Genomic DNA, 57,671 nt, shown 5'->3' on the forward strand with positions numbered 1-57,671 from the left:
TTTACACCCAGGTTGTCGGGAGTTCGAGTCTCTCACTGCCCACACTTTTAAGACTCAGGTTTTCACTTGAGTCTTTTTTTTTATTCATTTCAAAACCATAAAAAAACCGCTCTCTGTGAGCGGCTCTTGTAAATCACAATTGTTTTATCTGATTGAATCGATGTTAAGGCTTCCACCTTTTACAAAAGGAAGTACATTTTCACAGCGGGCAATTCTTACGCGGACAAAAACAGGGCCTTTTACATCAAAGGCTTTTTTCTGCCAATCAGAATCTTTGTCGGCATCAATTACAGTGATTCCAAATCCCTCAGCAACCTTGAGCAAATCAGGATTAGAAGCAAAGGTACTTGCAGAATAATTTCTTCCAAAAAGATATTCCTGCTGCTGACGAACCATGCCCAAAGCACCGTTTTCAAGAACTATTACGGTAACATTCAGATTGTTTTCGGCAAGAGTTGCAAGTTCCTGAATATTCATAAGAATTGAACCATCACCAGAAATGCAGACAACACGCTTTTCCGGTTCTGCATATGCCGCTCCCAAAGCAGCAGGCAGACCAAAGCCCATTGTACCAAGTGAACCAGATGTAAGGAACTGACGAGCTCGCTGGACATCGTAATATTGAGCCGCCCACATCTGATGCTGACCGACATCAGTAGTGACAATAATATTTTCGTTTGAAGGAAGGGTTGCAATGAATTCACGCGGATTTTTAAATTCAAGACCAGCCTTTTTACCACAAGTCTTTGCACCGCAACATTCAGCGGCATTACAGCTCATTTCAAGCTCAATTTTCTCTTTAGATTTCAGATCAATGCAGGCTTTGAGCCACTCTGCCCTTTCATTCTTAAATGCAGACAGATCAACAGATTTAATTGCTGAATTGATTTTTTCAAAAGCACTTGCCGTATCAGTTACAAAACTTACATAACTTGCAAGAATTTTATTTATTTCGGCCGCATCAATGTCAATATGAATTATTTTCGCATTTGGACAGAAACCGTCAGGAACCCCCGCCGCCCTGTCATCAAAACGCGCACCAGCCGTAATAAGAAGGTCACAGTCATACGCAGCTTTGCCGGCAGTGAAGGTTCCGTGCATACCTACCATTCCGAGGAAAGAAGGACTATCGCGACGAACGACACCCAATCCCATGAGGCTCGAAATAACAGGAATATCATAAATCTTTAAGAAATCACGGATTTTTGCAGAGGTTTCTGGAGAATTACAGCCGCCACCAATGTATAAAAGTGGTTTTTTGGCAGATGCAAGAAGAGCTGTAATTTTTTCGATGAGGGCAGGAATTTCTGAATCCGAAGTTTTATTTCTTATAGAGTGTGAAACATAATCAGAATAGATTCTTTTGAATGATGAATCAAAATCTGCTGGAACTTCACATAATTCAGTCTGAACATTACGCGGAACATCAATCAAAACCGGGCCAGGACGACCACTTTCTGCAATCGCAAAAGCAAGCGGAACAGCAGTAAGCAGTTCTTTAGCAGCTTTGACCATGATTGAATGTTTTGTAATTGGGAAAGAAAGACCGAAGGTGTCGGCTTCCTGAAAAGCGTCCGTACCGATAAGATTTGTGTTGACCTGACCTGTTATTGCTACGAGTGGAATTGAATCTGCGCGTGCATCAGCAATTGAAGTAAGAAGATTCATTGCACCAGGTCCGCTTGTGGCCATACAGACGGCGGCTTTACCTGTAACACGGGCAACGCCCTGAGCCATAAAACCTGCCGCCTGCTCCTGACGAACCAGGACATGCTTGAAATTTGAAACAAAAAGCTCATTGTAAAGCGGAAGAATCATGCCGCCGGGAAGACCAAAAACGACATCAATTCCGTTCTGCCGTAAAAGGTTGATTATAATCTGAGAGCCGGTTAGTTGTGCCATTTTCGCCTTCCTTAAAATTTGAAATATCGTTTAAAAGAAAAATCGTTTAAAATAAAAAAAGTTGGCAGTTCTCTACTTTCCCCCCATACAGGAGTATCATCGACGCAGAGGTGCTTGACTTCCGTGTTCGGAACGGGAACGGGTATAACCACCTCACTATGACCACCAACATATTTATATTATCCTTAGAGCATGAGAAAGTCAATAGTTTTTCGATAAATTTGTGGTTAAACCTTCATTTATTTGTTATACTTTCATTCATGAAATCATTTGAAGAAAATCTTTCCAGATTGGAAGAACTTACCGCAAATATCCGTAAACAGGATATTTCCCTTGAAGACGCTCTCGCCAATTTTGAAGAAGGAATCAAACTCGCAAAAACACTCGAAAAAGACATAGAAAAAATCGAAGGCAAAATCCAGATTCTCATGAATCAGCCGGTAAAAGCAAATCCGGCCTCACCAACAGCACAAATAAACATTGAACCTCAGCTTGATTTGTTTTCAGGTGCAGATTCTGTGACTGGAAGTGCCGGTGCTCCTCAAGAAGGCCTGAGGCAATAATGGGAGATACAAACAAACGCCGCCCTGTACGACCGCTTTCTGTTGATGTTGCACGAAAAATTGCTGCAGGCGAAGTAATTGACAGACCATGCGCAATCGTACGCGAACTTTTAGACAATGCCGTAGACTCAGGTGCAAGCTCAATCAGCGTTGAAATCGAAGGCGGCGGAATCGATAAAATCAGAATTGCAGACAACGGATACGGGATGAGTCTTGATGACTTAAAAAACTGCGCACGCCCCCATTGTACCAGCAAAATTTCTGAATCCGAAGACCTACTGAATCTCACGACCCTTGGTTTCCGCGGAGAAGCACTGGCATCAATCGCAGCAGTTTCACGGCTTTCAATTTCCAGCGGAACATACCGCATGAAAGCCAGCATCACCGAAGACCACGAAATTGAAAAGATTCCGCCAGTCCAGGACGGGAAAGGCACAATCGTCATGAGCGAGGGGCTGTTTGAAAATTTCCCTGCCCGCCGTCACTTTTTAAAACGACCTGCCTCAGAAAACATGATGTGCAGGGAAGTCTTTACAGAAAAATCTCTCCCCCGCCCTGACATTTCTTTCAGGCTCACAGTAGACGGCTCTTTAAGGCATGACTTACCTGGAGGAGTCTCCCTCGCAGAGCGGTTTGCAAGGGCACTTGAACTCAAAGAAAACACAAGTCTTTTTTCTGAAATAAAATCTTGTGGTATTGAAGCAGACGGTGTTTCAAAATGGAGTTTTTCTCTTGTAATCGGAGAACCAGGCATTTATCGGAATGACCGCAAGCAAATCTTCATCTTTGTAAATGGCCGAAGAGTTCAGGAGTTTTCTTTAATACAGGCAATCGAATATGGCTGTCAGGGATTTTTCCCGAACGGAACGCATCCAGTCGCAGCACTTTTTCTCAATGTAGAGCCAAAACTTGTCGATTTCAACATTCACCCGGCAAAAAAAGAAGTCAGATTCAAAGACATTTCTTCGGTTCATCACGGTGTAAGCACTGGTGTCAGAAACTATCTGAGAAGTCAGGGAATCAGAAGCACCTTTGAACGAGACAAGGAAATTCAAGAAGAAATCAATAAAGCTGAAAAGAACACTCTCTTCAATGCAATAATCGAAAAAGAACTTGAACGCGATGAAAGAAATTCAAGTGGAAGTTCGCAAAGAGATTTCTGGAAACACGAAAACTACTCATCTGTTGCAGAAAATGCTGCCTCAAAAAATGCGTCAGTTTCTCTTTCAAAGTTATCTTCAAACGACAATTCAGCATATTCATCCGCGTCATACAAAATTGACCACACAAGACCGTCGTATTCAGAAAGTCTTGCAGAAACGGCACTTTCATTTAATCAGCAGAACGCTCAAAACAATACCGCAACGCAAGAGCCATCTTTGACCGGAAGCATTCAGTTTAAACAGAATATGCTTGATGAAAAGCGATTCTCAATTCCTGGAAGTTCTGTTTGTGCAAATAAAGAAGCTGATTTTATCTATTATGGAACGATTTTTGGCACTTTCCTTATGGTTCAAAAAAACGGAATCTTTTATTTGATTGACCAGCATGCGGCACACGAAAGGATTTTATTCAACAGGCTCATGAGCGGAGGCAGCGAAACACAGGAACTTCTTGTTCCATACGAAATTCAGACTGAATCTAAAGAAGACGATGAATACCTTTCCTCAATGCAGGTCACTCTTTCGACCGCAGGATTCAAATGCGAAAATCAAGGTTCAGGAAAATGGATTTTTACTTCAGTTCCAGCACGCTGGCAGGGAAATCAGGAAGATTTAAAGAAAGCCCTGTTTGAAAAGCATGTAAGTCCAGAAGAAATCATCTATCAGATTGCCGCAATGACCGCCTGTAAAGCCGCCGTAAAAGACGGAACGATTTTAGGCCCAGAGGCGGCAGAAAATCTTGCACGGGAAGCACTTTTGCTCAAAGATCCGCACTGCCCGCATGGACGCCCCTGCTGGACAACGCTTACAAAAGAAGAACTTTTCGACCGGGTAAGACGGACACGATAGCCTTAATCTGTTTCTCAATAACAGAGGCCGGCTATTTTTTAATTTTAAACTCAACTCGCCTGTTCTTGTACCAGTTTGCCGGGTCACTTCTGTCTGCCATAGGATTTGCGCCGCCCTTTCCGTCTGCCTTTAGGATTTCACGCGGAACGCCTCGTTTTACAAGTTCTTCGACAATGGCTTCTGCCCGCTTCTGACTCAAAGGCATCAGTTCCTCAATATTTTCCTTTTCGGTACCGCTGATATTGTTTGCATATCCTTCAACAACAATGATTGTCGCCTCCGGGTTTTCTTTCAGCTGTTCGGCGACTTCATCAAGAGTCTCAAAATTTGACAGAATCTGGTCATTAGTCAGTGTTTTGGAAGTCGCAGCATCAGGGTCAAAGCTAATCGTGTTTACGACCATTTTCCATTCTTTGCCCGGAATGATTACCTGCAGCATAAGGCCGGTCTTGATTTTTTCTTCAGTCTCAAGCGTTTTATTACCGACACGCTGACGGTCTTTTGCAGCAGGCAAAACAGAAAGTTTAGCCGTGTAAGTGTTTTTTGAAAGAACAAGTTCTCCTTTATCACTTCGGCCATCCCACTCGATGCTTTCCGGGAGTTTTCCAGAGCCTTTAATCGTCCTGAAAAGATTATCATGAGGATCATAAATTGTAAGAGTCCATTCTTCTGGCTCATCTTCAAGATACTTTACAGATGGAATCAACTTTACGCTGTCATTTCTGCCGTCTCCGTCCGGGGTAAAATTGATTCCACCCTCAACAGTAAGATTTGCCTTAGGTGAAGGCCAGCTTGCAACTTCTGCACGATGCTTTTCTTCTTCTGCACGGCGAACAGCCTCTTCTTCGGCACGGCGTTTTTCTTCTGCCTTACGAGCCTCTTCCTCTTCGGCTTTCCGTTTTTCCTCTTCTTCGGCAGCAATTCTTGCTTGTTCGGCCTCTCGAATCTTTCTTTCTTCTTCTGCCTTGCGTTCTTTTTCTTCTTTTGCAAAGCGTTCTTCATCTTCAGAAAGACGGATTTTTTCACCCTTCACTTTATCGCCAGTGACTTTTTCTTCAACCGGAGGAAGAACATTTTCAGAGGCATTGACTTTTTCACTCGGAACTTTTTCAGGTTCTTTCTTTTCTTCTGGAGGAAGTTCGCTTTCAGGAGAATAAACTTTTTCAGCATTATCCTTCGGTTTTTCTTCAAGCACAACCTCTTCCTTGACAGGAATATCAGGAGCATTTTCATGAATCTTTTCGCCAGTTTCCTTTTCTGGAACGACTGGAACCGGCAAATCAGGAAGTTTCAAATCTTCGGCAGCAATAACAGAAGACACAACAATTTCAAGCTGATTTTCCGGAATCTTTGGCGCCACAGCATCATCACGGACAAGCTCAGAATTATCTTCATCATCAGGAATTTCTTCTGGCAGTTCAAGTATGACTTTTTCTGGCTCATCAGGAATTTCCATTTTTTCATTTTCAATGAATGAATCAGGATTAATAAGCTCAGGTTTTTCTTTTGCACGACGCTGGATTTCCATTTCAAGCAGCCTGATAAGTTCTTCGATTTTTTCACGCTGCGGTGTATGCGGTTCGATTTCAAGATATCTGATATAATTGTCCCGTGCATCTCCAAGATGATCAAGTTTAAGCTGAGCATTTGCACGGTTCAAAACTGCAGGAGAATAGTTTTCGTCTTCTTTTAGAGAAATTGCATAGCTCGCATCAGCACGCATGTAATTTCCCATCGCATAGCAGGAGTTTCCGGCATTATACGCAAGGATTTTATGATCGGTGTCTTCTCTTGCAAGTCCCTGTGCACACACCGCGAGAGACTTGTTGTAATCTCCAATCTGATAGTAACAGATTCCAAGATAGATATAAACTTTCGGGTCAACTTTTTCGGCACCGATAGCTTTTTCAAAATATGGGATTGCCTTTTCCGGGCGGTTGAGCTGGAACAACTCCTCGCCCTTTTCAAAATCAGGATTATAGACAATCACTTCTTCCTTTTTTGACTTGGATTTTGGATTTTTCTTCAGTTTATCAACTGCCGTCTTTGCTTCAGGACTTTTCGTTGTGGTAAGATTTTTGCCCGACTGTGAGAGCGTATTTTTCTTCTGTGCAAAAATCGGGTTCATCAAAAAAGAGAAAGCCAAAGATATAAACAATATTCTTCTATATATATACATAACACCACGCTTTAGTTCCAATAGGAATTCTCTTCATTATCGGCATAATTCAAAAATAGCTGTACAACAAATTGAACTGAACTTCTTTCTGAATATGAATATTGAGGGAAAATTGCAAATTCGCTAAAATACAATATGATGTCGGTTTTTATCGCTTATGAAGTCGGTAAACGCTGAAGAGAACATCGAATTTTTCAATTAATCATTTAAAAAGAGGTATTTTTTTTATGGCAGAACCACAAAAAAGCGTTATCACAAACAACGCACTTTTCACCGACTTCTATGAGCTCACAATGGCTCAGGGTTATTGGAAGAACAACATGAATCATCAGGTCGTTTTCGACATGTTCTTCCGCCGCCAGCCTTTCAATGGCGGTTTCTCCGTATTCGCAGGCCTTGAAAATCTCATCGATGCAATCACAGATTTTACTTTCAAAGAGGATGACATCGAATATCTTCGGCAGCAGAACATTTTTGAAGAAGGATTCCTTGAATTCCTCAAAGATTTCCGTTTTTCCGGCGACATGTACGCTTTTGAGGAAGGCTCAATCATCTTCCCGCAGGAACCAATCGTACGAATTCACGCAAACCTCATCGAAGCACAGATTGTTGAAGCTCTCATCCTCAACATCATCAACTTCCAGAGCCTTATCGCAACCAAAACAGCACGCGTATGGCTTGCAAGCAAAAAAGGCGGAATCATGGAATTCGGCCTTCGCCGTGCACAGGGTCCTGACGGCGGCATGAGCGCAACTCGTGCTAGTTTTATCGGCGGAGCAGCAGGAACAAGCAACACTCTCGCTGGCAAAATCTACGGAATCCCTGTAATGGGAACAATGGCTCACTCATGGATTATGGCTTTTCCAAGCGAGCTTGAAGCTTTCCGTGCATACGCAAAAATCTACCCTACAAACGCAATCTTCCTTATCGATACCTACGACACACTTCGTTCAGGAATCAAAAACGCAATCATCGCAGGCCGTGAGCTTGTCGAAAAAGGCTACAATTTCGGCGTACGACTCGACTCAGGCGACATTTCTTACCTTACACGCGAAGTCCGAAAGGAACTCGACAAGGCAGGCTTCCCGCAGGCAAAAATCTGTGTATCAAACGAACTTACCGAAGAAATCATCGAAACTCTTGTTCAGCAGGACACACCGATTAACTCATGGGGCGTCGGAACACACATGGTAACAGGCGGAAATGAGGCAAGTTTTACAGGCGTTTACAAACTCGGTGCACGCCATGACGAAACTACAGGTGAAATGAAGCCAGCAATGAAATTCAGCGACAATCCAGAGAAAAACACAAACCCTGGAATCAAAAATGTATTCCGCCTTTACGATGAAGAAGGCAACGCAAAGGCGGACATCATCGCACGCAAAGACGAAGTAATTGAGACAGGCAAAGAATACCGATACTATCACCCGATGGTAGATTACAGACAGTTCACTTTCAATGCCGCAAAAGTTGAGCCAATGCTCAAAAAGGTCGTTGAAGGCGGAAACCGAATCGGCGAAAAGAAGAGCGAGGCTGAAACACTCCGAAAGGCACGCGAGACAATGCAGAAGCAGCTTGAGAGCTTCGATGGTTCATACAAGCGAATCCTCAACCCGCACATCTACAAAGTCTCACTCACAGAAGCCATGAAAGAACTCAAAATGGAATTCATCAAGGCACGAATCAAATAATTTGCAATTTTACGGCAGATAATCAGGGCGGATGTTCTTCAAAGCGAGGAGCATCCGCTTTTTTTGTGCGTTGTCGCCATTTGTAAGCACATCGAGACGGCGGCGGACTTCCTTACGGCCAGAATTATCCTGATAAGTGCAGGTGCAAGTCTGACTTTTCCAGCCTTCACTTTCAGCATGAGCGATAATTTCACTGACAGGCACGTAATAAAGCGGACGGATTATTTTTACAGGATATTTTTCATACTGCATGGACGGCGGCATTGTTTCGAGAGTGCCCTTGTTGAGAGCGTTCATCAAAAGCGTTTCCAATGCATCGTCAAGGTGATGGCCAAGGGCGACATGGGTAAAACCGTTCCTGGCGGCATATTCGTTAAGTTCTTTACGCCGCTGCATCGAGCACCAGAAGCAGTTCATTTTGCGGCCAGGCTTTACCCTTTCCAAAGTATTCACATCAAGAGTCTGAAGATTTACTCCCCAGTTTTCAAAAGTTGCACGCAACGATGGTGAAAACTCGTCAGCGAAATCAGTATGAATGTACAAAGCAGTAAAATCAAAATGCTCATTCCTTCGTTTCATCCTGTTTGCAAAATACTCGATGAGCAGAGTGGAGTCCTTTCCCCCGCTCGCTCCAACAAGAATTTTTGCTCCCTCAGGAATCATGTCATAATCATAAACGGCTTTGTCAATTAAACTGAAAATCTTTGGCTGCATAAGAAAATTATACAAAAAATCACTTCAGTATCAAGCGATAAAATCCAGTCCTTGGCCGAACGAGACAGAGCGGACACAGAGGAATTTTCATCAGGCTTTTTCTTAACCGTGAAATGTAAGCATAAGTCACATTTTTTCGGGATTTCTCACTTTTTCCAGATAAATCCAAACAGCTTGAGATTTCATCAATGGACACTTCCCGACGGCGATTTTTGTACATAAATGACAAAAGATGAAACACGGATGGAGAAAAGGAATTTTTGTTCAAAACATGCTCAAGCAGATTTTCTCTCTTTGATTTTACAATAAGTTTTTCAGAAGGCAGGGATGCAGGCAAATCTTCAAAATCATTTTTTAGTAAAGGCGGGGTGTAAAGCAGAGATTTCAGTTCATCATTTTGTAAAGCAAGACTTATCTTATTAAACAAAAGGATTTTATCATGAAATGTCTGATTATTGAAATGCAATTCATTATCAGAAATCCAATTCGCAATCATCGCGTCCTTCCCCTGCACTTTTTCACCAAAAAGCAGCACAGGTATTATCAGATTTTTCGATGCAAGCAAATTGAAAATTAACTCAGAAAAACCCTTGTACAGGGCGTAATCAAGAATAATCACATCCGGATGATGAGCCCCAAGAATCACTTTCTGCAGAAGACTCAAACCGTCTTCGCAAAAATCAAGGGAAACTCTTTCATCAGAAAGCAATCCACACAAAACCTCAAAAGGCTTTCTCTCCCGACCAGAACATAAAAACCTCAAAACTTTCTCCAATAAATGAGGGAGTCTCAAAAATCCGGCTCTTTTAAAACTCCTTCCAAATTTTCTCCTCTGCTCCTTGCGCGCACCAGAGAACAGACAGAGTTTTTAAACTTATTTATATATTCGGAAGATAAAAACGACAACTTTATGGATTATTCCGATATGGTTAACAAATTTTTATTATCGACTTCATTTAAAATGAGTTTAGTAAATTTTTCTCATTTTAAATTTATAGATTCAATTTTTCATTCGCCCGAACTGCGAAGCAGGTCGTTACCGAGTGGAAATTAAACCTACGGATTCAACTTCCATTCGCCCGAACTGCGAAGCAGGTCGCTACAGAATGGAAGTTGAACCTACGGGTTCAACTTCCATTCGCCCGAACTGCGAAGCAGGTCGCTACAGAATGGAAGTTGAACCTACGGGTTCAACTTCCATTCCCCATACTCATCGACAATCTGTGTCTTCATGCTTGCAAGAGGTCTCCATGCGACACTGATTGAAAAGTACGGACTGAAATCATAATATGATTTACCGTCAGTGCGGTTGTAACCCGTTGAAGAACTTGTCATCAGGCGAGGCTTGATTGAAAACGAGCAGTTTAAATCCCAGTCATCAAGGTCATGCGTAACATCGATTTTAAGGCTCTGAATCTTGAATGCACTCGACTTTCGCTTTTCTTCATCATCGAAGCGGAACGAATCAAGCAAATCCTGCAAAATATTGCGCTCGCCCTTTCCCATGTATTTTTCTGCATATTCCGCATCGCTACAAAAATACCTGTAAATGATGCTGTTCCTTGATTCTGCACTGAAAGATATGTTGAGGAAACTGTTTACCTTGAATGTAAGTGACGGAACAAAACGGAAATAGCTGTTTGTCGGACGGACAAAATCATAAACCGCATTCATAGAAAGCGACGGAGCCCATGAAATACGATCTTTCAGATATTTGAATGTCTTTGAGCTGCTTGAATATGAAAGGCTGAACTGATAAGGCTGGAATTCCTTTTCGCTGTTGGCAGTCCAGCCCTTACTGATTATCGTTCCATCAGATTTTTTTTCTGTTACGAAATTGTAGCCGGTTATGTAAGAAGAAGAATAAGAAGCCTGCAAGCCGTAACCAGAAAGCGAGAATTTGAGCGATTCGTGCTCTTCTTCCTCTAAATCATAAGTGTAGGATTGAGTAAATTTGAGTTTATTTGAGAACAGGCTGACAGAAAGAGACTGAGTGAAATCATCTTTTACCCAGGTGTCATCATCCTTGCTTTTCTGATGAATTCCTGTTCCAGCAGTGAAAGTCGTGTATGGGAAGCCAAGAGTCAGTGTGCCCTTGTAAGAGTCAACCTGAGGCGGAAGCGTAGTCGTTAGAGAGAGCGTCTGGTAAACCTTTTTGTTAAATTCTTTGGCACCGAAAACGAAATTCAAGTTGTGAACAGTGAGACAGTCTTCATCGGTTAAATCTGGCTTGTGGTAATCCCAGTCAGGATTGTCGCCGTCTCCAATAAATTCCGTACGAATCATCTTGATTGTCGTGTTCCAGGTCAGTGAAGTATCTGAAAAAGTATCGATATAATAGAATGGTCTGAAAGTAAGCGCATTTACATCAGTCAAATCGAGTTTTCGTGCAGTGTAGTCAGATTTTTTAACAGATGTCGCAGAACTTTCAGTGTAACCGCCTTCAGCAGTAGTATCAGTAATCTTCAAATAAGGATGAGACTGATAAATCGGATTGAAAGTAAAAGTGTCTGTAAGCGAAACAAAACTGTCTCTGTAACCAATTTTGCTCGTAACGGTGGTTGGAGCCTTGACCTGAATATAGGTTGACTGCATATCGTTCCAGTCAAAATCTTCCGGAGTCTTTAAGATTGAAGAAGAATAGGAAAACTGTGATGTAAAATCAGGAGAAACAGAATATCCAAGCGAATAAGAAATTCCGTTAACAGATGTCGTTGAAAAAGAAGGCGTCGTAATTGAAGGAAGATAGCTTTCCGCGAGAAGAGGTTCTTTTGCTTCGGCTTCATCAGATTCGCTGCTTTGTGAGTCATTTTTAGCATCGGTTTCTGATTCAGACTTTGACTCATCTTTTTTTTCTGAAACATCAAGCTCTTCAGGCGGATTGATTGCTACACTCTGAGAGGAAGATTTTTTGGACTTTGACTTTGCAGGAAGCTGAAAGAGAGTGCCTGAAATTCTTCCGCCCAGTTTTACAGGAGTAATCTGAGACGGATAGTAGAATTTTCGCTCCGGGGTGTATGTCGACCATGAAGAATCAGAAGCATATCGGTCATCATAACGCAATTCCTCATTCGCTTTTGAAGAATAGACAATTGACGAGCTGAATGAAGAAAGAGAAAGCGATGAAATATACGGATTGAGGATTTCAGGAACCTTAAAGGTATAAGAACCTGAAGCACTCCATGTAAAGGATGAAGTTTCGGTTACAGTGATTTCGTCATTTGAAACATCCGTGCCACCGCCCGACATCGCAAAATCAATCCAGTCCATCGTTTCGGCACGGGTATTGAAATCATAGTTAAAATAAGGATCTGAATAAACAGGCATCGTAAAAGTGAGCGAGAACGGTTTTGCGACAGTGAATTTGAGGTTTGCCTGATAACGAAAAGGCATCTCAATTCCCATGAAATTTGACTTATCGTTGATGATTTCACCAGCCGTATTCTTAGCAAGGTAAACGGAATTGTTGCGAAATACAGTATTCGAAAAACCAAGTTCCAGATTTGCCGAAAGATTTGTTATGAAGGTCTTTGGGGCAAAAACTCCATCGAAACCGACCATTGCGCCCATATTCGCATAGTAGTCAGCCATGATTTTGAAGTATTTTGAAGTGTCGCCTTTATAATCTTCATCGAGATTGTGGAGAACAAGGCCTTCTCGCCGCTGCTCTTTCATCGAGCTTGTGTTCATGAAGCTGAAAAAATTGATTTTATCATCATCCGAAGAAGAACTTGAACTGCTTGAATTCAGCTTTGAATTGATGTCAGCAGAACTCAACGCAGATGAAGGTTTTCTTCCATAGAGATAGGTCGTTGTGTTGATGTAATAACCTTCGCGCACACGGAAACCAAAGGTCGGATTGAAGATAAGCTCGTCCTTAGGATAATAAAAAGCCGGAAGATAAAGAAGCGGAACCCGGCCGACAAAAAGCCTTGCATTAAGAAAGGCAAATTCACCGCCTGGTAAAAGCCAGATTCGGGTTGCACGGATACGCCAGTGCGGATTTTCGTCATCACAGAAAGTAAGTTCGCCAGATTTAAAAGCAATCGTTCCGCCAGAATCGCGGCCAAAGACATCAGAAGCAACGATAAGCGTTGAGCCTGAAGGAAGGTTGATTGCATCACTGGAGGTCTGAACAGCCCGTCCGTTGTCAAAAACACCTTCAAGAGTGGCGGTATTGAAAAGAAGGCTCGAAGCCGTGATTGTTTCACCGCCAGCGCTTCCACCTGTCTGAGTGAGAGAAACGCTTCCTTCTGCAAAAAGCATCTCTGTAGAGCGGTTATAATTGATTCTTTCAGCATTGATTGTTGTTTTAGTGCTTCCCCGCGTAACGGAAATTTTTACATTTCCTGTAAGGACAATACAATCCTCACCGCTAACGGCATCCTTTGTATTTTCAACCTTCTGAGCCTGATCAATTGATATGACAGATTTTTCACCATCTGCCGCAAAAACAGAAGCAGAAAGAAAAGAGAAAATCAAAACTGCAAGCAAAAAAACTTTTTTCATATTTTCAAACGGGGTTTTAGGGGCAAAGCCCCTAGGCGAAAGGGGTACGACGCAACGAAGTGCGGCGTAGGGGAAAGGCTTTTCCCCTGCCCAATTGCTAATTGCTAACTGCTAGCTCCTTATGTCCGTGTTTCAAGGTGTCCTCGATGAATTTTCCGGTGTAGCTGCCGGTTTCCTGCCAGCGAGAGGCAAGTTCTTCCGGGGTGCCGGTGTCTACGATTTGACCGCCTTTGTTTCCGCCGTCGGGGCCAAGATCGATTATGTAGTCAGCCTGTGCGATTACATCAAGGTTATGTTCTATCATAACGACAGAATTTCCCTTGTCAACAAGCCTCTGAATTACATCCATTAAAACCTTTACATCAGCAAAATGAAGGCCTGTAGTCGGTTCATCAAGAATGTAGAGCGTTTTGCCTGTTGAAGGCCGTGCAAGCTCCGTCGCAAGTTTGACTCGCTGAGCCTCACCGCCTGAAAGAGTGAGCGCCGACTGACCAAGCTGAATGTAGCCCAAACCGACACTCTTTAAGGTTTCAAGTTTTCGCGCCACATGAGGAATCGCATTGAAAAAATCAGCGGCTTCTTCAATCGTCATGTTGAGGACATCAGAAATATTTTTGCCCTTATAACACACATCCAGAGTTTCCTGATTAAAGCGATGACCGTGACAGACATCGCACTGAATGAATACATCTGGCAGGAAGTTCATTTCGATAGTGATTGTACCCGCACCCTGACAGTTTTCGCAGCGGCCGCCCTTTACGTTGAAGCTGAAACGGCCGGATTTATAACCGCGTGCCTTTGAATCAGGCAAAGAAGCATAAAGCTCACGGATTGAATCAAAAACGCCCACATAAGTGACAGGATTACTTCGTGGAGTGCGTCCTATCGGTGACTGGTCAATATTGATTACCTTGTCGATATTTTCGATTCCGTCGATTGAATCATGCTCGCCTGCCCTGTAATTAGTTCTCATGAGAGTGTTAGACACGACAGGATAGAAAACATCGCTGAGCAAAGTTGATTTGCCGCTTCCAGAAACGCCCGTAATACAGGTAAAAGTTCCAAGAGGAATGTCAACGCTCACATTCTTAAGATTATGCTCACGAACGCCCTTGATTGAAATGAATTTACCGTTGCCGCGCCGCCTTTCTTTTGGAATCGGCATAAAAAGAGTGCCATTGAGATACTGACCCGTAAGACTTTCGCCCACCTTCATGACCTGCTCAGGAGTGCCCGAAGCGATAACATTTCCGCCGTGAACGCCAGCCCCAGGACCGATGTCAACGAGCCAGTCAGCAGTGCGCAAAGTCTGCTCATCATGCTCAACGACAATAACTGTATTTTTTAAATCACGGAGATATGTGAGGGTTTGAATGAGTCTCTCGTTATCCCGCTGATGAAGTCCGATTGAAGGCTCGTCAAGAATGTACATTACGCCCGTAAGGCCAGAGCCAATCTGAGTCGCGAGACGGATTCGCTGAGCTTCGCCGCCACTCAAAGTACCAGCCGATCGTTCCAAAGTGAGGTAATCAAGACCGACATTCTTTAAGAAAGTAAGCCGTGCCTTAATCTCCTTGAGGATTTGAGAAGAAATGAGCTTTTCAGTTTCAGTAAGCTCAAGAGATTCGATAAAATCGAGACTTTCAATCACGCTGAACGCACAAAGCTCAATGATATTTTTACCGCCGATTGTGACCCCCAACGCTTCCTTTCGGAGCCTCTTTCCGTGACAGCAGGTACATTCAGAAACAGACATGAACCGCTCTTCCATACGGACACGCTGACTTTCGCCCCATGCTTCAGCATGCCGCCGCTTCATGTCAGCTAAGATTCCAATCCACGGCCTTTTGTACTCAGAAAAGCCTTCACCACTCTGCTTGCGGTAAATCCACTTCATGATTTTAGTATCATCGCCATTCCAAAGAAAATCGCGCTGGCTGTCAGTCAAATCTTTTATCGGAGTATCGAGAGAAAATCCGCCAGTCTGTGCGATTGCGCCAAAAAGAGACTTGTTCCATTCACTGTCAGGATTATAGAAAGGAAAAGCACCTTCATTGAAAGAAAGTTCTGAATCAGGCAGAATTTTTGAAGAATCCCACTCCATTTTTTCGCCGATACCGGTACATTCCGGGCAGGCACCAAAAGGATTGTTAAAAGAAAAAAGACGCGGCTGAAGTTCAGGAATTGAGATTCCGCAGTCAGGACATGCATTTTTCTGGCTGAAAAAAACTTCTTCTTCGTGATAGCCCTTTTCGCTTTCATCTTCAACACGCCGCAAAACAATCAAAACACCGTTCGCAGCCTGAAGTGCCGCCTCAACACTTTCCGCAAGACGCTTTCGTGAATCTTCCTTGAGAGCAATTCGATCAACAACGATTTCGATAGTGTGCTTTTTCTGCTTGTCAAGCTTGATTGTATCATCAAGTTCAACCATAAGGCCGTCAATTCGTGCGCGGACAAAGCCCGACTTCTGCGCATCCTCGATAATCTTCTGATGCTCGCCTTTTTTTCCACGGATGACAGGGGCCAGCAAAGTGATTCGAGTGCCCTCGCCCCAGTTCAAGATTGTTCCGATAATCTGGTCTTCGCTCTGTTCTTTAATTTCCCGGCCGCAGTTCGGACAGTGAGCGTGACCGATTCTTGCAAAAAGAAGCCTGTAATAGTCGTAAATTTCAGTGACCGTGCCCACCGTTGAGCGCGGATTGTTGTGAGTAGTTTTTTGTTCGATTGAAATTGCCGGAGAAAGCCCTTCGATTAAATCAACATCGGGCTTATCCATGCTGCCCAAAAATTGCCGTGCGTAGCTCGAAAGACTCTCCATGTAACGCCGCTGCCCTTCAGCAAAAAGCGTGTCAAAAGCAAGTGAAGATTTACCAGAACCAGAAAGCCCGGAAATTACGACCAACTTGTGCCGCGGAATCTCCACACTGATATTTTTAAGGTTATGCTCGCGCGCCCCCTGAATTACAATTTTCTCACCTTCAACCTGATGAATGTTCTTATTATAGATAATATTACTCACGCGGATATTATAGCGAAATGAGGGGAAAAATGAAAGTTATGTACTTCAGAAAGATTGAAGACTCATAAATTCAATGCTTCTAACACTTCATTTCATCCTTAAACGCAAGAACCTGTTCCAGAGGAAGCGAAACAGCCTGAGAAATCTGCTCTGGTGTTCCGAGATTCATGCGAAGCAGGTTTTTCGCATTTTCGATGGATTTGGCCTGTGCACCCTCTTTCCGACCTTCTTCTCGCCCCTCTTCCAGTCCTTCTTTCCGTCCTTCTTCCAGACCTTCTTCCCGACCTTCTGCCAGTCCTTCTTCCCGAGCGATTTCTTTTTCTTCATCGATTGTCTGCTGCCATGTCATATAAACCTTCCTCCATTTTTCGTTCTTTTTTGCACGCTCAACCTTTTCTTCGATTGTTTTTGCAAAACGACTTTCCGCGTGATTTCCCTTCAGAAAGTTGAAAAAATCTCTTTCTTCCAATGTTTTAAGTTTATCACAGTCCTTAGCATTAAAAAAGACCTTATAGGTGCGATCGTTGAGGCTCAGATCTCTTTTTTGCCGGCATAGATTTTCAAAGAAATATACAGGCAGGCCTTTATTAAAGATGTCATCGAGACAAATAAATACTATGTAAGAATCTTTCAGTTTGGAATACTTTTCACCTTTTGAAAGATTATCCATATCAATTACGCTCTGGTAATACCGCGCCCGCTTTGGAAGATTTTTTGTATCAGTTGTTTGCATCTCAATATCAAAAATTCTGCCGTCATCCTTTGTGAAAACATCGAACCGCACACTTTTTGATTCGAATCCCTCCTGCATCGTTTTTTCCATCTGAGGAACTTCAAGATGGTCGATTTTGATATGAAGAAGAAGTTCCAAAAGTTCTTTGCATAGTTCCGGTTCACTTTCCAAAATTTTACAGAACAAAAAATTGTCTGCGAATGTAAGTTCTTCCCAGCTTTTTGTTGATGACTTCAGTTTTCCCATAAATAATTTCTCCTTTAAATAAAAAATTCAAAAGACTTTCCTTCGAAATTCTCTATCATATTTATTTGCGGAGAAAATCACTTTTCGGCAGTAACGGCATAAAAAAACTGAAATATTTTGAGGATTTTTTTGTTTTGGAATACGGAAACTGGAGATTTTGGAGATAAGTTCTAAAACTTCTCTTGGGCGTGCCCCGACATCCATGTCGTTACGACAACTCGAAGAGTTGTCGCAGGCTTATCTTGTCTGTTAAGCAATGCGACCTCCGTGTCGCACTGACAGCAAAACAATTTATTTTCTTTTTAATGTCGGGTCGGGCTTTCCGCCATTCCGCTGCCGCTCCAGCCGCTTCCTTCGCTGCGCTCAGTCCAGTGGCCGCCTTCGGCGTGGCTACAATCCCTCACGCAGTCGTCATTCCGAGCCTGTCTCGGAATCTCATTGCAGGTGATGCTGAAACGAGTTCAGCATGACACCACCAAGACGGCATGATACATACCGTCACCCCGAACTCAAGCAAGCACGACAACGCAAGTTCCTGGTTTCGGGGTCCCAGCATGACTAATGCAGCATGCTAGAACTGGCGGATGGCACAGACGAAAAATCTGAATTGTTAAATGGCTAAAAAGCTCGAATCGCACACACGCACTCGTAGCTGCCATACTTGCTCGAATCGACCCAGCTTCCACTGTCGAAAACGAGTAAGTATGCGAAATGAGTGCTGCTGTCAGAAATGTACTGGGTCGACGACCAGTAAATGGTGCTTGCAAACGGACTTGTCCTGCCCAGTGCCGTAAAAGCGTTTCCCACTGCCTCGCGGTTATCATACACTTTCTGTAACTCTTTTTTTGCTGGCAGATACCAGCCGCTTTCAAAGCCCGTCACGCTGTAGCTCGTGCAAAAGTAAAACGCAGGATAGTATTCTTCGCTATAATCATTTATCTTTGCAATCGCATCTGTGTTCGCAGCACCGTCATCTTCGCTTGTCGCATACTCTGCCGACTTGTATGCGACAGCATTTTCAGAGCACCACTTTTTACTTGATGCTGTTTTCAGGCCTACACCAAGCTTTTTCTCTGTGTCAAAAATCACGGCGACCGCCGCCGCTTTCTGTGCATCAGAGAGTTTCAAATTATCGGAATACGCAGTAGCCGTACCGTCATTAAACACTATGTCTCCCACAGCACTTGCGGAAGATTTATCACCCATCTTATCCCAAAGTACTCCGTTCGGCATAATACGCCATGTTACAGTTGAATCTTCAGGCTGAGTAAGTGCGAACTTGCTGTATTCTGTAGAAGTTGTAGAAGATGATGACAGAACATAAGTTGATGTTGAGTATGATGCAGGAGTAATCGTTGCAACAGGTGTTGTCTCGCTAGTGAGAGAACTCAAAATATAAATCACCTTGTATGGCTGATAAGTATTACCAGTATTAGCTGACAGATAAACATCGTTATCACTTGCAATTACAGCACTTCCGCCCATTTTAAGTGAATACTCACCTGAGCCAGAGGCCAGTTCTGCAACATAAACACCGCTTCCGCCTTCAGTTGCACGATTTCCTGTGATTGTTCCTCCAGTCATTTCAAAACTGTCATTTCCGCCAATGTATACACCGCCACCGACATTTGATGAACCGTTGCCAGTAATTGTACCGCCGCTCATGGAAATTCCTGTTCCAAGTCCGCCTGTAATGCAGATTCCGCCACCACCTGCACCATCCGCATTTCCTGTAACGCTGTTGCTGGAAATAGTTCCGCCTTCCATTGTAAAGTAACTCAAGTTACTGTATATACCACCACCGTTTGTAGTTGCATAGTTTCCTGTAATAAGCGTGCCTTCCTGAATTGTAAGGTGTGCGAAGTTGCTTACATTGATGCCACCGCCGTTTTCTGCAGATCCACCTGTAATCTCAAGATTTCTGATAGTGACAGTTGCTGCATTGATTGTAAGTGTAGTTCCGAGGCTTGTTTCTGTAAATCCGCCATTGAGAACATCCTGCGGTTCTCCGCTGACATCAAGACCGTTCAAGCCCTCGAGTGTGATAGATTTTGCGTTAATCGTTCCAGAAATGCTTTGTGCGCCTATTAGAGTTCCGCCTACTAAGATTGTGTAATCTTTTTCACTGTTGTTCATTATTTCGACGGCTTTTTCAATACTTTCGAACGGTTTAGAACGGCTGCCGTCTCCTGTATCGACGTTTCCTTCGTTTTCGCCGACTGTTCCTACATAGATTACACCAGAAGAAGCAGGATCTATTGTTGTTTCCAGTTTTCCATCTTCTGTGAGATACCAAGGATATGTGGTATTAGAAGTTAATTTTTCGTCTGTTACCGCAAAATAATCATATTCCGTTTCAAGATTCACACCGTCAGCTGCTTCAAGAATCTGTAAGCCGGACTGATATTTTTGAGGCGTAATAGTTGCCTTTATTGGATTAGCATCGTCTCCAGTCAATGCACTGTCAACTGTAATTGTTACATTACTTGGCAGATAAACATCGTTATCAGGTGTAATAAGAGCATCTTTACCAATCGTAATTGTTCCTGTTGTTCCTTCATCCAAAGAGCCAATAAATCCAATTCCGCTTCCTGAAGTTCCAGCCGAGTTACCGCTGATTGTACCGCCAGTCATTGTGAACGAAGCAATCTTTGAGCCTGATGCCTGGAGACAGACACCGCCACCGTAGGCAAGCATTGAACTTTCAGGTGTGCCGGTTGCACCTTCTGCATTTAGAGCCTTGTTACCAGAAATTGTACCGCCTGTCATTTCAAATGAACCATCTGCGTAAACAAAGACACCACCGCCGGCAGTTTGAAGTCCTGCCTGTGTTGCCCAAATATAAGCGGTATTGTTTTTAATTTCTCCTCCGCTCATTATAAATGAACCTGATTTAACAGTTACACCAGCACCATAAGTTCCTTTCATTATACTTGTAGTGTTAGAACTGATTTCGCCACCACTCATATTAAAATTTCCACCCGCAACACAGACAGCACCACCCTGACCAATGGAACCTGTATTAGAAATTGTGCCGCCTTCCATATTAAAGATTCCGCCTTCTTTTACATAAACATTTCCATTTGCAATGTAATAATTATCAATAGAAGATCCTGCCTTCATAACAAGCGTTCCGCCGTTTTCGACAGCAATTACGCCATTTGGAGGAAGCGCACCACCGTAGGTACGGGCATTCCCCTTAAACAGGGTACCGCTATCTAAAGTAACTGAACTTTCACTGCCAGAAACATTTATAATTGCACCATCACTTTCGTCTCCTTGTATAGTTACATCAAATTTAAAATTTGATATTGTAACATGAAGGCCGCCTGATACAGACAAAGTTGTAGGATTATCGTTAATAAACGATGAGCGACTGATGCCGCAGCTAGGTTCTTCACCTTCATTTGTCGCTACAGCACCTTGCAATGTAATTGAAGTTGCAGGCACGTTTTCATCAATTGTAATATCAAAATCATCAGTAAAGCCAGTCACTAAAATTGTGTAATCTTTTGAAGAGTCAGCGATTGTTTTAATAGAACTTACTGCACAGTTAATTGATTTATAAGGTGCTGATGAAGAACCGTCACCAAGTTTAATAGTATCATCGGCACCCGTACTTTCATCGATATAAGCATAGTCTGCACCTGTCGAAGCATTAACATAAATATTTTCAGAATTGCATGTCCAGGTTGCATAAAGGGTTGTATTGTTATTAACGAAGGTGTAATCAGAATCTGTAACAGTATTTTCATCATCATCATAATAATCAGCTTCTTTGAAATCTAACGGTGTCATTTCATGAACAGTCGTATATCCAATGGCAGGATTTCCTGTTTCATAAGTTCTTTTGTAATACCATCCGTTAAACAAATAACCATCACGTTCAATAGACGGCAACTCGCTGGCTGTTGCAAAATATTTGCAAGGAATCTTTGTAGCCGACATAGAAGCTGTTCCTTCACCTGTAAAAGTCAAAGTTACATACTTATTCAAACAACCGTCATCATCAATAAACCATTCTGTGCCTGTTTGTTCTCCATCTTCGTCAACTTCTGCTGTAATATGGAAATATTTAGAATTATCGGCAATATTAATGTCACTTTCCTCTTCAACATAAACAAATTTAGCTTTATATAGTTCGTAGTCTGTATTGGAAGAACAGTCAGGTGTCTCATAACAAGATGGTGTAATCGTAACCGAAGCCCCGCTGCCTAGGTTGTCTGCAAGGAAGATTGTTCCATCATAAGCATTGCTTTCCAAATACAAATCATCAATCACAGGAGTTCCCGCGAGGTATATTTTTGAATCACTACCCACATTCACGCCATGTCCAGTAGTTCCTTTTGTAATCTTAATATCTCTTACAGTAACAGGAACACTTGTCGAAATAGTGAGTGCGGTATCTGCACCTGTTACCTCAATTGAATCTTTCGGCTCGTTTGTTGTGCTGTCAATTCCGTTACAGCCCAAAATGGTGATTGAGCTAATTGCTCCAGAGGCAGGGTCTTCAATCGTCTGTGCTTCAGTAAGCGTTCCGTCCACGGCAATATTCCAGTCAATTGATGAATCATTGATATCTGAGATTTTAGCAACTGCGGAAGCAATAGAGCCAAGTGCATTCGTCTTTGAAAATCCTGTATTGTCTGCAAGTCCAGAAGAGGCAACATAGATTGTATTAACAAAGTAAGCGTACAATGACAGATTTCCAGTCGTTCCGCCTGCAATTACCTGCTGATTCTCTCCATTTTCTGCAACACGGCTTTCATCTGTAAATTCTGAATTCGTGTACCATCCGGCAAACAAATAGCCTTCTTTTTCCATAGTCGGAAGCGTGATTGCCTCGCTCTTTCTTGAATAGTTGAGAATCTTCACGCCCTCTGCAAGTTTCCCCTCATCATCATAGTATGTAATCGTGTAAACATCGTTGAGCGTGAGTGAAAGTGCAGCAGTTGTCGTAAGGCCATTGTCTACGCGGACAAAATTTCGGCTTGTGTTGAGAGGTACCGTGTCAGAATTGCGTGTATCATAAATCTCAAACAGAAGATAATAAGTGCCAGTTGAAAGACGAGAATTTTCATCAGCTGCCGCACGGGAATATGTGACATAGAAAGTTTTGTTTGTAGAACTGTTTGAATTTGGTGTCAGTTCTGCCGAAGTAAACTCTTTTGTTTCGATTGTAGTCGTTCTATCATTGCTCATCAGTTTTGCGGTAACTGTATAATCAGAAGCAGATGTAGAAGTTCCTGTGAAAGTGAATTTGATGCTCATTCCGCCGAATGATTCATCTGCTACAAGAGTAAATGCGATTGTAGCCGTTGTGCCAAGCGTAATGTCTTTTGTTGCCTCTCCTGTAAAAGAAGCTCCGTTCAGTTTTGCAGTGAGCGTAAAAGACCATGAACCGGCAGAGCTTAATGGAATGAGTTTTTCGTTTATCAAATCATAGGTCGCAGCCGTTGCAAGCCTTTGTTCAGTACCACCAGCAACCGCACCTTTCAGCACGATGTCCGTGAGTTTTGTAGCAGCATAATCAGTCGTTGCGGGGGCAATGCTTCTGTCAGAAGAAATCTTCATTCCGCTTATGCAAAGATATGTTTTTCCGTCAGCACTTGCACGCGACTTTGTTTCAGAAAAATCTCTACTGCCATCCGAACATGAAGAAATCAGAAAAGCCGCACCAACGACGGCGAGAAGTTTCATTTTCAAAAAGTTCATAAGATTCTTTTTCATCGTTCGTCTCCTAGTTTGCCTTTACCGTGATGTGATATTCGCTTGAGTAATGTGTACCCTCAGAGTCAGCGGCTTCAACTGCAATGTCATAAACACCGATTGACCAATCTGATGTATCGAGGGCGAGTTTTGAAGTGTCCGCACCAGTTTCAAATTCCTGCTCAATGCCATCGAAATACCATGTATAACCCGATGAACTTACTTCTTTTTCAGTAGGCAGCTTTGCCGTAAAGACAAGATATTTTCCTATATAGACTGTAGATGTTGCATAGAAAGCCGTTCCACTCGTGCTTGTAGTGCTGGTTTCATAAGCTTCTTTGTCCGTATAATATCGCGCAGAAAGCGTGATGTCAGAATAGGTCGTATGATCCAAAGTCATCGTGAGCGTGCCAAGCGGAGTGCTGCTCGTGAGTTTTCCGCTTTCATTGATGTACCATTCTGTCGTAGTTCCCAAATCAGCCTTTACTTCGTCGCTTACTGAGAATTTTGCACATTCAGAAGCAAAAGCGTCTGTTTCAAGCCCATCGTTTACAAGAATTGCCATGCTCGGATCGTAGAATCCAGGGGTAAGGCGGACTGCAAAATCGTCACTAAGGCTGCTTGCAATCGTAATTTTTGGATAATATGTTTTTGAGCCGGTCGTAAGATAAATGTCGTGCTTGCTGTCAGCACCTTCAGGAATCAAGACAGAGCCTGAGAGCGTAAGATTATTTGAATTGTCTGAAGCAATATAAATCGCTCCGCCCGCAATTCCAGCTGTATTGTCACGGATTGTGCCGCCTGAAAGTTCAAAAACGCAGTTATTGCTGCGAGAATATCTGATGGCTCCGCCGTAGGCTTCAGTCTTATTGTAAGCGATTGTTCCCGAAGCCATTTTTATGGTTCCAGTAGATTCAATCGCACCGCCGCCATACTGGTCTGATGAAGAACTTGAAGATGTTGTATAGGCTGAATAATTGTAATAAATACCGCCGGTAAGTTTTTCTTCAATAGGATTTCCCTCTGTGTCAGGTTTGTAACCCAGGTAAACTCCGCCACTGCTGGAAATTGCTCCACCACGCCAGGCCTTGTTTCCCCACGCACTGACATGTGTAGTCGTATCATCCGGGATTTTTCCATCTTCCGCAGGCGTAGTGATTTCTTTAGAAGCTACACTTTTTGCATCTTTATCACCGATTACAGCCGTGCCGTACATAAAGAATTTTCCGTTATTGTACACCGCCCCGCCATGACTTAAATCACCGTAAGAATAAAACCTGTAGGCAATATTGTGATTGATTGTACCGCCGCTCATTATGAATATTGAAGTAGTTTTTTCATTGTACACGCCGCCGCCATAAGCAGCATTCAAACCAAGCGCCCTGTTGTGCTCAATTGTTCCGCCTGTCATCTCAAGCGTACCGGCATTTTTTATCGCGCCGCCGCCGCCTTCAGTTCCGTTCCATGCAAAAGTTCCGCTGTCAAACCAGACAAAGCTTCCTTCCGCATTGTAAAGAGCACCGCCAGTTCCGCCATTGTAATAAAGACCGCCTGTAAGTTCTTCCTTTACAGGATTTCCATCCACCCCTCGCTTGTAGCCGAGATAGAGTTTTGCAGAAACCGTACTGTCCGTAGAACTTCCGTTATAAATGCCGCCTCCAGCACTTCCGTAATTTGCCATTTTCTTATTGTTGAAATCTTGGTAAGAAGAAGAATCTGCCGCATAAGTGTAAAGGCTTTCATCCGTTTTTCCGCCGTTTGATTTGTCCCCGATAACAGCAGAACCGTACATATAGAGAGTTCCTTCGTTGTGGATTGCACCGCCCCGGCCGTTCGAAGTATTTCTGTTGCCTGTTACAAGCGCTCCGTCTCCAAGAGAAAGCGTCGCCCCCTGAGCAATGTTGATTCCACCCGCATTTATACTGCTTCCCAAACCGCCTGTAATCTTTAAGTTGGTGATTGTGACTGGAACAGCAGTATTGATGACAAGAACCGTGCCGTTTGAAACACCGTTTGCGTTTCCAGCCTGATTCCTGTTGATTGAATCCTGCGGAAGGCCTGTCGCATCAAGACCTGTCGCACCAGTCAAAAGAATTGATTTTGCATAATTGCTTGTGATTGTTTCAGGAATTGTACTCAGACCATACTTTGCTTCTGTTCCAGAAGTTCCGGCAGGAATACCAGTGACTTCGCCGCTAATCTTAATAGTCCAGACCGCATTTTTTGATTTGAGTGATAAAATTTTCTCACAGGCACCTTCTAGAGTTTTGAACGGCCTCTCCTCCGAGCCATCACCAGTCGAGTCATCGCCTGTGCCAGAAACATAAATCGTGCCGTCAACCCAGCGGGCATAAAGCTTGATGTCTTTTTCAAATTCCGTGCCCGTGCCGATTGACTCAACGCGTTCTGTTAAAGCAGAATCCGTGTACCAGCCGGCAAAAACGAATCCTTCTTTGCTAAGGCCTTCTGTGGGGAGCATAATTCCTGTGTTTGCGTTTCGCTCTTTTTTGAGATCTGATTCCACTCCAGAATCCCAGCTTCCGCCATTAAGCTCATATTCTATAGAATAGATTGTGTTGATGTTCAGAAGTTCGCAGGTGTGTGCAGTCTTGTAGCCGTGAATTCTCACGACATCAATCAAAGAATTCAGTACGGTCTGGCCGTCTGTAGAATAGATTGTGAATTTTACATAATAGGTTCCGTTCGGAACATCGTCTTTTGCGTAGACGGCAGAATAAGAGGCCGCAGCCGGAGTGATGTCCTCAAAAGCAAATGTGTTTCCGTCATCTTCAAAGGCAGTGACTCCTTTGCTTGCGATTGTGAAAAGTCCTGCCTCAATCTTTCCGATTCTGTCAGATTCTGTAAAATTGAGCGTGATTGAAAGGTCGCCGCTCTGGACATAGTGTGTATTAAATGGAAGGGAATTGCCGCCCGCAGAAACTTCTTTGTTTTCGATAGTTCCAGACTGGGTGAGTCTGTAAGAGCCGTTTGCTTTTGAAGTGTATAAAGAAAGCGTAAAGTCATAAGTTCCCTGTTCAACCGAAACATCTTCATCGTCAATCATGAGAAGAATTGCATTTTCCGTGTCAGTTGAAAGCCACTCCTTGACAACAAAAGCCGTTCCGCCCGAAGCACTTTTTGCCGAAAGTTCTGCCTTAGTGATTTGCTCCAGGCTCACATTTTGGGGCATTAATGTTCTTAGCGAAGAATCCTGATTAACAGAAAGTGAAAGGTAAGCCCTGCTGACAGAATGAGATTCAGAAGGGTCTGATAAATCATTACAGCCCGCCCAGAGACACAATGAAAGCACAAGAAATGATATAAGACCACTTTTTCTTAAAAGTTTGAAACGAAATTTTAAATCCATGTAAATGATTATAACGCATGGAATAAAGAATTCTAGACGCTTTCTGGGAAAACACTCATAAAAAAAATCCCCGGCCACATCTTCCAAAGCGAAAAACATAACCAGGGGATTTCAAGATTTTCTGGATTTTTACAGGCATTTATGCCCATGCTGAAAGCTCATCAAGCATTAGTCTGCCAGCGTCAAATCCCCTTCTTTTATCCAACCAATTTTACGGAGAAGAAGACCAAAAGCCCAGCTCAAAACACCAGGAAGAATGAAGCAGATAAGCACAAGTCCGAGCCAGTCAAAGAAAGTCGGTGAAATTGCAACTGCACCGTGCTTCAATGCAGCATCAGACGGAGAGAACCAGCCTGCGATAACGCCAATCTGACCAACAAGACCGCAGGTTCCCATACCTGAAGAAACAGCCGCACCGTTCATTTCGAGTTTGAAAAGACATGTTGCAATCGGACCTGTGATTGCAGAAGCAAGTGTCGGCGGAATCCAGATTTTCGGATTTTTAACGATATTTGGCATCTGAAGCATACTTGTTCCCAAGCCCTGAGAAAGAAGACCGCTCCATCTGTTTTCGCGGAAAGAAAGGATTGCAAAACCGACCATCTGAGCAGAACATCCGGCTACAGCAGCACCGCCCGCAAGGCCTACAAGACCAAGAGCCGCACAAATTGCAGCAGAAGAAATCGGCAATGTAAGAACAACACCGACTACAACAGAAATGATGATGCCCATTACAAACGGATGAAGTTTTGTTGCCCAGACAATGATATTTCCGACTGATGCAGCAGCCATTCCGATGTATTTTGCAGTTAGAACAGTAAGAAGAGCGCCAACAATAATCGTAACGAGCGGAGTCACGATGATGTCAACCTTAGTCTTTTTGCTTACGAAAGAACCGCACTCAGCAGCAATTACTGCGATTACGAGAACAGCGAGAGGACCGCCAGCCCCACCAGTTACATTTGCCGCACTACCGACTGCAACAAGAGAAAAAAGAACGAGAGCAGGAACGCTCATTGCAAAACCGATTCCGATTGCCATAGCCGCACCGACAACATGACCGTCAGTTGCGAAATTTCCGGCATCAACTAAAAACTGGAAGACAGGATTTGTTCCGAGACGGAGAAGCTGCTGCCCCAAAGTCTTGATGATTGTTCCGATAAGCAGGGAAGCAAAAAGTCCCTGAGCCATGCCACTGAGCGCGTCAATAAAATAACGCTTTACATACTTGTTCATACGAACTCCTGATAAAGAGAAAAATAAATAAATGGGATTTTCATTGAGTCACTTGTTGATGTGGACTTAGGAGCGTTCGTGAACTCGTTAGACAGTACATGCTTTTTAAGCGATGAGTCTGCCATCTGTCATCACAATCGTAACATCTGCTTTTATTTGTCAAGAAATGTAACAGAAAAACAAAAAAGAGAAAAGTAGAAAAATGAAAAATAATGCTTTTTTTGTGAAATTTTTCACCGTAAATCGATTCAACAAATCAAACTCGAACTTAGACCTGATTTTTCTCTCTGATTAATCACAAAAATTAAAAATCATGATATAATCATCTGCATGAAAAAAATAGTTTTCGCAATCATTGCTTCAATTCTGACATTCACAGCATTTGGTGAATCAAAATCCTTCACTTACTCCGACCACACGCTCACGGCATATTATGCTCCTTCCGTTCAGCCCGGCGATGCTGTTTTTGTGCGGATTGTATTTGAGACAAAAAATAAAAAACTGATTAAATCTCTCGGAGAATCAGGCGAGGACAGCGGAAAGCTCGCAATATTCCGCGTAAACGATGACGGCACACTTTCTGAAAAAACGACCGCAAAATCACAATTTTATAAAATCGAAAAGATTTCAGACAAAAAGCTTCTGAAGTCCGTTCTTCTGACTGGTGTCCCGATCTCTTCTTATGCGAAGCCCGGCGACTACACGGCAAAAATCACTTTCAAAGCCTTTAATACGGAAGAAAAAACAATTGAACTGCCGGTAAAAATTATTGAAAAGGAATTCGTTTCAGAGACAATTCCGCTCGACGCTGCGAACACTGCAATCAAAACCGACAACAGCGCAAAACGAGCAGACCAGATTAAACGCCTGAACGCAATTCTGGACACGAAAAACTATGATTCAATCTATGATACGAAGGCTTTTGTTCCGCCCACTCCTGCAACCCGAAGAACTTCATTTTTTGCTGACCGAAGGACATTCGCTTACATCAACGGAAAATCTTCAACAAATCTTCATTACGGAATCGATTATGGCGTACCGACAGGAAGCGAAGTACGCTCTTGCGGAAAAGGCAGGGTCGTTATGGCAGAAGACAGAATCTCAACAGGCTGGAGTGTTTGCGTTGAGCATCTTCCAGGCTTGTACTCGCTTTACTATCACATGAGCGAGCTGAATGTAAGCGTAGGCCAGACCGTAAATCAGGGGGATTTGCTCGGTCTTTCTGGGGCAACAGGTCTTGCGACTGGCCCTCACCTGCATTGGGAAATCAGGCTCAACATGGAAGCAGTTTCGCCCGACTTCTTTACAGGTGATTTTGCTTTCGAAAACGAAAGCAAATAAGTTCACTTTTTAAAGGAAAAAGCTGGATTTTAGGCCAGTTTTGCAACTCCGTCACCGCTTTCACAGGCAAAAAATCCTGCGGCATAACCGATTTTTGCAGTGTATTCTTTCTGGACATTTTCAATGAAAGAATCAACCTTGTCTTTGTGAACAAGAGCGATTGCGCAGCCACCAAAACCGGCACCTGTCATTCTCGCACCCAGGCAGCCTTCCTGTTTCTGTGAAGTTTCAGCAAGGGTATCAAGCTCAATTCCCGTTACCTCATAATCTTCTTTAAGAGATTTATGAGAAGCGTTCAAAAGCTCACCGAGCTTCTTCAAGTCGCCGTCTTTAAGAGCAGTTACTGCATCCAAAACACGCTGGTTTTCATAAACACAGTGCTTTACCCTCTTCTGCAAGATTTCATCAGTCACGAATGACTTTACCTCTTCCCATTTTGCAGGGGTGAGTTCGCACAAAGCCTTTATTGCCACGCCATTGTCCTGCAAGATTTTCAGAGCCTGCTCACACTGACTTCTTCGCTCATTGTATTTTGAATCAGAAAGTTTTCGGACTTTGTTCGTGTTCATGACGACAAAGCGGTAATCTCCAAGTTCAAGAGGCGCATATTCATATTCAAGGGTTGCACAGTCGAGTTTTTCAGCAGTGTTCTTTTTACCAGTTGCGATGATGAACTGATCCATGATTCCGCAGTTTACATTCATGAAATTGTGCTCGCTCATCTGACCGAGTTTTGCGATTTCGACACGGCTGATATTGAATCCGAATGTCTCGCTCACAGCATAGGCAAATCCGCACTCTAGGGCAGAAGATGAAGAAATTCCGCCGCCCGCAGGAACATTGCTTGCCATAAGAATTTCAAATCCGCACGGGAATTTGTAGCCCTGTGATTTCATCTGGCTCAAAATACCGTTCAAATAGTTGGCATAATCGTTCTTTTTGTCGTAAACGAAATCGTCATTGATGTCGAATTCGTAAGTTCCAGGGAAGCGCGCATCATTGTAGACGATTTTTGAATCCTCACGCTTTCGGATGGCAACATAAAGATATCGGTTAATTGCAGCAGGGAAAACCTTTCCGCCATTGTAGTCAATATGCTCACCAATGATATTGATTCGTGCCGGTGAAGAGAACACAGCCACATCAGCTGCATTTCCACCATAAAGTTTTACAAAAGCCGGCACCAGCTCATTCACATCATATTCTTTTTCAGTTAATCCCATAATCTCCTCCAGGATGAAACTTTTTATTTTTAATGTACAATTTTATTGACTGGTTTTCAGTTTAAAAACTGTTTTATGCCAGTATTTTTCGGAAGGGCGCAAAACGCAAGAAGGGAAAGACGGTTCATTTATTGCATTTGGGAAGCGCTCTGTCTCAAAGCAGATTCCGTCGTGCATTTTCTGATTGACTCCGCCCTTTCCTTTTCCGCCGAGGTAATTTGCCGTGTAGACATGAACGCCCCGCTGATTCGTAAAGATTTCCATTGAAATTCCGCTCTCATCAGAAGAAAGGATGCCCACACGAGCCAAGTGAGTCTCATCGGCAGAAGTCACAAAGCAATGGTCATAACCAAACGGTTTGTCTTTCCCGTTTACGGCAAGTTTTTCGATTTCAGCGCCGACTTTCTTTTCTGTTCTGAAATCAAAAGGCGTACCTTCAACATCGAAAATCTTTCCGCTCGGAGCAGAATCCGAAGCACTTTCAAGAACCTTGCAACAATCAAGTTGCAGGCGATGATTCAAAACCGAGCCGGTTCCGTTGAGGTTAAAATAAGCATGATTCGTCAGGTTGATTGGAGTCGCGCCATCAGTCGTTCCTGTGTACTCAAAAATCAGCTCATTTTTCTCTGAAATCTTATAAATCACGCACAAGTCAAGATTTCCAGGAAAGCCCTGCTCACCATCCGGACTTTTTCGTGTGAATTTTACGCCGATGCCTTCAGAATCAGAATATTCTTCGCCTTTCCAAAGCATTTTTTCGTAGCGGGTGTCTCCACCGTGAAGGCAGTTCTGACCGTCATTTTTTTCGAGAAGATATTTTTTGCCGTCGAGAGTAAATTCTCCCCCACGGATGCGGTTTGCCACACGACCGACAATCGCATTATGAGCCTGCATTCCTCTCTTCCATTCAGAAAGCGTGTCATAGCCCAAAAGGATGTCGACTTTGTGACCATTTTTATCGTTCACAAAGAGATTCGTAATCGTGCAGCCAAAATCCATTGCCGAAAACGAAATTGTTCCGTTTGAAACCGTGTAGAGAGAGATTTCGCCGTCAAGTTTTTTGCATTCAATCATAAAACTTATAATTTCTCGATGAAGCGCATGAATGAAGCTTTGCCTTCGTCACTGTATTTGTAAACGCCGGCATGTTCAAGAACCTGAGAGAATACAACGCCGATTTCTTCTTTGAGAACAGAATCAACTTTTTCTTCGGTCATTGAAGCAAAATCATATTTCTGACAAAGCTCCTTGCACCAGTCAGCATGTTTTGAAAGATTTTCATCACTGGAAATATCCTTGCCGCCACGCAATGCAGCGTTCAAATCAGCAAGTTCTGTTTTGAGACGGCCTGGCAAAATCGCAAGTCCCATGACTTCGATAAGACCGATGTTTTCCTTTTTGATGTGATGAAGTTCTGCATGAGGATGATAGACTCCAAGCGGATGCTCTTCGGTTGTGATGTTGTTGCGAAGAACCAAATCAAGCTCAAACAAATCGCCTCGTCTGCGTGCAATCGGGTTTAATGTATTGTGCTTTTCGCCATCAGTTTCTGCAAAGATAAAGGCCTTTTCGTCTGAATAAACACGCCACTTCTGAAGGACATGCTCTGCGAAGTCAACAAGGCGCTCTTTTTTAGCACAAGAAACACGGATAACGCTCATCGGCCATTTTACGATGCCGCATTTGAGGTCCTCAAAGCCTTTGACAGTGAATTCCTTTTCAACAGGAGCCTTTGCCATCGGGAATTCGTAGGCACCGCCCTGAAAATGGTCATGTGTGAGGATTGAACCGCCGACAATCGGCAAATCTGCGTTGCTTCCGATTGTGTAATGCGGAAATTTGTCAACGAAATCAAGAAGTCGCTCGAAGGTCTTTTTTGAAATGAGCATAGGACTGTGCTCAAAATTGAAGACAATGCAGTGCTCGTTATAGTAAACATAAGGTGAATACTGGAAGCCCCATGTTTCACCGGCAAGAGTGATTGGAATGATTCTGTGGTTTTCGCGTGCAGGATGATTTACACGGCCCGCATAGCCGACATTTTCCTTACACAAAAGGCATTTTGGATAACCGGCCTGCTTCATGAGCTTGGCAGCGGCGATTGCCTTAGGATCCTTTTCTGGCTTAGAAAGATTGATTGTAATATCCATGTCGCCATAAGGAGTCTTTGAATTCCATTTTAAATCCTTGCAGACACGGTAGCGGCGGATATAGTCAGAATCCTGAGAGAGTTTATAGAAGAAATCGGTAGCCTCTTTTGGAGATTTTTCATAAAGCTCATTGAATTTTTTTGTGATGTTGCTCGGGCGGTCAATCATTACGCTCATAAGGCGGGTATCGAACAAATCGCGGTAAACCACGCCCTCGCCGCCAGTCAGTTTGTGTTCTACGGCATAATCAAGGATTTTTGCAAGAATATCCTCAAGGTCAGAAATCTCGACATCTGGAACGGCAAATGCGTCGTCATCATTTTCAAAACCGTCAAGATTCAAAAGAAGAAGAAGCTGGTTCTTAACGAACACCAAATCTTCCTTCTCAAAAAGCCCTGCCTTCAATCCATAGGCAGAGAGTCGGTTAATTTCATTGTAAATGCTCATAGAGATTATTGTGCAACCGATTGCTCAATTTGTCAAGATTTTTAATTTTTTTTTTGCAAACTGCCATGAAAAAACGGCTGCCTTTTTAAGAGTGACAGCCGCAAAATTGACTTACCGGGCCTTTGAAAGCGTATCGATTCGGTTAATCAAAGTCAGAGGAATGTAAACCTTGCCTTCATGCAAAATCCATCCGCTTTCCCTACGGACTCCGCCGAAATTTTCAGCCTTATCGTACATTGAAGTTGCAGTAACAGAAACAACCTGCTTTCCGTTTATTTCATGAATCTGCGTTCCGATTCCAACAAAATGAAGATTACCGCCAGTCTTTCCGCTCCTGTCATAACAGACTTGAGCGATTACCGCACTTGCCCCGGAAGATTTTTCAATCGCAGAAAGCACATGAGTGATGTTTGACAAATCTTCCATTGCAGTCAGTGATTTTCTTGCATCATCGGCTTTTGGTGCACAGTGAAAGAGCTCCCCGAATTTTCCGCCGGGAGAATATGCAGAATCGTGTGCAATGGTAAGCATTCCGTTAACAAAGTTTTTTGCTTCCGTAACATCAGCTTTTGCAGTAAAAACATTTTCACGCGAAAGGCCAAAGGCATCATCAACTCCCTTCCATGAAACATTTCCGCCGTTAAAACAATCTTTGAGCGAATTCACATAATCATTCGTGACACAAGTCCCTGTAAGGGCAGTCAATGCTTCCGCAAGTGCCGTAACAAGACAGCCATAACTTGCGGCATATTCCGTTTTATCAGAAAGCACCAGCCCCGAATTGCTGTATTTGAAGTCATACTTTGAATCTCCAAGAAGAGCGTCTCCCATATCCTGCATTTCCTGCGGATTCATAGGAAGTGAATAAAGTCCGTCCCGATCGTAAAAAGTCACAGGATTTCCCTGACAGTAAGCATACCAGTTCACGCCGTCTCGGGCAGGATCCACTGAAGAAAAACGGGCAAGTTCCGGCTCATAATCACGATAGCCAAAATCATAAATTCCTGCTTCCTTATCAAAGCTCTTTCCGGCAAATGCAAAATGGCCAAAATCAGCAAGCGGCGTTCCAAAAACATCATACTCATACTGATTCAAAAGCGAAGAAAAAGATAATTCTGACCTGACAGATCCTGCTTCATCCGTCATCAAAACAGAATTAAATTCACCACGCGAACTTCCGCTTGAAATGTAAGATAAAAGCATTCCCCTCTCATCATAAAGAGGATGCGTCGCAAAAGGCTCATCAGATGATTTTTTGACCTCATAAAATCCATCTTCTTCAATCATATCATCGATAAAGACATAACGCCCTGAATGATTAGCATTTGACTTTGAAAGGCCTGACCTTGTGTTTTTTGAAGAGGCTAACTCATCTGAAAATAAAGCTCTTCTGCTCGAAGAAAAGATTTTGGGCGAAAGAGCGATATACATATTCCTGTAGGAGCCTGATTCACTTGAAGAAGTATCACTTCTTCGGAAAAGAGCATCATAATCATACAGATGCACACAGTCCGAATCATCGAGAAAACTGTGGCTTGAAATCTTTTTGAGACGGTTGAAGGGACTGTATTCATAAGAAGCTTGTGTAAAACAGCTCTTTTTTTCAATCATATTTCCGTTTTTATCATAAGAAGCAGAAGCCCCATTCCCCCAGGAGACAAGCCTGTTTTCACTGTCATAGGAATATCGAATCGTATTGTAAGGATTTGTTTTGGACTTAAGGTTATTGTTCAAATCATAGTCAAAAGACTCAAACAAAACGCACTGATAAGGCTTTACCTGATAGTTACCAAGACCAATCTGTGAGCAAAGAAAGCGCAGTTTTTCATATTCATCAGCAGAAAAGGAAAGCTCAGATATTTTTTCATTTCCTGAAAGATAATGAAGGCCCGCATCAGCGCATTCATATTTCATCTTTTTTGCCAAAGAATCAGAATATGGATAAGAAACGAGCGAAAGCCGCCCGAAAGTGTCATAAGAGTAGGCCGTTACGGATAAATCCGAATTCAGGGAGAAAATCTTTGCTCCCCGCTCATCATAAACTGCACCGTCAACGAATACAGGCTGCAAATCAGAAGAATAACCTGTTTTCAAAATCAGACGACCGTTTTTATCATATAAAGACTTAATGCTTTCACCAGAATCGTAAACACGGAGTATCTCGCGGCCGCATTTATCATAAGCAAAGCGAACCGAACATGTCACCTTTGAGCCTGATTCAAAAACACAGTCCGAAACTTCAAGAAGCTCCCGATTTTTTCCCCAGGCGTACGAAATAGTCCTTTGCTCCGAGCGGATTTTCACGAGATTTCCGGCCTCATCATAATCAAAGCTAAGCTTATCCTTTCCGTCAGAATTACACTGAGCACACAGAAAACCTGCCCCATCGTAAGAAAAGCACAGTTCTAAATCATTAGAGCTCGCTCTGGTCAGATTAGACGATGCATCGTAAAGGTAAGAAAAACTTTCTCCATCCGAAAAATCTATCCTGCACGAAAGCAAATCCTTTCCATATGAGATTTTCCTGCTGTTTCCCTTGAAGTCACTTTCGGCTTTTAGTAAACCGTCACTGCCATAAGAAAATTCCTGCACCGAAGAAAGTGAATTCTTGTGGCGAAGAAGCCTTGAAAAAGAATCATGCTCGTAATAATTAGAATTCCCCAAAGCATCTGTCAGAACACAAGTCTTTTTCTTATCATCATAGACGGCTTTTTTCAGCAAGACACCGTTCCGGCTAACAGAAACAAGACTTCCCCTCTCATCATATTCATACTGCTCAAGGACAAAAAAGGGCCGCTCAGCACAGGACTTCACTTTTCCATCAGAGTCGTATGATTTTTGCCACAAAAGCCCTTCTCCATCATAACACTCGCAGCAATTGGAATTTTCATCGTATGAATAAGAAAGAAAGCTTCCGTCCGGGAATTCGATTTTCGATACGAGATTTTTTGCATTCCACTTTTTTCGCAGTTCCGAGCCATAGGCATCTTTTTCACAGATAACGCGTCCAAGCACATCGCGGAAGAATTTCTTTTCGTTTCCATTTCCATCGATATATGAAATAACTTCATTAAAAGCGTTCACAATGAAAGCTTCCTTGTATTTTCCGCCCCTTATGTGAAGGATTTTGCGTTCAGAATAAAGCCATTCATCTTCGCTTACGAGCTTGCCTGACAAATCAAGAATCTTCTCCGACAAGATGCGGCCAGCCCTATCATAAGAGCGGATTTTGCTGCCTGAAACAGAAGTGATTTTCACCGGATTTTTGAACTCATCGTAAAAATATTCAGTTTTTCGTCCACTTCCGTACATTACTGACTTCAAGCGGCCGTCCGGGAAATATGATTTTTTTTCTGCGGCATCAGAAAAAAGCCCCTGTTTTTCACCTTTATATGAACATAAGCCCGAAACTGAATCATAGTCATATTCGTAAAAGCCGCCGAAGCCGGAACTTTTTTCAATAAGCCTTCCTGCAGGAGAATAAAGATTTTCCATGACGGTCTTTCCATTAACTCTTTCAAAAATGCACCGTCCGTTCAAGTCAAAACTCTGCTCAAAAACACTTCCGTCACTTCTCTTTATTGAAGAAATCCATCCTTTTTCGCCGTAAAATCCAGAATATTCAGTGAGGGCAACAGAACCTGAAAAGCATCCGTTTATTTCATCGTAAAGCCCCGTTCTTTCAGATGAAAGCTTTCCGCCATTGCCGTATTCAAATTCGCTTGCGAAATTCTGATTTGAGGAAAGAAAATCATGAAAAACCACCCTTTTTGCACGCCCGGCTTGAGTGTATTCAAAAGAGTTAATTCTGCTTTTTTCGACCTTTTTTCCCATCGAGTCAATTCCAGATATGAAGACTGCAACACAGTTTTTGTTTCCGTCATATTCGTAGGAATAAGTTCTTGTCTCACCTGTAATTCTGTCACTTTCTGTGCGGGAAAGAAGCAGCTTTCTGTTCGAGTATTCTTCTATAATATCAAGGCCGTCACTTCTGGAAGACATGATTTTGTGCGGTGAATAAGAATAAGTCGTTTTCCGTGCGAGGGCATCTGTAAAAGAAGCAATCCTGTTTTGAGAGTCATATTCAAATTTCTCTGTTTTTGAGGCAAGAAACGCACCGGGCGCAAAAAGTGCTCTTTTTGTTATGTTTGAACGGCTGTCGTAAGTAAAACGAAGCTCATTACCACAGCAGTCTCTTTGTGAAACCAGAAGACCGTCTTCATTATAATCAAAATGAAAAAGTAGCTCACTGCCCCGGAACAAATCTGTCATAAGTCCATCAGCATCATAAAGGTAATTCTGCACGATTCCGTCACGGTCAGTGTATGAGCTTAACGAAGAATCATTGTAAGACCAAATTTCACGGCTCGTGTCAGGATAGATTTTCTGACATAGGTTACAAGCTGAATCATAAAGGAATTCCGTTTTTCCAGAATTATCCGTCTTTGACAAAAGATTGCCGTCAGCATCATATTCATAATACGCGAAGTATGAATCCGCCCGTTCTTCACGCACAGTCCTTCCCCGCTCATCATAGACAAAAACAGAAGTCACGCCATCATGGTCAGAATAAACTGTAGTTTTCTCAGGAATATTATAGTAGAAAGATTCATAAAAACCTTCCTCGTTTCGAGTCCTGACAGTCCTTTTTTTTCCGTCAATTTCCTCATATTCAAAGCAAACACAGCTGTTGTCCGCCTTAATCTGAGAGGCAAGCATTCCGCCAGAATATGAAAATCTTTTTGTATCTCCCTCCCAATCGCATACAGAAGATAAAAATCCGTCCTCATAAGCATAAGCCACGCGGCGGGAAGTAAGACAATCCTTTACCGAAAGAAGATTTGTGCCATTCCATTCAAAAGCAAGGGATTTCGTGCCGTCCAGAGAAATAGAATCCAGACGGGATTGAGCATCATAAGAAAAATCAACGCGGCCGCCGTTTTTGAAGGTGAAGTAAAGCGGAAGGCCTTCCATTGAATAAAAGCGTTTTTCGCAGGTCAAAAGATATGATATACAGTAAAGATTATCAAAAACAGACAGAGAGACATGAGCATTCTTAAAAGCAGGATTTAGTGAGTAAGAGCCGTCTTCCTGCTTTTCAAATACAAGAAGACCGCCATTGTCCTGACAGTAAAAAACAATTCCGAGTCCCGCCCTTTGAGCAAGTTTCGCGGCATAACCATAATCAACGGCTCTGTTCAGATTCCGCTGTGTCTGGCTTCTTTCGACATAATCTTTCACAAGAGAATATTCCGATTCCGCAGCGGCAAGAATTTCCTGCATTGACGCATACAGGTCAGAAGTTTCGGAATCCTCGTCAAGATACTCCGACATCTTGGATTCATGGCTTTTAAGTTCTTCCATATAATTTTCCCATGCAGGAAGAGAATCAATGAAATCACTGCTGTATGCGCCTATAATCCTTGTTTCAAGATTAGAAGCCCATCCTGAACCGAAAATGCCTCCTTTTACTTCATCACGAGAAGCTTCGAGCGAAGAGTAATGCCTCGTGATTTCAAACGATGTTTGTTTGCCCCGGACGCGAATATCACTGTCATCAATGATAAAATCCCCGGACGCAAAAATCACAGGGTCGCCCGCATGATAGACGGTCTTTCCCTCGCGGTTTGTAATCACACCGAAATTTGATTTTTCGGACACCGACCACTGATAGCCAGTTTTCGCACATATCTCATCAAGTTCCTCTCTCAATGAAGCAAGGATTGATTCAAGCTCCTCGATTTTCGTGACATTATCGCCGGCAATTTTTGCCTCATCAAGTTCCTTCAATGCCTCAACATAGCGGGAAAGCAGTTCTGACAGCGATTCACTTGCGGTCTTGTTAACCATGTCCTCGAAGAATTCTGCGATTCGATTCTCTACATCGGCCTTAAAATCAGGATCATCGCTGTAAACGCCGTCATAAGTATAAATGAAGTTTCCGTCGTCATCGTATACATCATCAACTGAAATCACGACAAGATTTCCGTCCACATCAGAAACAAGGGTATGGGTTTCCCAATCAACAGTGTTTTCATCGCCCCAGTCAATGTCATCCCACCAGGAATTTGCTTCCTGTCCGTAAGTCGCAGGCGTTCCATCCCAGCCGTCAGGGTCTTCCTGTCTCTCGGCAAAATAATTATCCCAGTCTTCATCGGTGAAATTTGCAAAATCAGGATATGAGCCAGAATCATCGTCGTCGTCATCATCTTCATAATCATCGTCATCATAAACCGACCAGTCGCCCCAATCATCATTTGTCCAGCCGTCATCATCATCATCCGCATGGATGTAAAAAGGTGAAAAAACAAACATAATTGCCAAAAGCAGGGCCAAAAAACTTTTTTTCATATTCATACATCTCCCTTTAGTTGAAATTCGTGTAGAACAGCCTGTTCAAAAGGCTGACATTTTCATCTCTGAGCGGCACATAGCCTGTACAATCACGGACAAAGCGGCTCAGCAAAGGCTCCCTCGCGCCATTTACATACATGGCAGGATGAGAAGATTGAATCACGGAAGAATTACGGTAAACACAGAAGAACAGCCCCAACGAGCAGGTTTTCCCTGAAGCAGACCAGGAGCGGAAAACTGCGTCGTCAAGCGCAAGAATCAGCGAATCAGTGCCTTTTGACGAAGGTGCCAGCAAAGAAAGGCAGGACTTTACATCAACATAAAAATCAGTGGGAAAAGAAGCCGAACAGTAAGAAACGGCCTTTTCCGTGAAGATTTTCATTATTCTGTCGCGCTCAGCCTTATCATTTATTGAGGAAGCCAGCTGAAATGAATAATCCGAGAATTGAGTCACGAATGAAGGAATTTTGCTCAAATCAACGCATGAAAACGATGCATAGGCATAGTTTCCATAGGATTTTTCATATTGAGCGAAAATTGAATCGATCATGGACTCGCAGGATTTTTCACCAGCGGCAAAACGGGTCAAAAATTCCGTGTAGTTCCAGCCGCTTTCGGGAACAAGTGCGGGAGTTCCTGCCATGTAACAGGCACAGTCCGTAAGTTCGTATGCGCTTTCAAGGCACATTCCAAAGCAGGTATCAAAGCCTATGAGAGCGAGCTTCTCTCCATCCATTCCCTCAAAAACAGCCTTCCCCAGCTGAGAGATTGTCATGTAGGAGTCAGAAGCATTGTCAAATGCAACGGCACGGAAATTCCTGTTTTCAAAAGAATCTTCCCCGCAAACAAGTTCTGTTTCACTAGCCGCTTCCCGCCAGCCGCTTCCATGCCCCCAGAGAATCAGCGCATAATTGTCAGCAGGATAGGTTTTCCGTGCAAATTCACAGAAAGCACTCAGAGTCGAAGGATTCGCCATATCAAGTTCTGTCTGCGAACCGGATTTAAGGCAAAGCTCATCACAATCAAGCTCTTCGCTGACTATGAGCGTCTTATTCTGCTGCTCGTCACGGCAAATTCTGTAAAGACGGGTGTCCGTCCAGTCATCGTTAGTCGCGTCATATTTTTCTGCCCTGTCAAGAAGCGCAAGGACGGTAACGCTCTCGTCAAAATCCGCATTTTCCATCTCGTTAAAATCAGTGATTGCATCGGACTCAAGATTGTTGTCAGCCGCCATGTAAACAAGAATCGTCCATTCACGGTGAATTTCAATCACTGGCGGAGGTGGCGGAGGTGGCGGAGGCTCTTCCTCAATTTCTTCCTCGAACACTTCGTAGTCGGTAAAATCAGCGTCATCAACGATGTAGTCTTTCTCATCCTCCTTCACGCTTACCAAAGTCTCCACCGTTTCAGTATCAGTTTTTTCAGGTCTGGAATCGGGCTTTACAAGAGAATCCTGAGTTGAAAAATCCGTTCCGCAGGCAAAAAGAAGCAAAGCTAGTGGAAAAAGAAGCAAAAGCCTTAAAATTTTCATTCGCATGCCTCCCTGACACAGTACATTCCGTACGGATCTTTCCAGCAGCTTTTATCGCTATAGTTGATTTCACAGACAAAAATGTAATCGAGCTGATACGGCTCTGTCGGAACTACAGTCAGATAGGAATCTAAATCGATTATAAAGTCCACCACAGCCCCGGAACGAACCTTCCAGTCACATCTTGAAACGATACAGTTCGAGCCGATGAAAGGATTGTTTCCATCCGAATCATACAGCATGAAACAAAGCGTAAAATTCTCTATATCCTTTTTGCTCTCATTAAAGAATGAAAAGTGCATTCCTGCGAATTTGTGATTTTTCTCGCACTCGCCCAGTTCCACCCTCGGATTTGAGATTATGTACGGACACGCGAAAGTATCCATTGACTCACACCCGGAAAAGGTAAAGCTAAAAATTGATAAAAACACGGCACCAAAGAATAATTCCCATTTCTTTTTCATAAAGACCTCCGCTCTACTGGATTTTATCAAGGCACTTTTTCAGTGCTTCTTTTCTTTTTTCTGTTGGTGAAGCGCAGTATGCGACAAGACTTTTATAAGAACGATAGAAAGGATTTCGCTCGTTATAAGGCTTGTACTTTGACAGCAAATTCTTCGCTCCCTCAAAATTCTCTTCTTCAAGCAGAATTTCCATTTCTGACACAAGATTCTCCAGGGAATCCACCTGAATGCAGACGATTGATTTTCTGTCAGTGAAGCTAAACCTCAAGTCCGCGCTCTCCCAGCCGTTTCCGCCGCCCGTTATGTGATAATTTCCGGCAGAAACAGAATTGAACGAAAACATTCCGTTAATGTCAGTCACGGCATCAAGGCCAAGCCCCGCAGAAATGTGATAATTCGGTATTCCTTTTCCGCTCAAATCACAGACTTTTCCGGCAAGCACAGCCCTTCCCTCAAATTTCGTGCTTGCACATGACACGAAGGAAAAAGCACAAAGACAAAGTAAAATTCTAACGATTCTCATTCACGCGCTCCTGTTTCAAAAAGGCCATTCTGCCTTCCGAATTTCTGTAGCAGACGAAAATGCTTCCGTCATTTTTTTTGATTTCTCCGACCTTGCTTTTTGCGGCAAAGTTTTTAAGGGAATCCCTTTTATCTGAAATTAGTCCGGCTTTTTTCGGAACGATTTTAAGTTCCGGCCCGAAAAGATAGGCATAGCGGGAAGCCAGAAGGAGCGGACTGAAATCTTCTTTTTTACCATACTTGTCGAATGAGATTCTTACGCTGCCACGGTTTCCGTTTTCCGTCATAGAAAGCGATCTCACTGTCCACAATGAGTTTTCCGCCTCCAATCCGCATATTTTCAAGCAGGAATAAAGAATTGAGAAATCCGAAAAGAAAGAAAAATCCACACAGTCTTCCCCGTTCCGCTCGCTTTCAATCACTGCCCCAAGTTCACGAAGCTGCGAACGGATTGAAGCGATTGTTTTAGCATCATTTTCATGAGAAGCAATTTTTGAATCTGAATCAGGCTCATCGGATGCAAGCGAGCTTTTACCAGGAAGCACGTTCTGAAACGGCAGAATCACCTCAAAATGAGGCTCATTGTTCTTGAACGAAACGACGCAATACTGAGCATTGGTCACTTCCTCACAGTTGCAGCCATGAATCGAAAAAGTAGAAAGGCCACTGCTTTTCTTTCCGTCAACAGAATCTTTTCGCGAATAAGAAAATGCCGAAATTTTTCCGCCATGCGAGCTGATTGAAGCAAACACTTTCGGAAGAAGGCTTTCGGGGCTTTCAAGCGTAAACTTCTCTCCCGAAGAAGCTCCGTTTTCTTCAGCAAGGTAATCAGCCGGAGAAATTGTGTTTTCAGCGACTGCACTTCCAGTACACAGTTTTTCGCCAGAAATCAGAGATTTTGCAATCCTGAACGAAAGGATTCCAGTCAGCATAATCATAATAAGGCTCACAGCCCGGATAATCCTTGTACGCTGGCTGAATACGCTCCTTTTTGTGTTGTCTTCTATATATAAGTTTCCGCCCGCATTTTTGTATTGTGCAAGGCTGGATTTTTCCATCACGACGATTTCTGCCATCAGATTTTTCTTTTCGACGCAGTATTTTGCATCGTAACAGCAGCTCCCTGAAAAACGGGGATGCCTTTTTTCAAGCTCGCCGATTATAAATTTTCTGTGCTGTGAAAAAATTGACTTCCACGGCAAAAGAATTCTGTAAAATTCATAGTCTGATGAACGAATAATTGTTTTTTTCATTTTTATCTCCTATTTTTCCGTCACGGCCAGAACGAAATTGCTGCGCGTTCCAAGCCGCCACTCACATTTCATAAGTTTTTTTCTATCCTTCACGCCAACGGTTTCGACTTTGATTGAATCAAGTTCAAACAGAAGGTTGCAGTTTCTCAAAAAAGAATCCATCTCAGCCTCTTTCCCGCCATTCTTCTCACAAATCTTTATGAATGAAGAAGAAATCGACTTGTCGGTACAGAAGATAGCGTTCTTTTCAGAAAATCTTTTCCGGCTTTCCATGACAGCTTTCATATTTGAAGAAATGGTCATCGAAAACAGCGGAAGAAGGATTATCATCACAAGCACTTCAATCAGTTTCAAAAGTTTTAAGCTCCTCATCTGTTTCAGGATAATTTTTCCATTCTGCAAGAACACGCTCGTTTCTTTCCTTCATTGATGAATAGAAAACCGTGCTTTGTATTTCGAGATTTTCAAGTTTCATGCGGCTCAGTGCCACAAGCGTCATAAAGAAAAATGAAACTATGCAAAGCACGCCCATTCCAACAAAAAGTGCATAACCTGCATCTTTTGCAATTTTTTTATTCCCACGAAACAATGTCTTTGTCATTTCCATCTCCTCCTTCTTTTTTGTCTGCTCCATAAGATATGATTCCAAATGGCAGTCCTTTTGGCAGTTTTGAAGCATGTGCTGGACTGTCAGGAACTACATACAGGAAAGGATTTCCCCATGAATCTGAAAGAACCTTTCTGTCTGTATACGGACCTGCCCAGTTTTCAGCCAGCGGATACAGAACTGGCTCTTCCCACAAAGCAAGCAGTCCCTGTTCCTCAGTCGGGAAACGGGCACAGTCAGCAAAATAGTTCTGCAATGAAAGCCTGAGCTGCTCAATCTGATTTTTCGTTGCAGACACGCGGGCTTTCTGAATCAACTTGTGAGCGCAAAGCCCCACTTGTGAAGTCAGGATTGCCGTTACCGCAAGAACTGCAAGCGTTTCAACAAAAGTAAAACCAGAATCACGCTTGTTTTTCAGATGTGCGTAATTCTTCCTAGTGATGATTTTTTTCATCAAATACCTCCGATATTTGTTATGTATGGCAAAAAAGCCGTTTTTAGAATTAAAGTCACATATATCCCTGAAAGAATAAGAAGAATGGGCTGCACGGACGAAAGAATCATTTTTTCACGGCGCATTTTTCTTGAAGCAAGATAATCCGCCGTCTTTCCGAAGCCTTTTTTTTCTCCGGTTTCCTCGCACAGCGCAAGATTTACCGAAAGCAGACGACCTTCTTTCTTGAATCCCGCATCTTCAAAACAGGAGGAAAAGCAGTCCGCCACCGCTTCCCCATCCAAAAGTCTTTTCTTGACACCAACGAGTGCCTTTGACAGCTTCTTTTTTCCGCCGGTAAACGCAAGTGCACAGGAAACGGCCGCAAGAGTCGGAACAGAATTGGCAAGCAGAAAATCCATCGTTCTGAGAATATTTACGCAAGGTTCTGGAGCGAGATTTTTTTTCACAAAAATCAAAAGCATGACAAAAGCAGTTCCAAGCAAAAAATCGGACCTAAGCATTGATGCAATGGCTTCATCTCGCTCAATAATCTCATTCGGGAAAATCGAGGAAAATGAGGGCAAAACGAAAACTACTGATATAAATCCTGCAAAAGCCGTCAGAAGAAATACAAAACCGGGATAAAGCAATGCACCCAAAACTTTCTCACGGCACTCTTTTCCATGCAGAAGCAGCCCTTTCAAATAAAAAAGCACGGCGCCAAGATTTCCACAATTTTCTGCAACAGTAATGAAATCCAGATACCATGAAGGAACTTTCAAGTCCGGACTTGTCTCAAGGGCAAACGAAAACTTCACTCCAAGCAAAAGAGAGTCATGAAGAAAAACTGCGATTTTAGAAACTTTTTCATCCTCAAAGTCAATTTTCCCAAGAATTTCAAGCGAATTCTGCAATGAGAGTCCGCTGGAAATCAGTTCCGAAAGATGACTCGTTAAATCAAGAAGTCTCTGACTCTTAGAAAAAATAAATCTTCTCATTCATTCCCCCTTTGCTCCGGAAGCACAATCTGCGCTTCAAGATGAACTCCATTTTCATCAGGCATCAGCCTTTGAAAAATCATTGCCTTTAGTACTGTCGAAAATTCAGAAAAATCCACTCCAAGTTCTTTCATGCGAACCTCTGTTTCCTGAATGCCACCAGTGTGTACAGTCGCAAAAACAAGATGCCCTGTGAGCGAAGCCTGAAGTACCGTTCTGGCAGCCAGCGCATCACGAATCTCGCCGACGAAAATTACATCCGGATCCTGTCTGAACACAAACCTAAGTGCATCTGAAAAAGACATTCCGTTCTGCTCGTCCACATGAATCTGCGTCATTCCATCGAGCAGGTATTCAGGCGGATCTTCAATCGTGATGATTTTCTTTTTGCCGCAAGACAATTCATTTAATCTTGTCAGAAGAGAGGCCGCTGTCGTCGATTTTCCGCTGCCAGTTGCTCCGCAAATCAGCACAAGCCCCTGCTCATTTTCAAGCACTTTTTCTAGCAGAGCACAGTGTGATTCAGAAAATCCGAGTTCAGAAAGCGAAAGCGGTACACGGGAAACATTCAAAAGACGAAGAACCACGCTCTCACCAGCCCCGTTTCCAGAAACAGACGGAACACAGGAAACCCGTACGAAAACCTCATCTTTTCCGCGAAAGATAAACTGACCGTCCTGCGCCCTACGGCTTTCAAGCACATTCAGGTTGGAAAGGATTTTTATCCTGCGGACAAGCTCACGGCTTTTTTCAGGCGAAAGCGGGCAAATTTCCTCTAACCTTCCTGCGACTCTGAACCTTACGCACTTTTCTTCTATATGAATGTCACTCGCTTCTTTTTTTCCGGCCTCAGAAAGCAATGTGTCCAAAAGCATTCCCGCTTCACTCGCATCATTTTTCCGCTCATTCACACGGCAGCTTTCCGCATAGCGAAGGGAAATTTCATGCCTCAGTTTTTCGTCATCGATAGGCACGAAACGGCAGCTTGAAGCCACATCAAAGCGTTTTCCTTTCATTTCAAAATAGTTCTGAACCGACTTCGAAAGCTTTCTTTTCAATTCCTCGTTCGCAAAATCACGAATCCCGATTTTTACAAATTTCTCCATGCTCTCAAGCACGACGGCATCATTAAAAAGACTGAATGAAACGGAAAGATCGAATTTATCACTCATCCTTTGCTCCCGCTTTTTCAGCAATTTTTAGAATCCGGGTTTTGAAAGCCTCATTCCTTACCTTTGCGTTTTTTTCTTCAAAACCGAATATTTCTGCACTCGGAAGCAGATAAATCACAAGTTCTGTTTTTTCAACGGATTTTTCGCTTGCCTTAAAAAGATTGCCAACGAACGGAATCCTTGAGAAAAACGGCACGCGCGAAATATTTTCCGTTTCTTCTTCCTGGACAAGACCGCTTAAAACCACAGGTTCACCGCTCTTAGCCCGCACTTCCGTAGTAACCACTTTTTCACTTGTAGGCGGCGGATTTCCAGTTGTCGTGGACAAGTCAGTTCCTTGCCTTGAAACGCTGGCAGTGATTCTGCTCGTTATCATGCCGTCGCCCGTTACAGTTCCGCATACCTCAAGCTTCAGGCCAGAAATGATTTCCTTCGTGATTCCCGAATAAATCGGCTCGCCTGTCTCTGGATTGAGATTATTGTCCCGATAGCGGTAAGTGTTCGTATTTTGAAAATTGATTGCCTTTCCGCTCACACCATTCAATGTGGTGTCTGCATAGACCTTTGCCTTTGACTCGCTTATCGCAGTCTGAAGTTCGCCCGCAAACTTGAGTCCAAAAGCACCTATTACATCAAGATTCAAATTGAGCACGCTGCCAAGTTGAACGGCCCCGTCCGTCTTATCACCCATTTTTGCCCGACCGGCCTTGAATTTCGGAGTCCATTCCCGGCCGCTCGTTGTCTGATACTGCATGATGAGAAGGTCGTAGCGCACGCGGGAAACTGGTTTATCAATCAGAGGCAGCTCTTCCAAAAGACGCTCATAGGCAGAATCTGAACCTGAAAAGAAAAAGCTGTCGCCATGCCCCGTATCGCTTATAGAAGCTTTTTCAAGAAATGGAGGAATATGCGCCATAAAATCCTCCGTCCGAATATATTTCAACTGGACAAAACGCATTTTCTCTTTCACATCAATCTCTGAAACGAATTTCATCACTTCAAGGGCTTTTTCTTCATCAGCAAGAAAGATAAAGCCCATTCCGTCATCAAGTAAAATGCACTCAATTTCAGGGAATCTTTTTGCAATCAAAGAGATGCAGGCGGTATTTTTCAGAAATTTCAATTTAACGCCTTTCCATTCCTTTCCAAGCTGAGAAAGCTGATTTTTGTTCCTGCATGGAAGAATGAAGTAAAGGCCGTCCCGGACAGAAAACTGAGCATCCGCCTGCATACATAGAAGTGAAAGTGCCTCATCAAAAGAAGACGCCTTAAAGGAAGAACGCATGATTTTTGACTCATTCGTAAGGGCATAGCAAAACTGCTTTTTTGCCTGAGCAAAAAGTCTTTCCGCTACAAGCGACATGCTTGAATTCTGAACATCGACATACCAGATTCCGTCCTTTTCGATTAACGAAACCTTTCCCGCATTCCCGCCCGGATTTACAGATGAAGAATTCCTTGCGACATGAAAAGCACCTTCCCCTTCTTTTTCCAGAGAAAAGCCCATGCAAAGCCCGGTAATTCTTTTCAAAAGTTCTTCAGTCGAACAGAAACCTGTATGCAGGCTGACTTTCACTGAAGGCAGTGAATCGTAAGTCACGCAAAGTCCTGTCGAAATCGCACACTTTTCAAAAAGCTGCATCGGACTAACATCAAAGGCATCAAGAGAATACAAATCATTGTTTCTCTGAATGAGGATTCGGCTTACCGTCCACCGGTTTTCCCCACGCTCAACATAGAGCCTGGACTGCAGCAAAAAGGCATCAAAAGATTCCGAAAAGTTCTCCCCTGTACATCTGAAATCAGCTTTTCCTGAAACTGTATCGTCAGCAGAAATCGAAATTCCAGTGTAAAGAGAAAGCGCATACAGAATTTCATGAATGTCTTTGTCAACGAACTCATAGGCTTCTTCGCAGTGCAGTTTCGTACATGGCAGAAAAGCAAGCACAAAAATCACCGCCCAGACTCCAAGGCCCTTTCTTTTAAAAAACACAAATCACCTCCAGAACAGTTTTTGAATTTGCAGAGCTTCAAATGGCAAAAGACGATTTTTTTGAAACCTGCATCTTTCCCTGTTCTGTATATTTATTTGAAAAAAAAATCATGTTTCGGCAATCTGTTTGAAAAAAAATTGATTTTTTTTGTGTTTTTTTGCATTTTTTTTTGTATAATTCGATTTATGGGGTCAAATTTCCAGGACGACACAGTTTTTTCCGTCACAAAGCTCACTTCTGCAATCAGGGATTTGCTTGAAGGAACCTTCTCAAACATCACTCTTGAAGGTGAAATTTCAAATTACCGGCCGAATTCAAGCGGCCACCTGTACTTCACTTTAAAAGACGAAGGCGCTCAAATTTCAGCCGTAATGTTCAGAGGCAGGGCAATGAGCCTTGATTTCATTCCAAAAGACGGCATGAAAGTCAAATGTACTGGCTCTGTTTCAGTCTATGCGCCACGAGGAAATTATCAGATTATCATCACAAAGATGGAAATCGCCGGTTCAGGAAACATACTCCAGATTCTCGAAGAACGAAAAAAGCGCCTCGCTCAAGAAGGGCTTTTCAACTCAGACCGAAAGAAGCCAATTCCGCGTTTTTCCAAGCGAGTTGGAATCGTCACAAGCCCAACAGGCGCTGCCCTCAGGGATATTCTTCAAATCACAAAAAGGCGCAATCCCGGCATTGATGTTGTAATTCTTCCGGCACTGGTCCAAGGAGAAGGTGCTGCCATTACAATCGCAAACATGATTAAAACTGCAAACGACTTTTCTTTATGTGATGTCCTCATTGTTGGCCGTGGCGGAGGTTCCCTTGAAGACCTGCTTCCGTTCAGTGAAGAAATTGTCGTGCGGGCCATTGCAGATTCAGAAATTCCCGTTGTGAGTGCGGTCGGTCATGAAATCGACTGGGCGCTTTCTGACTATGCGGCAGACATGCGTGCGCCCACACCTTCAGCAGCAGCCGAACTCGTCGTTCCAAAGCAATCTGATATTCTTGAAGGACTTTCCGCTTATAAACAAGAATTTTACAATCAAATCACTTCAAAAGTTGAACGGCTCAAACTCATGATAAAGTCTTTCGATGTTGCGAATATGGAAATCAGATTCCGTTCAATTGAACAGCCTCTTTTAAACCGCCTCGAAAATGCACGGCAATCTTTAATCGAAGGCATGAACACAAAAATCAAAGATACAAAAACGCTCATACAGCAGAAAGTCCAGATTCTTGAAGAAGCAAGCCCTCAGACAATCCTGAACCGGGGATACTCTATGGTCAGAACACAGGATGGAAAAATCGTCCGAACTTCACAAGGTATCACAAGCGGAACAAAACTTGAAATCACGCCAGCAAACGGAAAGATTTTTGCAGTGGCAGAGTGATTTTTCATGCGGATTTAAAAAAACATTCCGATAATAATAGAGTATATCTAAAATCATAGGAGACTCAGGTGAAACGCACACTTTTTACAATAATTGCAATTTTTTCATTTTTTACGCAGTTTTCTTTCTCTCAAAATGCCTCTGACTATGCAAAAGCATCAGTCTCAATCAAGTTCTACGACCGCACGATGTACTATGCCGGCAACAAGGAAGACAACCCGATTTATGTTGATGTCGCAATCACGAACAAGGGAACTGACACCCTCCGCTTCAAGCTTGCAGACGACAGGATGTTCTCACTTGACTTCTTCGCATACACAATCAAGAACACTACTCTCCCAAACACAAAAGACTTGATTATCAAGCGCTCAACAAACCAGACCGTTTATTTCCGTGAGCTTGCGATTGAACCTGGTGAAACATATTCTTTCGTTGAAAATGTAAAGAACTATATCCAGATTGATGAGCCGTCAATTTACTACCTTGAAATGCATTTCTATCCAGAACTTTACAAAACAAAGATGATAGAAATCGTATCAAACCGACTCAGCCTTGATGTCAGACCGGCTCCATCAGCATCATCATCAAGCGTACTTCTCGTTGAAAACAAAACAAGCGCACTCTTAAAGCCTGAAGCTATTTCTCCAGACAAAGTTATTGAGCAGACAATCACTGCACGACAGAAAACGCTTTGGGATCAGTACTTCCTCTACATGGACATCGAACAGATGATGGTCCGAAACAGCGAAGTCAACCGAAAATACAAAAATGCAAGTGCTGACGAACGCAACAGAATGTTAAATTCTTACAAAGCCGACCTCATGCAGAACAGAATCGACTACGACATTGTAAGCATTCCAGAGCGATTTGAAATCGAAAACACATCATATTCACAGACAGAAGGCTCAGTTTCTGTTATCGAATGGTTCAAATATCCTAATTTCAGTGAGAAAAAGCGTTACATTTACAAAGTCAGACAGCGGGACGGAATCTGGCAGATTTACGACTACTCAGTAACAAATTTAGGAACCGAATAATATGAAAGCTCTTCTTGTAGCCGATAATGAAAAAGCGATAAATAATATATCTCAAGTTCTCAAAACCGCAGGTTACGACATTATTGTCTACAGATGGCTTTTAAAAGCATTGGACAATATCGAAGAAATAGCACCTCATCTCATCGTTATAAGTACAGGAGATTATCCACGACACTGGAAAACACTTGCACAATACGCTACCAGTGGTTTTGGTGACTACACTCCTCAGGTAATTCTTTATACAGACGAAAATTTCAATGAAGAAGAACAGAAAAAAGCTGAAATCTTAAAAGTACGCGGATTTTTTGACTCAATCGGCGTGGACGGACTTGATAAACTCAGGGAGATTTTAGCCAAAAAAGATGATATTTTTTCAGGACACCTTACAGACGAAGATTTTGAGCAGGAAACAGCAAGCGTAGAAGATTTGGAAGAACTCATTGAAGATGAAAAAGCCGCAGACCGACTTGAAGAAATCGCAGCAGATGAACGAGCCGCCGAAAAGCTGAAAAATCTTGAAGAAACCGAAGAAATTCCAACAGTCGAAGAACTGATGAAAACTCCCTATGACGAAGAAAACAGCGTCACCCTCCCCGGAGTTGATGAATTAAGAAAACTTCTCGAAAGCGAATCCGTACTTGAAGAAGAACAGGAAATTGAAGCTGAAGCAGAAAGTGAAGCATTAGCTGAATCAGAATCAGAATGCGAACCGGAAAACGAAAGCGAAGCATTAGCTGAAGTAGAAAGCGACATCGAACCGGAACTTGAAAGTGAACAGGAAAGTGAATGCGAATCCGTACTTGAATCTGAAGAAGAAACAGAATGCGAACCGGAAAGTGAATCAGAAATCGAAAAAGAATTTGAAGATTCAGAAAATGATGATATAATTGAAGCAGATGGAGAAAATAATATGTCTGATGAACAGAGCATTGACGAAAAACTGGCCGCTATCATGAATGCTAACAAGGCAGACGCAAAAGAAAAAGCCGAAGCCCTCAAACTCGACACAGAAAAAGCAAGTGCCGTCTCATTTGTTTTCACAAATCCGGTTACCCTTGCAATGGTTTCTGGTGTCGCAAGGAATTACAACGGTCTCGTACTTGAGTTCACTCCCGACATTCCTTCTTTTATACTCAACCTCTCTCCCGGCACAAAAATTTCCGTTGCCTCAATGAAAATCGATGACAAAATAGAAAATGTTTTTGCAGAGGTTATGTCAAACGACGCAAAAAAACTCGCTCTGGCGATTAAGAAAATCAGTTAAAAAATGAAAAAACAGTCAGCAAAATTCTTCTGTGAAAACTGCGGGGCAGAAGTTCCACAGAATGCAAAAGTATGCAGGCACTGCGGAAAGTTCTTCTCATCCGTACGCTGCCCTGTATGCGGAACTACAGGTACCCCAGGAAAATTCACAAACGGCTGTCCCACATGCGGATATGCCGTCGGACAGGGGCAAAAAGTAAATGCTCCCAGCCAAAAAGAGCTCCCCGCCTCACGAAAATCAAAAAAAGCACTTCTCAACGCAATTGATTCAAGAAATCCGCTCGGTACCCGAAAAAAGCGATCGAATGACGGTTCGCTTCCAGTCTGGTCATTTTTTGCACTAGCGGCAATTCTGATTCTTTTTGTGTGTTGTGCCGCAAAATATCTCGGAATATCATGATTTTTTAACTCAAGTCCATATAAGAAAATTGACAAACAAAGACTTTTTCTATATAATTGGTATACATTTTATAAGCCCGAATGGCGGAATTGGCAGACGCGCTAGGTTCAGGTCCTAGTGAGGGCAACTTCATAGGGGTTCAAGTCCCCTTTCGGGCAAAAACTTACCGCAGCAAGTAATTTTTTACGGTATTTGAACCTTCCAGACAGTATTATCAAGCGAATGAACACATGGTTATCTACACCATGTGTTTTTTTTTGCCCTTCCCTCTTTTTCATGATATTCAGTATTGTTTTGCCAATGTGTCAACAAGCTGCAAAACAGCAGTTTTTTCTTTTGCAGAAAGTTTTTCCAATTGATTTATGAGCGTGCTGTATTTGTAATAAAGTTTTTGTGACTGACTATTTTCAATTTGCTCATCCTCGCAGTCCAAAAGCCTTTCAAGAGGAACATTAAGGATTTTTGCAATGCGTAATGCAGTATCGGCAGAAGGAATGCTGTCCCGTTCGATTGCCTTATGAATCGTTACTTCCTTAATGCTTGCCTTGTAAGCTAACTCTTTACGGCTAATGTTTTGGTATTCCAATTCATAACTTACATTTGTCCAAAAACTCATAAATAAACCATAAATACTATTGTCTATTTTCGCTTGAACAATTCGACTATTGTATATATAATTAGACTTATGTCTAATCTACACAAACAAAATTAGACTATAGTCAAAGCACAGTAAGTAAAAACTATTCTTTACTGTGTATCCGGCGAAAATCTGTTAGGTTGATGGCATATTATGCCACTTGCTGTTAGCAAGGGAAATCATCCGACACTTTCGCACTAAAGGAAATAAAATCTTTGGGGGATTTTATGAAAAAATTATTTGGACTACTGACAGTTGTTGTCGGTATACTTTTTGCAAGCTGTGCGTCAACATCACAAAAAGTTGAATCATTTACCTTTGATTTTTCAAAAGATTTTTATCCAGGAATTGGATATGTATGCTTAAACGGTTCCAGCTTCAAAGACGCTCATTTCGTAAAGGCAGATGTTGTAAAAAATGAGTATGTATTTGAAAAAGTGTCTTGCACAGCCGCTTTGGTTCCAATTTATTTAACTTTGAATGTTACAGTTCAGAAAGACGGTAAGCTGAACTACGAATACAGCGATTTATACTACAAAAAAGATAAGAGAAAGCTTGAACTCGGCCCGTTAGTTACAGTTTCTTCAATCGAAAACGATTTTAATAAACTTTTGCCAAAAGTATTCGCTGATGAAACTCTCTACAATGCGACAAAAGCAAAATTCTTTGAAGAACCGGGAATGCTTCAGGCAATGACAAAAGGACTTACAGATATTCGTGCAGCTAAATTTGCTGAAATGGTAAAAGACGCTCCTATTAATATGCCGGTAACTGTTTTAGAAGCAAAAATGAATAAGGCCGAAAATAATAAAAATTACAAATATTATATTTCTGCCTATGCTTCCGTAAGCACATTGTCTTCGATTCATTTTGTTTATTACACAAATGATGCTGAAAAAGCAGAAGCTGCACAAGGCGATAAGATTAATATAAAAGGATTAATCAAAGATTTTTCTAAAAATCCATATTTAATCGATTTCCTTGCATTTACCGTTGTAGATGCAGAGTAAAATAAATTTTTATTATAATTATTAGAAAAATAATTAGAAACAGAAACTAACAAATTTAAAAAAAAGGGCTGTCCGTTAATCTTTGAAGTGTGAAATGCACCCCTAAAGTTGGACAGCCCTTTTTCTATTACTAAAAATCAAGTTTACAGTGCGGCACTTCCTGTGTTCATATTGGTCAGGAAAGCCTCGTTGTTTCGGCTCTTTTTCATCTGCTCAAGAATAAGCTCGGTGATTTCTGCATCTTCCATCGGGTTAATAACTTTACGCAATACCCAAAGTTTCTGAAGTGTTGCCTCATCAAGCAAAAGTTCTTCCTTTCGAGTTCCAGATTTTTTGATATTGATTGCCGGGAAAAGACGACGCTCTGCAAGACGCCGGTCAAGGTCAATCTCAGAGTTACCAGTACCCTTAAATTCCTCAAAGATAACCTCATCCATGCGGCTACCAGTATCAATAAGTGCAGTTGAAATGATTGTGAGTGAACCGCCTTCTTCGATATTTCGTGCGGCACCAAAGAATCGCTTTGGCTTGTGGAGTGCGTTAGAATCAACACCACCAGAAAGAACCTTTCCAGAGGTCGGAACCGTCTGGTTATAAGCACGCGCAAGACGAGTGATAGAATCAAGAAGGATTACGACATCCCTTTTGTGTTCAACGAGTCGTTTTGCCTTCTCAAGAACCATTTCTGCAACCTGAACATGGCGTGTCGCCTGCTCATCGAATGTTGAAGAAATAACCTCGCCCTTGATTGCCCTTTCCATGTCCGTAACTTCCTCTGGGCGTTCGTCGATAAGAAGAACGATGAGGTAAACTTCCGGGTTGTTTGCAGTGATTGCGTTTGCGACCTTCTGCAAAATAGTTGTTTTACCGGCTTTTGGAGGAGCAACGATAAGCAGACGCTGGCCTTTACCGATTGGGGCAAACAGATCAATGATTCGAGTGCTGTATTCAGTGGAAATTGTCTCAAGTGTAAGCTTTTCTTTTGGATAAAGAGGCGTAAGGTTCTCGAATGGAACTCGTGTCTGTGCTACGCGAGGTTCATCGAAGTTGACAGTCATGATTCGAAGAAGGGCAAAGAATCGTTCGCCTTCTTTTGGAGAGCGTGTCTGACCGTAAATTGTATCGCCAGTCTTTAAGTTGAAAAGACGAATCTGGCTCGGTGAAATATAAATGTCATCAGGACCAGGAAGATAGCTATTCTGAGGGCTTCGTAAGAATCCATATCCGTCAGGAAGGATTTCCAAAGAACCTGAAGCAAAAATCAAGCCTCCTCGCTCGGTGTGGGACTTGAGGATTACAAAGATTAAGTCCTGCTTTTTCATTGCAGGAAGTTCTTCTTCTGGATAGCCGTATTCAATTGCCAGATTTCGAAGTTCCGGCATGCTCATCTTTGTCAAATCATTGATTAAAAGTTTAGGTTTTGCCTCAAACTCTTCTGGATTTTCAATAATCTGTGCCTGTGCGGTTGCTTCGTCACGGGCGGCATTTCGCGCAGCGATTCTGTCACGGTAGCTCATTCGGCGATCAAAACGCCCTCTGTTATTGTCTCTTGGATTGTTATAATTTCGGTAATTTCGATAATTGCGCTGATTCTGGAAGCCCTGCTCACCAGACTGCTGTTCTGAAGCATTTTCAGCATTTTGATTAATCTGAGCGGAAGCTGTTCCTTCATCCGCACCATTCTCATGATTTTCAACATTTTCGCCAGAGCTGACAGAAGAAGATTCTGCAAGTTCTGGATTAACTGACTCGTATGAATCCGGCTGTTTTTCAATATTTTCGTTTTCGGCAGGAGCATCGCTTTTTTCTTCCTGAGGCTCGCTTTTTACAGCAATACGACGGCGACGCACAACTTTTACAGGTTTTTCTACTTCTGCAGCGGGAACATCAGTATTTGAAGCAGATTCGCTTGCTTCAGCAGCATTTTTTGAAGTTTCTGGTGTGGAATCTGATTGCTGCAAATCTAATTCCGGCTGAGGATTTTCTGAAGCGGCAGCATTTTCTTCACTAGCTGCGGCAGAACGGCGTCTTGAAATCAATGCCATTTGAATGTCTCCATGAGATAAAAGAATTTATATAAACTAAAAATAAAACACATGATTTTTATAGTAAAAAAAGGATTTTCGACAATTAAAAAAGATGCTTAAAATTCCAAATAAAAAAAATATAATTTATTAAACCATGATTCTTCATAAATGTCAACAAGGGCTTTTTGCTGCTGCATAGGGGAAATGCTGCTCTTCACGCTATTTATGAATGTCCAGATTTCTTTTGTTCCATGTTGAAGGATTGTAAAGTTCAAGTTCTGTAATTTCCTTCCAGCGATATTTTGGAAAGGTCGGAGGAAAAAGAGGTTTTGGAGCAGGCTTTTTGCGTTTGTTGTTCTCTTCGACAGTGGAAAGCAGCAAATCCCGCTCCCCCGCTTCCGGAACCTTCACAAGATAAGGTTTTCCAAAAGCAACGATTCCTCCGTCACTGTCATAAAAAGCAGGCTTTCCGAAATTTGTTGATTTCTGAATGTTTCTGATTTTTGAGCTTCTGCCAGTCGTACACTGAAAGACATTTGAACCAATACGCAAATATTTATCAACAGAGAAAATTTTATCACCGTCAGAAAAAGTAGCCTTAGCATAGGTATAATCCATGTCTGAAAGCCAATAACGAATCTTGTAGATTTCCTTTTCGCCATCGTTCACAAAATACGACAGAACTTCTTTTTCAAAAATCGGCTGTGCTATTGAAATTCCGTTTGCACTAGAGGCTGCACGGTAAAAACCGTCACGAGAGCCGGCGACAGATTCTTCTGTAAGATTCTCAGAATTGCCACTTAGATTCAAATCCGTAATTTCTGCACTGTCCTTAATCAAAAAATCCATGAAAATTTTGTCGTCAAGAACACAAACCGGAATCAGAACAGGAAGTTTTTCATGAGGATATTTTACTGAAAGCTCATAAACTCCAGCTGTTTTAGACGGGTTTTCACAAATCGTGATGTACTGAACCTGAATGTCTTCAGCAGGAGATTTTGTCGTATTGTTCCGGTCGCGGGATTTTATTTCTGAAAAGGAAGCAGGTTCTGAAGCGCGGTCATTGTACCATTGGTAAAAAACGCGCAGAACAAGAGCAAATTCGTTCTGATTGGAGAACATAACAAGCCGGTCTTCTCCCTGCCAGATTCCCTGTAAAAGAGACGGCACTGTTTCAGAAAGAAGATGAGGTGTTACAGCAGGCAGAGAGGATTCTTCATTGCGGACGGACACAACACCTTCCGAAGTCGCAGAAGACTGTGCAAACCCCGTATTTGCAAGGAGAAAAATCGAAATACTAACTAAAAGCTCTTTTCTCATATTCGCTGTTTATCAACGCATTTTTATCGGCCGGTGAGTTTAGGCACACCTGCCCTTGAAACCGGCCAGAACCGGTAGGAAGTTGTACCAAGCATCCTCGAACGGTTCACATACTGCGGACTCATATCACTCACATAAGTCGCACTATAATTATCGGCAGGAGACAGCTTTGCATTCCATCTTTCATAAGAATGACGCATATCAAGCGAGTTGAAAC

37 protein-coding genes, 1 tRNA gene and 1 rRNA gene (1 of these 39 running past the window's edge) are annotated in these 57,671 nt (G+C 42.7%); 10 read left to right on the plus strand and 29 right to left on the minus strand.

The features are described 5' to 3' along the window. Positions 1-144 precede the first annotated feature (144 nt). Positions 145-1,902: a biosynthetic-type acetolactate synthase large subunit gene (gene ilvB / locus Q0Q74_RS07665; protein ID WP_294429763.1), complete on the minus strand. Its 1,758-nt coding sequence runs from the start codon at positions 1,900-1,902 to the stop codon at positions 145-147. Between the two features lie 59 nt (positions 1,903-1,961). Next, a 5S ribosomal RNA gene (gene rrf / locus Q0Q74_RS07670) occupies positions 1,962-2,072 on the minus strand. 90 nt (positions 2,073-2,162) lie between these two features. On the opposite strand from rrf, the gene xseB reads away from it, so the two are divergent. Both xseB and mutL read left to right on the plus strand, forming a co-directional pair. Continuing rightward, positions 2,163-2,465, plus strand: a complete 303-nt coding sequence (gene xseB / locus Q0Q74_RS07675; protein ID WP_294429764.1) for an exodeoxyribonuclease VII small subunit — start codon at positions 2,163-2,165, stop codon at positions 2,463-2,465. Further along, positions 2,465-4,477 carry a DNA mismatch repair endonuclease MutL gene (mutL, locus tag Q0Q74_RS07680; RefSeq protein ID WP_294429765.1) on the plus strand — a complete coding sequence of 671 codons (2,013 nt, stop codon included), beginning with the start codon at positions 2,465-2,467 and terminating at the stop codon, positions 4,475-4,477. The genes xseB and mutL overlap by 1 nt, the downstream gene beginning before the upstream one ends. 31 nt (positions 4,478-4,508) lie before the next feature. Here mutL and Q0Q74_RS07685 read toward each other — a convergent pair whose 3' ends face one another. Then, complete coding sequence (locus Q0Q74_RS07685; protein WP_294429766.1) at positions 4,509-6,623, minus strand: OmpA family protein; 2,115 nt, start codon at positions 6,621-6,623, stop codon at positions 4,509-4,511. 284 nt (positions 6,624-6,907) lie between these two features. Here Q0Q74_RS07685 and Q0Q74_RS07690 point away from each other — a divergent pair, with 284 nt between their 5' ends. After that, complete coding sequence (locus tag Q0Q74_RS07690) at positions 6,908-8,347, plus strand: nicotinate phosphoribosyltransferase (RefSeq protein ID WP_294429806.1); 1,440 nt, start codon at positions 6,908-6,910, stop codon at positions 8,345-8,347. A 9-nt stretch (positions 8,348-8,356) separates the two neighbouring features. Here the strand turns inward: Q0Q74_RS07690 and Q0Q74_RS07695 are convergent, their stop codons facing one another. The 8 genes from Q0Q74_RS07695 to Q0Q74_RS07730 all read right to left on the minus strand — a co-directional run bounded on the left by Q0Q74_RS07695 (position 8,357) and on the right by Q0Q74_RS07730 (position 27,883). Next, positions 8,357-9,061, minus strand: coding sequence for a tRNA 2-thiocytidine biosynthesis TtcA family protein (locus tag Q0Q74_RS07695; RefSeq protein WP_294429767.1), 705 nt, complete (start codon positions 9,059-9,061; stop codon positions 8,357-8,359). Between the two features lie 19 nt (positions 9,062-9,080). Then, positions 9,081-9,824 (minus strand): hypothetical protein, encoded by a 744-nt coding sequence (locus tag Q0Q74_RS07700; RefSeq protein ID WP_294429768.1) that lies wholly within the window; start codon positions 9,822-9,824, stop codon positions 9,081-9,083. 419 nt (positions 9,825-10,243) lie between these two features. Continuing rightward, positions 10,244-13,570 carry a hypothetical protein gene (locus Q0Q74_RS07705; RefSeq protein ID WP_294429769.1) on the minus strand — a complete coding sequence of 1,109 codons (3,327 nt, stop codon included), beginning with the start codon at positions 13,568-13,570 and terminating at the stop codon, positions 10,244-10,246. Positions 13,571-13,667: 97 nt separating this feature from the next. Next, positions 13,668-16,592 carry an excinuclease ABC subunit UvrA gene (uvrA, locus tag Q0Q74_RS07710; protein ID WP_294429770.1) on the minus strand — a complete coding sequence of 975 codons (2,925 nt, stop codon included), beginning with the start codon at positions 16,590-16,592 and terminating at the stop codon, positions 13,668-13,670. A gap of 79 nt (positions 16,593-16,671) precedes the next feature. Then, positions 16,672-17,571 (minus strand): Rpn family recombination-promoting nuclease/putative transposase, encoded by a 900-nt coding sequence (locus Q0Q74_RS07715; RefSeq protein WP_294429771.1) that lies wholly within the window; start codon positions 17,569-17,571, stop codon positions 16,672-16,674. A 618-nt stretch (positions 17,572-18,189) separates the two neighbouring features. Then, complete coding sequence (locus Q0Q74_RS07720) at positions 18,190-23,301, minus strand: InlB B-repeat-containing protein (protein WP_294429772.1); 5,112 nt, start codon at positions 23,299-23,301, stop codon at positions 18,190-18,192. 10 nt (positions 23,302-23,311) lie between these two features. Then, the gene (locus Q0Q74_RS07725) at positions 23,312-26,647 is read right to left on the minus strand and encodes an InlB B-repeat-containing protein (protein ID WP_294429773.1); all 3,336 of its coding nucleotides are present in this window, start codon (positions 26,645-26,647) and stop codon (positions 23,312-23,314) included. 168 nt (positions 26,648-26,815) lie between these two features. Further along, positions 26,816-27,883 (minus strand): PTS transporter subunit IIC, encoded by a 1,068-nt coding sequence (locus tag Q0Q74_RS07730; RefSeq protein WP_294429774.1) that lies wholly within the window; start codon positions 27,881-27,883, stop codon positions 26,816-26,818. Between the two features lie 330 nt (positions 27,884-28,213). Here Q0Q74_RS07730 and Q0Q74_RS07735 point away from each other — a divergent pair, with 330 nt between their 5' ends. Further along, positions 28,214-29,224, plus strand: coding sequence for a M23 family metallopeptidase (locus Q0Q74_RS07735; protein ID WP_294429776.1), 1,011 nt, complete (start codon positions 28,214-28,216; stop codon positions 29,222-29,224). A gap of 29 nt (positions 29,225-29,253) precedes the next feature. Here Q0Q74_RS07735 and Q0Q74_RS07740 read toward each other — a convergent pair whose 3' ends face one another. The 14 genes from Q0Q74_RS07740 to Q0Q74_RS07805 all read right to left on the minus strand — a co-directional run bounded on the left by Q0Q74_RS07740 (position 29,254) and on the right by Q0Q74_RS07805 (position 48,374). After that, a complete protein-coding gene (locus Q0Q74_RS07740) occupies positions 29,254-30,447 on the minus strand; it encodes a galactokinase (RefSeq protein WP_294429777.1) in 1,194 nt (397 codons plus the stop codon). A gap of 42 nt (positions 30,448-30,489) precedes the next feature. Then, positions 30,490-31,521, minus strand: a complete 1,032-nt coding sequence (locus tag Q0Q74_RS07745; protein ID WP_294429778.1) for an aldose epimerase family protein — start codon at positions 31,519-31,521, stop codon at positions 30,490-30,492. Positions 31,522-31,526: 5 nt separating this feature from the next. Continuing rightward, entirely contained in the window at positions 31,527-33,044 is a 1,518-nt protein-coding gene (gene galT / locus Q0Q74_RS07750) for a UDP-glucose--hexose-1-phosphate uridylyltransferase (protein WP_294429779.1), read from the minus strand. A 111-nt stretch (positions 33,045-33,155) separates the two neighbouring features. Continuing rightward, entirely contained in the window at positions 33,156-39,395 is a 6,240-nt protein-coding gene (locus Q0Q74_RS07755; protein ID WP_294429780.1) for an RHS repeat-associated core domain-containing protein, read from the minus strand. 16 nt (positions 39,396-39,411) lie between these two features. Next, positions 39,412-40,929: a clostripain-related cysteine peptidase gene (locus Q0Q74_RS07760; RefSeq protein ID WP_294429781.1), complete on the minus strand. Its 1,518-nt coding sequence runs from the start codon at positions 40,927-40,929 to the stop codon at positions 39,412-39,414. Then, positions 40,926-41,393 (minus strand): hypothetical protein, encoded by a 468-nt coding sequence (locus tag Q0Q74_RS07765; protein ID WP_294429782.1) that lies wholly within the window; start codon positions 41,391-41,393, stop codon positions 40,926-40,928. The genes Q0Q74_RS07760 and Q0Q74_RS07765 overlap by 4 nt, the downstream gene beginning before the upstream one ends. Positions 41,394-41,406: 13 nt before the next feature. Then, entirely contained in the window at positions 41,407-41,916 is a 510-nt protein-coding gene (locus tag Q0Q74_RS07770) for a carboxypeptidase-like regulatory domain-containing protein (protein ID WP_294429783.1), read from the minus strand. Beyond that, the gene (locus tag Q0Q74_RS07775) at positions 41,903-43,168 is read right to left on the minus strand and encodes a hypothetical protein (RefSeq protein WP_294429784.1); all 1,266 of its coding nucleotides are present in this window, start codon (positions 43,166-43,168) and stop codon (positions 41,903-41,905) included. Before Q0Q74_RS07775 ends, Q0Q74_RS07770 begins: the two co-directional genes overlap by 14 nt. A gap of 9 nt (positions 43,169-43,177) precedes the next feature. Then, positions 43,178-43,522 (minus strand): hypothetical protein, encoded by a 345-nt coding sequence (locus Q0Q74_RS07780; RefSeq protein ID WP_294429786.1) that lies wholly within the window; start codon positions 43,520-43,522, stop codon positions 43,178-43,180. Then, positions 43,509-43,769, minus strand: a complete 261-nt coding sequence (locus Q0Q74_RS07785) for a hypothetical protein (protein WP_294429787.1) — start codon at positions 43,767-43,769, stop codon at positions 43,509-43,511. Before Q0Q74_RS07785 ends, Q0Q74_RS07780 begins: the two co-directional genes overlap by 14 nt. Continuing rightward, complete coding sequence (gene gspG / locus Q0Q74_RS07790) at positions 43,741-44,229, minus strand: type II secretion system major pseudopilin GspG (RefSeq protein ID WP_294429788.1); 489 nt, start codon at positions 44,227-44,229, stop codon at positions 43,741-43,743. The genes Q0Q74_RS07785 and gspG overlap by 29 nt, the downstream gene beginning before the upstream one ends. Then, a complete protein-coding gene (locus Q0Q74_RS07795; RefSeq protein WP_294429789.1) occupies positions 44,229-45,209 on the minus strand; it encodes a type II secretion system F family protein in 981 nt (326 codons plus the stop codon). Before Q0Q74_RS07795 ends, gspG begins: the two co-directional genes overlap by 1 nt. Further along, on the minus strand, positions 45,206-46,381 hold the full coding sequence (locus Q0Q74_RS07800; RefSeq protein WP_294429790.1) for a GspE/PulE family protein: 1,176 nt from the start codon (positions 46,379-46,381) through the stop codon (positions 45,206-45,208). Before Q0Q74_RS07800 ends, Q0Q74_RS07795 begins: the two co-directional genes overlap by 4 nt. Next, the gene (locus tag Q0Q74_RS07805; protein ID WP_294429791.1) at positions 46,374-48,374 is read right to left on the minus strand and encodes a type II secretion system protein GspD; all 2,001 of its coding nucleotides are present in this window, start codon (positions 48,372-48,374) and stop codon (positions 46,374-46,376) included. Before Q0Q74_RS07805 ends, Q0Q74_RS07800 begins: the two co-directional genes overlap by 8 nt. A gap of 186 nt (positions 48,375-48,560) precedes the next feature. Here Q0Q74_RS07805 and xseA point away from each other — a divergent pair, with 186 nt between their 5' ends. From xseA to Q0Q74_RS07830, 5 genes are all read left to right on the plus strand, one after another. Further along, on the plus strand, positions 48,561-49,760 hold the full coding sequence (gene xseA, locus Q0Q74_RS07810; RefSeq protein ID WP_294429792.1) for an exodeoxyribonuclease VII large subunit: 1,200 nt from the start codon (positions 48,561-48,563) through the stop codon (positions 49,758-49,760). 68 nt (positions 49,761-49,828) lie between these two features. Further along, complete coding sequence (locus Q0Q74_RS07815; protein ID WP_294429793.1) at positions 49,829-50,797, plus strand: hypothetical protein; 969 nt, start codon at positions 49,829-49,831, stop codon at positions 50,795-50,797. A 1-nt stretch (position 50,798) separates the two neighbouring features. Continuing rightward, positions 50,799-52,061, plus strand: a complete 1,263-nt coding sequence (locus Q0Q74_RS07820; protein WP_294429794.1) for a hypothetical protein — start codon at positions 50,799-50,801, stop codon at positions 52,059-52,061. A 3-nt stretch (positions 52,062-52,064) separates the two neighbouring features. Then, positions 52,065-52,460, plus strand: a complete 396-nt coding sequence (locus Q0Q74_RS07825; RefSeq protein ID WP_294429795.1) for a zinc ribbon domain-containing protein — start codon at positions 52,065-52,067, stop codon at positions 52,458-52,460. Positions 52,461-52,534: 74 nt separating this feature from the next. Then, positions 52,535-52,618 (plus strand) — tRNA-Leu (locus Q0Q74_RS07830). A gap of 125 nt (positions 52,619-52,743) precedes the next feature. Here Q0Q74_RS07830 and Q0Q74_RS07835 read toward each other — a convergent pair. Continuing rightward, entirely contained in the window at positions 52,744-53,076 is a 333-nt protein-coding gene (locus Q0Q74_RS07835; protein ID WP_294429796.1) for a helix-turn-helix domain-containing protein, read from the minus strand. A gap of 248 nt (positions 53,077-53,324) precedes the next feature. Between Q0Q74_RS07835 and Q0Q74_RS07840 the strand changes: the two genes are divergently transcribed. Continuing rightward, on the plus strand, positions 53,325-54,107 hold the full coding sequence (locus tag Q0Q74_RS07840; protein ID WP_294429797.1) for a hypothetical protein: 783 nt from the start codon (positions 53,325-53,327) through the stop codon (positions 54,105-54,107). A gap of 143 nt (positions 54,108-54,250) precedes the next feature. Here Q0Q74_RS07840 and rho read toward each other — a convergent pair whose 3' ends face one another. The 3 genes from rho to lepB form a co-directional block, all read right to left on the minus strand. Then, the gene (gene rho, locus Q0Q74_RS07845) at positions 54,251-56,152 is read right to left on the minus strand and encodes a transcription termination factor Rho (RefSeq protein WP_294429798.1); all 1,902 of its coding nucleotides are present in this window, start codon (positions 56,150-56,152) and stop codon (positions 54,251-54,253) included. Positions 56,153-56,353: 201 nt separating this feature from the next. Beyond that, the gene (locus tag Q0Q74_RS07850) at positions 56,354-57,454 is read right to left on the minus strand and encodes a hypothetical protein (protein ID WP_294429799.1); all 1,101 of its coding nucleotides are present in this window, start codon (positions 57,452-57,454) and stop codon (positions 56,354-56,356) included. A 23-nt stretch (positions 57,455-57,477) separates the two neighbouring features. Continuing rightward, positions 57,478-57,671 carry the end of a signal peptidase I gene (gene lepB, locus Q0Q74_RS07855; RefSeq protein ID WP_294429801.1) on the minus strand. 1,570 nt of this gene lie beyond the right edge of the window, so 194 of the gene's 1,764 nt are visible here — the last part of the coding sequence; its start codon lies beyond the right edge, outside the window — the gene reads right to left on this strand; its stop codon occupies positions 57,478-57,480.

The organism is uncultured Treponema sp. (assembly GCF_946187725.1).
Classification (GTDB): domain Bacteria; phylum Spirochaetota; class Spirochaetia; order Treponematales; family Treponemataceae; genus Treponema_D.

Excerpts from the sequence above, each read along its gene's own strand:
- ilvB (WP_294429763.1), bottom strand. The coding sequence starts at position 1,902 with ATGGCACAACTAACCGGCTCTCAGATTATAATCAACCTTTTACGGCAG.
- xseB (WP_294429764.1), top strand. The coding sequence starts at position 2,163 with ATGAAATCATTTGAAGAAAATCTTTCCAGATTGGAAGAACTTACCGCA.
- mutL (WP_294429765.1), top strand. The coding sequence starts at position 2,465 with ATGGGAGATACAAACAAACGCCGCCCTGTACGACCGCTTTCTGTTGAT.
- Q0Q74_RS07695 (WP_294429767.1), bottom strand. The coding sequence starts at position 9,061 with ATGCAGCCAAAGATTTTCAGTTTAATTGACAAAGCCGTTTATGATTAT.
- Q0Q74_RS07705 (WP_294429769.1), bottom strand. The coding sequence starts at position 13,570 with ATGAAAAAAGTTTTTTTGCTTGCAGTTTTGATTTTCTCTTTTCTTTCT.
- Q0Q74_RS07715 (WP_294429771.1), bottom strand. The coding sequence starts at position 17,571 with ATGGGAAAACTGAAGTCATCAACAAAAAGCTGGGAAGAACTTACATTC.
- Q0Q74_RS07720 (WP_294429772.1), bottom strand. The coding sequence starts at position 23,301 with ATGAAAAAGAATCTTATGAACTTTTTGAAAATGAAACTTCTCGCCGTC.
- Q0Q74_RS07725 (WP_294429773.1), bottom strand. The coding sequence starts at position 26,647 with ATGGATTTAAAATTTCGTTTCAAACTTTTAAGAAAAAGTGGTCTTATA.
- Q0Q74_RS07730 (WP_294429774.1), bottom strand. The coding sequence starts at position 27,883 with ATGAACAAGTATGTAAAGCGTTATTTTATTGACGCGCTCAGTGGCATG.
- Q0Q74_RS07735 (WP_294429776.1), top strand. The coding sequence starts at position 28,214 with ATGAAAAAAATAGTTTTCGCAATCATTGCTTCAATTCTGACATTCACA.
- Q0Q74_RS07740 (WP_294429777.1), bottom strand. The coding sequence starts at position 30,447 with ATGGGATTAACTGAAAAAGAATATGATGTGAATGAGCTGGTGCCGGCT.
- Q0Q74_RS07745 (WP_294429778.1), bottom strand. The coding sequence starts at position 31,521 with ATGATTGAATGCAAAAAACTTGACGGCGAAATCTCTCTCTACACGGTT.
- galT (WP_294429779.1), bottom strand. The coding sequence starts at position 33,044 with ATGAGCATTTACAATGAAATTAACCGACTCTCTGCCTATGGATTGAAG.
- Q0Q74_RS07755 (WP_294429780.1), bottom strand. The coding sequence starts at position 39,395 with ATGAAAAAAAGTTTTTTGGCCCTGCTTTTGGCAATTATGTTTGTTTTT.
- Q0Q74_RS07760 (WP_294429781.1), bottom strand. The coding sequence starts at position 40,929 with ATGAAAATTTTAAGGCTTTTGCTTCTTTTTCCACTAGCTTTGCTTCTT.
- Q0Q74_RS07765 (WP_294429782.1), bottom strand. The coding sequence starts at position 41,393 with ATGAAAAAGAAATGGGAATTATTCTTTGGTGCCGTGTTTTTATCAATT.
- Q0Q74_RS07770 (WP_294429783.1), bottom strand. The coding sequence starts at position 41,916 with ATGAGAATCGTTAGAATTTTACTTTGTCTTTGTGCTTTTTCCTTCGTG.
- Q0Q74_RS07775 (WP_294429784.1), bottom strand. The coding sequence starts at position 43,168 with ATGAAAAAAACAATTATTCGTTCATCAGACTATGAATTTTACAGAATT.
- Q0Q74_RS07785 (WP_294429787.1), bottom strand. The coding sequence starts at position 43,769 with ATGACAAAGACATTGTTTCGTGGGAATAAAAAAATTGCAAAAGATGCA.
- gspG (WP_294429788.1), bottom strand. The coding sequence starts at position 44,229 with ATGAAAAAAATCATCACTAGGAAGAATTACGCACATCTGAAAAACAAG.
- Q0Q74_RS07795 (WP_294429789.1), bottom strand. The coding sequence starts at position 45,209 with ATGAGAAGATTTATTTTTTCTAAGAGTCAGAGACTTCTTGATTTAACG.
- Q0Q74_RS07800 (WP_294429790.1), bottom strand. The coding sequence starts at position 46,381 with ATGAGTGATAAATTCGATCTTTCCGTTTCATTCAGTCTTTTTAATGAT.
- xseA (WP_294429792.1), top strand. The coding sequence starts at position 48,561 with ATGGGGTCAAATTTCCAGGACGACACAGTTTTTTCCGTCACAAAGCTC.
- Q0Q74_RS07820 (WP_294429794.1), top strand. The coding sequence starts at position 50,799 with ATGAAAGCTCTTCTTGTAGCCGATAATGAAAAAGCGATAAATAATATA.
- Q0Q74_RS07825 (WP_294429795.1), top strand. The coding sequence starts at position 52,065 with ATGAAAAAACAGTCAGCAAAATTCTTCTGTGAAAACTGCGGGGCAGAA.
- Q0Q74_RS07835 (WP_294429796.1), bottom strand. The coding sequence starts at position 53,076 with ATGAGTTTTTGGACAAATGTAAGTTATGAATTGGAATACCAAAACATT.
- Q0Q74_RS07840 (WP_294429797.1), top strand. The coding sequence starts at position 53,325 with ATGAAAAAATTATTTGGACTACTGACAGTTGTTGTCGGTATACTTTTT.
- rho (WP_294429798.1), bottom strand. The coding sequence starts at position 56,152 with ATGGCATTGATTTCAAGACGCCGTTCTGCCGCAGCTAGTGAAGAAAAT.
- Q0Q74_RS07850 (WP_294429799.1), bottom strand. The coding sequence starts at position 57,454 with ATGAGAAAAGAGCTTTTAGTTAGTATTTCGATTTTTCTCCTTGCAAAT.